Here is a 57,671-nt window from a genome sequence, read left to right as displayed (position 1 = left end):
TCCCGGCTGTCAAGCAGCGACATCTCGTCCGAAATCCTCTGGATGTACTCCGTCATCACCTTCAGCATCTCATAGCCCTCCGCATTGCCCGCGGCAATGTCATCTGCCAGGATAGATACCTCCTCGGACAGCTTATGTAAATTCTCCCGCAGATAATATACGCAGTCGGACTCCACTGCCTCCCCGCGCACGATATCCTCAGCCAGCGACTTACACGTAGGCGCCCCGCAGGAGCCGCAGTCCAGGCCCGGGAGCTTCTTGCACAGCCGCTCCACCTGATTGAGCCTCGCAAAGCTCTCCATCATGGTGTTTCCCAGGTTAAATACCGGCTCGTACTGGACATCCTTCGTCCATTTAACCAGTTCCTCGGCGTTGCCCTCGATATGGCTTCTCGCCACCGGCATGTATTTCCGGAGTCTTTTCAGCTTGACTTCTGCCACATATGGGTTCTCCACAGTCAGCACGCCTCCGACACACCCGCCGTTGCAGGCGTTTAACTCCACAAATTTCAAATTCGTAAACTTCTGATCCTCCATGTCCTCCAGCACCCGGATGACATTCTCGATCCCGTCGGCAGCCAGATACTCTTCCGTGAAGAGGCCGCTGGCCTCCCCGCCGCTCCGTCCCCAGCTGATGCCGATCTTTCCGGACGTCCCGATCTCCGGCGGGTCGTCTCCCACCGCCTTCATGCAGGACAGCAGCTGCGGATAGACCTCCTTGATGGCCAGCACCCGGTCCACCTCGCTGTGGTCCGTCCCCAGAGGAGACTTCACATACGTCACCTTGGAAGGACACGGGGATATGAAAATGATACCGATCTTCTCTCTTGGAAGTCCGGTCTCCTTCATGGCCTTCTCTGCCGCCAGGATTGCCGCCACCTCCACAGGGGGATTAAGCGGGAGGAGATTCGGAATCAGGTTCGGGAACCGGACCCGGATCAGCCGCACCACCGAAGGACATGCCGTGCTGATGGCCGGAAGCCGGTCGGGATTCTCACTTAAGTATTCTCTGGTGGCCTCCGAGACCAGCTCGGCAGCCGCGCTCACCTCAAATACATCGTGAAAGCCCATCATCAGCAGGGCATTTAACACGATATTCACATCGTCTAAATTGTTAAACTGGCTGTATAAGGACGGCGCCGGCAGCGCCACCGTGTATTCGTACTGTTTCAGCACATCCAGCTTGTCATACGTCGCATGCTTCGCATGATGGGGGCATACCCTGATGCACTCGCCGCAGTCAATGCAGAATTTGCTGTTGATCTGCGCCTTCCCGTTTCTCACCCTGATCGCCTGGGTCGGACACCGTTTGATGCAGTTAATGCATCCCATGCACAGATCCGCATCCAGCCTGACTGAATGATAAAATTTATCCACCTTCTCACCCCCAGATTATACTATCTTCACCACCATCCGGACGGTTGTACCCACTCCCAGCGTTGTGTCAACCTCCAGCACATCCGAATACTTCTTCATATTGGGGAGGCCCATGCCTGCTCCAAAGCCCAAAGAGCGCACTTCGTCCGGAGCCGTGGAATATCCGGCCTGCATGGCCAGCGCTACATCAGGGATTCCGGGACCCACGTCCGCCAGGATCATCTCGATCTCTTCCGGCGTTATGTTGACCGTAATCTCCCCGCCCTTTGCATGAATCACCATGTTGATCTCCCCTTCATACATGGCAATAGCAACCTTTCTCACTGCGTCAGGGCTCACGCCCATCTGCTTTAGCTTTCCCTTCACATCGCTGCTCGCCTCACCCGCCCTGGTGAAGTCATCCGGCGATATGTGATAGTTCAGAGTGATAACATCATCCATCAGATCGCACCTCCATGAAGCCCCGCTGAATAAAGCATTCCACAGGCCGAGAACATCCGGTGGCCGGTGGCCATCACAATTAAGTTTCGCTCCCTCGCCATTTCCAGCATGGCATCATCGGGCTTTTTCCCTCTGACAAAAACAAGGCAGACAATATCCAGCATCTCCGCGGTACGGATCACCTGCGGATTGCAGAGCCCTGTAAGCAGCACAGAATGATCCTTGGAAAATGCCAGCACATCACTCATCATGTCGGAACCGCAGGCACTCCGCACTTCCACCTCCAAATGATCCTCACCGACCAGCACCCTGGCGCCCAGAATATCCTTTACATCTCTAGCAGTCATACATACACTCTCCTTTTTGATGGTTTTATCACTTCAGCTATGATATTCTTTTTCAATTCATAAGTAGATTATAGTAATTTTTCGAAGGAAAGGAAAGCCTTTTATATAATTTCTTTTATTTATAGAATATTTCAGCCCTCTATCTGTTAAAATTGTACAAAAAACTGGTCCGTGTGCGGCCTGCCTGCCGATGCCGAAAGGAGCCGGATTACAGCCTTTTGCTATATCCTACTACTTTTCTATGTATTTAATTGCGAAATCAGTATATTTTTACCTATATATATCGTTATTTTTTTGTCGAATCTCTCCGAACCTATGGATTTTTTCTCAATATCATGGTAGAATGTTAGATACATTGCATAAGCAACAATTTAAGGAGGTTATAAAATGGCTTGCAAAAAACAAGGTGTCCTGTTTAGCGGGACAAAGGAGCAGGAAGCCGCTTTAAAAGAAGTGATTTCCGAGCTTAAAGGCACGAAAGGCGCCCTGATGCCGATCATGCAGAAGGCACAGGACATTTATGGTTATCTTCCAATTGAAGTACAGACCATGATATCTGATGAAACGGGCATACCGCTTGAGAAAATATACGGCGTTGCTACCTTCTATGCCCAGTTTGCCCTCCAGCCAAAGGGTAAATATCAGGTTTCTGTCTGTCTTGGTACAGCCTGTTACGTCAAGGGCTCCGGCGAGATTTACAATAAGCTGGTTGAGCTTCTTGGCATTACCAACGGAGAATGCACTCCCGATGGTAAATTTTCCCTTGATTCCTGCCGATGCGTAGGCGCATGCGGACTCGCTCCGGTCATGATGATCAACGGCGAAGTTTACGGCAGACTGACACCCGATGACGTCCCTGGCATTCTTGCCAAATATGAATAGTTAAAATCCCATGATGACAGAAATTTCTTTAAATGTATTGGATGTAGCGGAAAATTCCACGAGAGCGGGCGCAGCGCTTGTCGCTATCACCGCAGCCGTCGACACTGCTTCTGACCTGCTGACTATCACCATAGCGGATGATGGATGCGGCATGACAGAGGAGCAGGCAGCTCATGTGACGGATCCATTTTTTACGACCAGAAAGACGAGAAAGGTAGGCCTCGGCATTCCCTTTTTTAAGTATGCTGCAGAGAGCACCGGCGGAAGCTTTACCATCGACTCAACTCCCGGTGTGGGAACCACGGTCACCGCAGTTTTCGGTCTTTCCCATATTGACCGGATGCCGCTTGGAGATATGAACGGAACGATAGAGACGCTCATTACATGCCATCCGGATACGGATTTTCTCTATACATACCGCTATAACGATGCGTCATTTGTACTGGATACCAGAGAGTTTCGGGAAATTTTAGGGGATATCCCCTTTGACACTCCAGAGGTATCCGCCTATATCAAGGAATATCTGGCAGAAAACAAACTTGAAACAGATGGTGGCGCGGTCATTTAGACCGGCCGGAATTGGAGGAATAACATGAAGACTCTTGAAGAATTAAAAGCAATCCGAGAGAAAATGCAGAGTCAGGTCAGCATGCGCGAAGAAGACCACGCACGCACCCGTGTACTGGTTGGTATGGCAACCTGCGGAATCGCCAGCGGCGCAAGACCTGTTCTTAATAAACTTTCCACACTCGTTCAGGAAAATAACATGACAGACCGTTTTTCCGTTACACAGACAGGCTGCATCGGCTTATGCCAGTATGAGCCCATCGTCGAGATTCTCGAGCCTGGTAAAGAAAAAGTAACTTATATCAAGATGAACGCCGAGAAAGCGGAAGAAGTATACAAAGAGCATCTGATCGGCGGTCATATTCTGGAAAATTACACGCTGGGTTCAGCTGACATTAAATAAGGAGGAAACAAGATGTATCGTTCACATGTATTAGTTTGCGGCGGAACGGGATGTACTTCCTCCGGAAGCCAGCAGATTATGGTAGCATTAAGAGAAGAATTAAAGAAGCAGGGACTGGATGAGGAAGTTTCCGTCGTTCAGACAGGCTGCCATGGACTCTGTGCCCTTGGCCCGATTATGATCGTTTACCCGGATGCAACCTTCTACGCCATGGTCAAGGAAGAGGACATTCCTGAGATTGTAGAAGAACACTTATTAAAAGGACGTCCTGTACAGAGACTCCTCTATGATGAGACGGTTACGCCATCCGGCGTCAAGTCCTTAGGAGATACCGATTTCTATAAGAAGCAGCACAGAATCGCACTGCGCAACTGTGGCGTCATCAACCCGGAAGTCATCGAAGAGTACATCGGTACCGGCGGATATCAGGCCCTCGGCAAGGTTTTAACCGAGATGACTCCGGACGACGTAATCCAGGTTCTGCTGGACAGCGGTTTGAGAGGCCGCGGCGGCGCCGGTTTCCCGACCGGACTCAAGTGGAAGCTGGCTAAGGGCAACGCCGCAGACCAGAAGTATGTCTGTTGTAACGCCGACGAGGGCGACCCTGGCGCGTTCATGGACCGTTCCGTTCTGGAAGGTGATCCTCACGCAGTGCTGGAGGCCATGACCATCGCAGGCTACGCCATCGGCGCTTCCCAGGGTTATATCTACGTTCGTGCAGAGTACCCGATCGCCGTACAGCGTCTGAAGATCGCCATTGACCAGGCCAGAGAGATGGAACTCCTGGGCGACGATATCTTCGGCTCAGGCTTCTCCTTTAATATCGATTTAAGACTCGGCGCAGGCGCATTCGTCTGTGGTGAGGAGACTGCCCTTATGGTATCCATCGAAGGCAACCGAGGCGAACCGCGCCCGCGTCCTCCGTTCCCGGCACAGAAAGGTTTATTTGGCAAACCAACCATTTTAAATAACGTAGAGACCTGGGCGAACATTCCTCAGATCATCTTAAACGGACCGGAGTGGTTCTCCTCCATGGGTACCGAGAAGTCCAAGGGAACGAAAGTATTCGCTCTCGGCGGCAAGATCCATAATACCGGCCTTGTAGAAGTTCCGATGGGAACCACACTGCGCGAGATCATCGAAGAGATCGGCGGCGGTATCCCCAACGGCAAGAAGTTTAAAGCGGCTCAGACCGGCGGACCGTCCGGCGGATGTATCCCGGCAGAGCATTTTGATATTCCGATCGACTACGACAACCTGGTTGCCATTGGCTCCATGATGGGTTCCGGCGGTCTGATCGTTATGGACGAAGACGACTGTATGGTCGATATCGCCAAGTTCTTCTTAGAGTTCACGGTTGAGGAATCCTGCGGAAAGTGTACCCCGTGCCGGATCGGTACGAAGCGTATGCTGGAGATCTTAGAGAAGATCACCAAAGGCCAGGCTACCATGGCTGACCTCGACAAGCTGGAAGAATTATGTTACTACATAAAGGCCAACTCGGCCTGCGCACTTGGGCAGACAGCACCGAACCCGGTACTTTCCACATTAAAGTACTTCCGTGATGAATACGTAGCCCATATTGTAGATAAGACCTGTCCTGCAGGCGTTTGTAAGGCTCTTCTCTCCTATCATATCGATCCTGAGAAGTGTAAGGGCTGTACGCTCTGTGCAAGGAACTGTCCTGCCAACGCAATTACCGGTACCGTCAAGAATCCGCATGTTATCGATGGCGATAAGTGTATCAAGTGCGGCGCTTGTATGGAGAAGTGTAAGTTTGGCGCTATCTACAAGAAATAATGGAGGGAGAACGTATCATGGAGAATATTACAATTAAAATCAACGGCATGGAAGTCAGTGCTCCAGAAGGCTCCACCATTCTGGAAGCAGCAAGACTCGCCCATGTTGAGATACCAACTTTATGTTATTTAAAAGATCTTAATGAAATTGCCGCCTGCCGTATGTGTACAGTTAAGATCAACGGCGGCAAGCTGGCTGCGGCCTGTGTTTACCCGATCAATCCGGGCCTTGAGGTATGGACCAACACGCCTGACCTCGTAGAATACAGAAAAAAGACGCTCCAGCTGATTTTATCCAACCACAACCGTTCCTGTTTATCCTGTGTCCGCAGCGGAAACTGCGAGCTGCAGACCTTATGTAAGGAGCTGGGCGTGGAAGACAGCGATTACTACGATGGAGAGAAGACTCCGTCCTGTATCGATGAGAGTGCGGCCCACATGGTCCGTGACAACAGCAAATGTATCCTCTGCCGCCGCTGTTCCGCTACCTGTGAAAAGGTACAGGGAATCGGCGTCATCGGCGCCAATGAGCGTGGTTTCGCCACCATCATCGGTTCCGCATTCGATATGGGCCTGGGCGAGACCAGCTGCGTATCCTGCGGCCAGTGTATCGCAGTCTGCCCGACAGGCGCGCTTTATGAGAAGACCTGCATCGACGACGTAGCCGCCGCTATCGCAGATCCTGCCAAACACGTCATCGTACAGACAGCTCCGGCAGTTCGTGCGGGACTGGGCGAGGAATTCGGCTATCCGATCGGAACGAACGTAGAAGGCAAGATGGCTGCTGCGTTAAGAAGAATCGGCTTCGACAAAGTATTCGACACCAACTTCAGCGCCGACTTAACGATTATGGAAGAAGCGCATGAATTTATTGAGAGAGTTCAGAACGGCGGCACGCTGCCGATGATCACCTCCTGTTCACCAGGATGGATCAAATACTGCGAGCACTATTTCCCGGATATGACGGAGAACTTATCCTCCTGTAAGTCCCCGCAGCAGATGTTCGGCGCTATCGCCAAATCCTACTATGCGGAAAAGATGGGCTTAAAGCCGGAAGATATCGTATCTGTCAGCGTTATGCCATGTACCGCGAAGAAGTTCGAGATCGGCAGAGACAACCAGGATGCCAACGGCTGCCCGGATGTAGACTACTCCATGACGACGAGAGAGCTCGCCAGAATGATCAAGAAATTCGGTATCCGCTTCAACGAGCTTCCGGATGAAGAATTCGACGCTCCGTTAGGCCTTGGTACCGGCGCGGCTGTCATCTTCGGCGCAACCGGAGGAGTTATGGAAGCAGCCTTGAGAACGGCTGTCGAGACCCTGACCGGCGAGGAATTACAGAAGCTTGACTTTACCGACGTACGCGGCACCGAAGGCATCAAGGAAGCTACCTACAACGTAGCCGGCATGGATGTCAAGGTTGCTGTCGCCTCCGGCCTCGGCAATGCCAGAGAGCTCTTAAACAGAGTAAAATCCGGTGAGGCAGACTACCACTTCATCGAGATCATGGGATGTCCTGGCGGCTGTGTAAACGGCGGCGGCCAGCCCCAGCAGCCAGGCTCCGTCCGCAACACCGTAGACATCAGAGCCCTGCGCGCCAAAGTATTGTACGACGAAGACGCAGCCAAAACCATCCGTAAGTCCCACGAGAATCCTGCAATCAAAGAACTCTACGAGACCTACCTCGGCAAACCAGGCAGCGAAAAAGCGCACCACCTGCTTCACACGACTTATGTAAAGCGAAAAATCAATGAAGTTTAATTTATAGTGTCTTTACCCAGACCGTCCCTTTGCCCAACTAAAGAAGGCCAAAGAGACGGTCTGTTTTTTTACCAGATTACATCTGGCGCTCTTCCCTTCCCGGAGCCAGTACACAGCCCCAGGGCCTGCGGAGAGTCTGAGGGCGGCAAGGGCGGGAGCGCTGTTGGTTTCCTTTTCCGAGGTACGCAGGAACTTAAGCGGAAAGGCGGGAAAAAGGGGTGGTGAAAGCAGGCCTCAAAGCCTGCTTTCAAGTGCACATGGAGGAAAAATCCTTCAGGATTTCTTCCGTAATTTGCACGATCCGCCCCTTTTTCCCGTCTTTCCGCTTTAGTTCCTGCCACCGAGGAAACAAGAAACCAACAGCGCTCCCGCCCTTGCCGCCCTCAGACTCTCCGCAGGTCCTGGGGCGTCCCCTCCAATACTTCTAAAACCTCATAAGAATATTTAATGGGTAAATCCATTGTTTCCATCTCCTCATATGTGTTAGAATTGTCTCGGACGGCTGATTTGTCAGACCGTCCGGATTGATTTTCACACGATCACACGACTTAATCACATAGAAGAGGGAATTTTATGGGCGGAATATTTGGTGTCGTATCTAAAAAGAGTTGTACACTCGACGTATTTTTCGGAGTGGATTACCACTCCCACCTGGGAACCAAGCGCGGCGGTATGGCCGTATACGGGCCACGGGGCTTCTCCCGTGCCATTCATAATATCGAAAACACTCCTTTCCGTACAAAATTTGACGGGGACTTGGACGAGCTGGAAGGCACTTCCGGTATCGGATGCATATCCGACAATGAGCCGCAGCCGCTCTTAATTCAGTCCCATCTCGGCAGTTTCGCCATCACCACAGTAGGTAAAATCAATAATCAGGACGATTTAATCCGGTCGGCCTATGAGAACGGCCATATTCATTTTATGGAGATGAGCGGCGGCAGGATCAATTCGACAGAACTGGTGGCGGCCCTGATCAATCAGAAAGCCAGCATCACAGAGGGCCTTCAGTACGCCCAGGAGCGGATCGACGGCTCCATGACCATACTGATCCTGACCCCGGAGGGAATCTACGCGGCAAGAGACCGTATGGGACGTACCCCCATCGTTATCGGTAAAAAGGAAGACGCATTCTGCGCCTCTTTCGAAAGCTTTGCCTACATCAATCTGGGCTACTCTGACTACTATGAGCTGGGCCCGGGAGAGATCGTCTTTTTGACGCCGGAAGGCATGGAAAGCCTGGTTCCAGCCAGGGAAGAGATGAAGATCTGTTCCTTCTTATGGGTTTACTACGGCTATCCCACTTCCTCCTACGAAGGCATCAACGTGGAAAATATGCGCTATGAGTGCGGAAAGCTTCTGGCCCGCCGGGATGATGTAAAATCTGACATGGTAGCCGGTGTTCCGGATTCCGGAATCGCTCACGCCATCGGATATGCCAACGAATCCGGCATCCCATTTGCAAGACCCTTTATCAAATATACACCCACATGGCCCCGTTCCTTCATGCCTCAGAATCAGGGAGAACGAAATCTGATTGCAAAGATGAAGCTGATCCCTGTAGATGCCCTGATCCGCGGCAAGAGTATGCTGCTGATCGACGATTCCATCGTCCGCGGCACACAGCTGGGTGAGACTACGGAGTTCTTATATCAGAGCGGTGCGAAAGAGGTCCATATCCGTCCGGCCTGTCCGCCTCTCATGTTTGGCTGTCCTTACCTAAACTTCTCCCGTTCCAACTCGGAGCTGGATCTGATTACCCGCAGGATCATCCGCGACCGTGAGGGGGACAACGTCTCCGACGAAGTGCTGGCCGATTACGCGGATCCCGACAGCAGGAACTACCAGGAGATGGTGGAAGAAATCAGAAAGAAACTGAATTTCACCACACTCCGTTACCACAGGCTGGATGATTTACAGGCATCCATCGGCATTTCTCCCTGCAAGCTCTGCACCTATTGCTGGAGCGGGAAAAAATAACAGAAATCAGAGGTCTCCTGACGTTTTGCTGTAGGAGACCTCTTTTCTATTCCATATAAAATGTTTAACTACGGATCATTTTGATAGACGCTTCATCACCCTCACCACTTCCTCCGGCTCCACGTCCCTGCCAATGTTTCTCATCGTCTCTTCCGGTGAGCAGCTTCTGGCCGCGGCCTCGAACAGACGGTGTTCCGGGATTTCTCCCGCATGCATGTCTTCCAGCGAGACCGGAAGCCCTACCTTCCGGCAGAAGCCGTGAATCTGACTGATCTCCTCCTCCGGCCGGCCCTCCAGCACCATCTGCACCAGTGTACAGAACGCCACCTTTTCTCCGTGCATTACGGAAGACAGCTCCGGAAGAAGCGCCAGGCCGTTGTGAAGCGCATGCGCGCAGGCCAGCCCCCCGCTCTCGAAGCCGATTCCGCTTAAATACGTATTGGCTTCCACAATATTTTCCACAGCTTCCGTACAGAGCCGGTTCTCCACATCTTTTCTGGCCTGTTCCCCATATGTGAGGACTGTATCGAGACACGCCTTTGCCAAAGCCTCCGCCGCGATGGACACGCTGCCGCCGGCCCTCGTCACCGCGCCGTTTCTCCGGCATGCAAAAGCCTCATAATACGTGGAAATGGCATCTCCCATCCCCGCCGTAAACAGCCGCACCGGAGCGTGGGCGATGATCTCCGTGTCCAGAATAATCAGATCAGGGTTTCTCTTTAACGAAAGATAACGGTCAAAGGTACCGTCCTCCCGGTAGAGAACGGCGATTCTGCTGCACGGTGCATCTGTGGAAACCGCAGTCGGCACCAGAATCACAGGCTTTCCGGAATAATGGCCTGCTGCCTTTGCCGTATCCTGCACCTTGCCGCCCCCGATCCCGAATACGGCGCCGCAGTTCTCCGCCATCCCGGCCAGTCTCGTGATCTCCGGCTCACAGCACTCGCCGGTGAACACCTCTTCCTTCCAGGAAATCTCCTCCTTCTCAAAGCTCTCCGCTGCCGCATCCCGGTAAACGTCATGGACAAACCGGTCCATAATCAGCAGTACTTCGCCCTCCCCAATGCTCCTGTAATGCTCCGCCAGCTTCTTTATCTCTCCCGGTCCCTGTATGTAGGTGGACGGGGCGTCGATCACACGTCTCATATGGCTGCCTCCATTCTTATAATTTGTTCCTATATTCATCATTGTAAAAGATTAATAATTTTTTCACAATATAAATTATCACCAATTTTCCCGATTGCCTTCCCTTCCTACTCCTGCTATACTCTTCTTTAGACTATTTTTTTCGGAGGATACCGTATGACAACCGATTTAACCGTGGGACTTCCACGAAAAACCCTGTGGCGTTTCCTGCTGCCGATGCTGGTAAGCGTCATGTTTCAGCAGTTTTACAATATCGCGGACAGCATGATCGCCGGACGCTTCGCCGGTGAAGACGCGCTGGCTGCCGTCGGCGCCTCCTATCCGATCACAGTTATCTTCATGGCCTTCGCCACCGGAAGCAATTTAGGCGCGTCGGTGGTCGTATCCCGCCTCTTCGGCGCCAGGGACTTCCGCAGAATGAAGACAGCCATCCATACGGCCTTCATATCCTGCGTCGCTTTAAGCCTCCTTCTGACCGCCTACGGGATCATCTTCTGCGCTCCCATGATGAGATGGATCAAGACGCCTGACAACGTCTTCTCCGACGGCGCCCTGTATCTGCGCATCTACACCTTCGGACTGCTGTTCCTGATCCTTTATAACGTCTGCACCGGAATTTTCACTGCATTTGGAGACTCAAAAACGCCCCTTTGGTTCTTAATCGGCTCCTCTCTGGGCAATATCGTGCTCGACATCTGGTTCGTCGCCGGCTTTCACATGGGCGTCGCCGGTGTCGCCTGGGCCACGTTTCTCGCTCAGGGCGTCTCCTGTATCCTGGCTGTGGTGACCCTCGGTTCACGCCTGAAAAATATGGCCGGAACCGAAAAAGCCGCCATGTTTGACTGGGGACTCTTTAAGCAGATCGCGGCAATCGCAGTTCCCAGCATTATGCAGCAGAGCGTGCTTTCCGTGGGGAATCTATTTGTCCAGGTCATCGTCAACCACTATGGCTCCGCCATCATTGCAGGCTACTCCGCGGCCATCAAGCTGAATACCTTTGCCATCACCTCCTTCATGTCCCTGGGAAGCTGTCTGTCCGGCTTTACGGCCCAGAATCTGGGCGCAGGCAAGGGCGGCCGGATCAGTTCCGGTTTCCGGGAAGGCGTCCGTCTCTCCCTGATCGCCTCCGTGCCGTTTGTGGCTCTCTATTTCCTGTTCAGCAGACAGATCATGGGGCTGTTTCTGGATTCCGGCAGTCAGGAGGCCATAAACGCCGGCGTGATGTTTTTAAAAATCGTATCGCCCCTCTATTTCATGATCTCGATCAAGCTGATGACCGACGGTATTCTGCGCGGCTCCGGAGCCATGGTATATTTTGTCATTGCCACCATCCCCGATCTGATCCTGCGTATTCTGTTCGCCTGCCTGCTGACGCCTCACTTTGGCAGCACCGGAATCTGGATGGCATGGCCGTTCGGATGGACGGCGGCCACTGTGCTCACCATGATTTTTTACAGGAAAATTCTTCCACCTCCACAAAAGGAATCAATTGCCGGAATGGATTGAGCAGAAACTCACATACTAAATGTGGAGGTGATAATATGAGTCCAAAGGAATTAACGTATATTGAAGACGCATTAGGTCATGAGAAGTTTTTGAAGACACAGTGTCAGGAAGCAATCACGAATTTACAGGATCAGGAATTGAAGACCTGTGTGGAACAGATTTCCCAGAAGCATCAGCAGATTTTTGATAATTTCATTAATTTAGTGTAAGGAGGCGCAAACATGGACGACAAGTGTATTATGGAAAACTTACTCCTTACCACCAAGGGAGTGTGTGACTTATACCTGCACGGAACGATCGAGTCATCGACAGCTAATGTTCATCAGACATTTGACTGTGCATTAAACGACAGTCTCTGCATGCAGGATGATATTTACAAGAAGATGTCCGCCAAGGGCTGGTATCCGATGGAGCAGGCACCACAGGAAAAGATCACCAAAGTAAAAAACAAATTCGCTGGAATGTAAGATTTCCCAGCACAGCAAAAAGCATTGCCATGAACCCAATTCTCATGGCAATGCTTTTTTATTGAAGCTTTATTTTCTCCATGCAGTCCTTTATCTTAAAACCGTCTTCCATACTGCTTTCTAAATTCTTTCTACAACGGATTAATATCATTTTTGTTCAACTAATTTAAGAAATTTGTATGAATTGATAGATAGTATGTTTTACCGAAAAATGGTATAATAGATATCGTTACAGAAGCTGGCTGGCAGAGGCACGGAGCCTTAAAACAGCCGCGGAGGGGGACGCCATGAGGGATATCTACATCATTTGTATGGTTATCGGTTTTTTACTGCTCTCGCTGTCTGTTCTGGGTGAATTTCTGGAAAATGTATCCGGAGCGCTGGAGGCATTTCTTAATTTTGATTTTGATATTGACTTGAATTTCCTGCCGATCTCGGGAGTGAGTATCTGTACCGGGCTCATCACATTCGGCGGCATGGGACTTTTGTTTAACAGCCTGATTCCAGCCATCGTGATCGGCTATGCGGCTGCGATGGCGGTACAGATGGTCATAAGGAGGTTAAAACGGGTGGAAAATGAGGCTATGAATCGTGAGGAGCTTTATCTGTGTGATGGAAAGATCATCAATACGGTTTTGGCAGGCGGCCTGGGAACAGTAGAGTTCGATAATATCAAGGGCATTGCCACCACCTTCGTGTGCCGGAGCACGGACGCATCGGAGGTCTTAAAGCAGAACACCGTGGTAAAGCTGGTTGAATTTGACGGCGAGATCGCCGTGGTTCGTCCCAAAGACGAGTTTGCCGGGTACGGCAGTATGGATGATGAATAGAGGCTGAGGTGATTTCTGCCGGTCTTTATACATAAACTTTACCATCACATCACTTCGCTTTCCGTAACCTCATGTCCGCGGTTTCATAACTGCGCGTGGGCGTAACCGGGAAAAGAAAAGGCGAGAAAAGGAGAACGAAAATGAGCGAACTAATCAACAAGCTAATTCCAGTCATCATTATTGTGGCCGCAGTCATTTTGATTATAATGGTGATCATGTCCTGGTGGAAACGTGTTCCACAGGATAAGGCGGGCGTCGTAACCGGCATCAAGAAAAAGGTAATTACCGGCGGTGGCGGTATTGTGATTCCCGTCATCAATCGAATCGATTACATATCGCTTAGCGCCTCCAGCCTGGAGATTACGACGGAAGACAGTATGTCCTCCCAGAAAGTACCGATCAACGTAGTCAGCACCGTCGTACTGAAGGTTAAGAACGACACCACCAGCATCTTAAAGGCAATCGAGCGTTTCAACGGCAAGGACATCAAGGAAGTTAAACTCAACATGGAAGAGATTGCCCGTCAGATCCTGGAAGGCAAGCTGCGTGAGGTAGTATCCACACTTTCTGTAGAAGAACTGTACAGCAACCGTGAGAAATTCGCCAACTCCGTACAGGAAGCGGCGGCCACCGAGCTGTCCACCATGGGTCTCGAGATCATGTCTTTCACCATCAAGGATGTGACGGACGAAAACGGCTACATCAAATCCCTGGGTGTGAAGCAGATCGCCGAGAAGAAGAAAGAAGCAGACATTGCGCAGGCTGAGGCAGAGCGCGAGCGTCAGATCAAAGTCAGCGAGGCCCGCAGAGACGGTGAGCAGGCGAAGCTGGCAACCGAGGCGGAGATCAGTGCCGCCAACAAGGAAAAGTTAATCAAGGAACAGGCCTACCAGAAGGAAATCCAGACCTCGAAGGCCCAGGCCGACGTGGCTTACGACATCCAGAAGAACATTACCCAGAAGGATGTCATTCAGACACAGATGGATGCAGAGCTTCTGCGTCAGGAGCGCCAGAAAGATATCGAGCAGGCCGCCGTACAGGTAGAGATTTCCAAGGAAGTAAAGAACCGCGAGCTGGCGGAGCGCCAGGCAGAGACAGCCAAGGCCTCCCTGCAGGCCACAGTTGTACAGCCGGCTATTGCTGAGAGAGAAAAACAGGCTCAGATTGCCGATTCTGAAAAATATAAGAAAGTAGCGGAAGCCGACGCCTCCGCCCAGACCCTTAAGAAACAGGCCGACGCGGAAGCCGAGGCAACGAGAATGAGAGGTCTTGCCACCGCCGAGACGAACGCGATCGCCGAGACGAAAAAAGCAGAGGCAGAGGCCGCTGCGATCCGCATGAAGGCAGAGGCGGAAGCCGCTGCCACCAGAGCCAAACAGCTGGCCGAAGCAGAAGGTATCCGTGCAAAGCAGCTGGCTGAGGCGGAAGGTATCCGCGCGAAGAAGCTGGCTGAGGCAGAAGGTATCAAGGCCGCCCTGTTAGCGGAAGCCGAAGGTATGGAAAAGAAGGCTGAGGCTTACAATAAGTACAATACGGCAGCCATAACAGAGATGATCGTAGGCATCCTTCCGGAGATGGCAGGCAAGATCGCAGAACCGCTCTCCAGAATCGAGAAGATCACCGTGATCGACAGCGGCAGCGGCACCGGAGAAGGCGGCGTTGGAAGTCTGGCAGGCAATGTAGGTTCCGTCCTTGCCAAGACGATCGAGACCGTCAGGGAGACCACAGGCATCGATTTCAAGGAGATCATCGACGCGGATGTGCTGGGCAAGACCACTACGAATATTAATATTAACGGCGGAGGCCAGGAAGACGGCCAGCGCAACATGGAACAGGAGATTTCCAATGCGGAGATTGTAGAAGCAGTTCTGGATAAGCGGAATTAGGCTCACAGGCCCTTATTCGCAGTCCTTAGCTGCCGGAGTTAAAAAGGAGCGAGCATATATGGGATTAGATGTGTTTGGAAGAATTAAGGATATCGTATCAGCAAACATCGATGAACTCTTAAGCAAAGCCGAAGATCCGGAGAAGATGGCCGACCAGATGGTCAGGAAGTACGAGGATGCCATCAAGGATCTTTTAGGAAGCACTGCCTCTGTCATGGCCTCTGCCAGGGAAGCAAAGGCAAAGGTGGACGCCTGCGACGCGGAGATCAAGAAGTACGGCACCTACGCCGAGCGCGCCCTGCGGGATGGCAATGAGGAGAAAGCCAGACAGGCGATCACATTAAAGCAGGATCAGGAAGACTTAAGGCCGACTCTGATGCAGAGTTACGTAACCGTCAAAGTACAGGCGGATAAGGCCGAGGAAGACTACCGGAAGCTGACAGCGGGCTTAGAAAAGACGAAGGCCCGCGCCGAAGCCATGAAAAACACGGTACGCACAGCCAAGGTAAAGAATCAGGCCGGAGAAGTCCAGATGAAATCTGCGGGCACCGCTGCGGGATTAATGAGCCAGTTTGACCGCATGGAAGAAAAGGCCAACCGGCTGCTTCATGAAGCGGAAGCCAAAGAAGAGCTGACCGGAAGAGGCAGCACGGCCGCGGAACTGGATGCCTTATACGGCGACCAGTCAAAATCGCGGGTAGATGAGGAACTGGAAGCGATGAAAAAGGCGCTTAATCTCACAGATGAATTGTAATACGACATCGTAGTCACCCCCTCGCCGTTTCGGTATGCACCTATGTGCCCCGGAACGGCGGGGGATTTTTCTATTTTCTGTTATTCCTCCACCAGATAATACCTACCGGAATACGGTGGCAAAGAGATCACCGTTTTGCCTTCCTTAAGCGGAATTTTTTGTTTTTCCCGACTCTCCATCTCACTGGAAATCAGCAGGGACAGACTTGATCCCTCTTTGACCTCCAGGACATATCCCTCCTGTACTTCATCTGAGAAATTGAAAACTGCCGCAATGCGCTGCTTCCCGCTCCGGCGTTCGAACGCATAGATCAGCCGTTCCTCCTGATGGCAGTCCAGCCACCGGAATCCTTCCGGGTCGTAGTCCATCTCATACAGAGCCGGATTCTCTGAATACAATTTGTTTAAATCCATCATAAAACGGTGAAATGCGTCATGGACCGGATAGCTTAAGATCTCCCAGTCCTGCTGCCGTTTTTCATCCCATTCGCGAAGCTGTCCGAATTCATTGCCCATGAAGTTCAGCTTCTTCCCCGGGTGGGCAAACATATAGAGGTAAAGCGCCCGGGCCTGTGGGAATTTCCCCTCATAATCTCCATACATTTTCTGCAGGATTGTTGCTTTCCCGTGGACCACCTCGTCATGAGATAACGGAAGCAGGTAGCGTTCCTTATAAAAATACTGCATGGAAAACGTTAGCTGGTGGTATCTCTGCTTCCGCTCCGCCGGCGGCGCCTGGAAATACGACAGCGTATCATTCATCCAGCCCATATCCCACTTGTAGTCGAAACCGAGACCTCCGTCTGTCACGGCCTTCGTCACCCCCGGGTAGGCAGATGAGTCTTCTGCGATTAAAAGGGCTTCCGGATGCAGATTCTTCAGCCCCCGGTTCATCTCCTGCAGAAATCCAATACCATTTCGGTTCTCCCCGCGGGCGGTATCTCCCTGCCAGTAGATCAGATTACTCACCGCATCCATGCGCAGACCGTCAAAATGGAACTCTTCCAGCCAGTAGTTCGCCGCCGACTGGAGAAAGCTCCTGACTTCCCCGCGGGAGTGCATAAAATTGCAGCTTCCCCACTCACTCCGTCCCACGTCGCTGTGAGGATATTCATAAAGAGCCGTCCCGTCATAATTCCAAAGCGCATAATCATCCACAGCGAAATGGACCGGCACAAAATCCATAATTACACCAATCTCCTGCCTGTGGCAGAGATTGATGAATTTCTTCAAATCCGCAGGTGTTCCATACCTGGAGGTAGGGCTGTAAAATCCCGTGTTCTGATACCCCCAGGACTCATCGGAGGGATGCTCCGACAGCGGCATCAGCTCTACGTAATTGTATCCGTTCTCTTTTAAATACGGAATCAGAAGCTCCGACAGCTCCGTATAGGAATACCAGGCATCCTCCCCTTCCGCCCCCTCTTTTCTCCGCCAGGAGCCTGCATGCATCTCGTAGATATTAAGCGGCTTGTCCAAACCGCTTCTGTGTTTCTTCTTCCACTTTGAATCTCTGAATGCATAGTCTCCCAGCCGGCAGATCAGCGAAGCCGAATGAGGTCTTAATTCCATCAGGAAACCATAGGGATCACAGTGATCGATAAAAGAGCCATCCCGTTTATGGATTCTGTATTTATACATCATCCCCGCCTCAGCCGCAGGCACAAAGCATTCCCAGAAGTTACCGTCGTACACCTTGTCCATAGGAGTCTCCTGCCACCCGTTAAATTCACCGATCACAGATATCCGCGCGGCGTTGGGGGCAAAGGTGCGGAATACTGTTCCATTTTCCTGAATATGCGCCCCCAGATACTCATAGGCAGTAAATTCTTTCCCTGTATAAAAGCCATAATAGTCCATCCCGTTTCCTCCTGTAAAAATTGATCCCTGATTACAAAGAAAATAGACAACCGTCCGATTTCCTACTATAATTGATTATAGAAAATCTTTTTTATTTTATCCATCATCGGATTTGCAAAACTGTCGGATATACGACGGTTTCGTAAAATCGTCGGAAAGGAGTGTAACAGGTATGGACTTAAGAATAGAGAAAACACGCCAGAGCATCGTCAACGCATTTATCGCTCTTCGCTCTAGAAAGCCGCTGGAGAAGATCACGGTTAAGGAGCTCTGTGAAAAGGCGCAGATCAACAAGTCAACCTTTTATTTCCACTATGCGGACATCTATGAGTTATCCGATTCCCTGGAAACGGAGATCGTGACTTCCATCATCAATTCTCTGGCTCATCCGGAATACATGGTGGAGAATCCCGGCGCGTTCACCCAGGAGCTTTTTCTGGCCTATCTTTCCAGGGACGCCCTGATCCAGACGCTGTTTTCGGGCAGCCGGAGCGGATGTCTGATCCAGAAGATCGAATCCAGCTTAAAAAAGCTGATTTATGAACGCCATCCGGAATACCAGGATGATCCGGTGAAAAATCTCATTCTGAGTTATCAGATCTACGGCGCCTACTATGCGTTTTCCGAGAACCGGGAGGAGAACGTTACAGAAGTCATCGCCGTGCTGGGAAGAATATCGGAGGAGCTGCAGAAGCTGCTGCATGAAAAGCCGCTTGACTTTTCCCCGAAAACTGGATATACTAATACCCGGTAAAAGGGAGTAGCTTGCACGTTAATCCGTGTCCTGTGTAGCCGACATTCCCGTTTCCGCAAAAGATCTGTTCCACCTGGAATATAATTTTGCCGGAAACCGGTGCACATATAAAAAGCGAGACTTTTATTGCATGATCTTAGTTTATCGTGCAATAAAAGTCTCGCTTTTTTTCGGCCTTCTTCCTTTTTTAACAAGAGCACTTAACAAACGAAAGAGGGAAATTATTTATGATGTACGTATTTCTGATCCTGGGGTTCCTGCTGCTGATCAAGGGAGCCGATTACTTTGTGGAGGCCAGTTCCTCTGTTGCCAGAGCACTGCGCATTCCCAGCATCATCATTGGACTCACCATCGTGGCATTTGGAACCAGCGCGCCGGAATTATCGGTCAGCATATCCGCTTCCATCGCAGGAAATAATGATATCGCGGTTGGAAATGTGATCGGTTCCAACCTGTTTAATCTCCTGGTCGTACTGGGAGCCTGCGGTGCGATCCGCCCGTTTGCCGTCAAGCTTCGCTGGGACTATGCGGCCTCGGCGGCTGTGGCGGTTGTCCTGTTCGCAATGATCTTATTCGATCAGACCGTCGGCCGTGTGGATGGCATCCTCCTTCTGGTCCTGTTTGTGGCATTTGTCGGGCTGACCGTCCGCGACGCCCTGGTCAACCGGATCGTCACCACAGAGGAGGTCAAAACGCTTCCGCCGCTGCGCTGCGCCGTCTACATCGTGGGCGGACTGGCCGCCATCGTCTGGGGCGGTGACTTAGTCGTGGAAAATGCCAGCGCCATTGCCGCGTCTTTCGGTTTAAGCCAGAACCTGATCGGACTGACCATCGTCGCCCTGGGCACCTCTCTCCCCGAGCTCGTCACCTCCATCGTCGCCTCCCGCAAAGGCGAGAATGGCCTCGCCCTGGGAAATGTCATCGGCTCCAATATCTTTAATATTTTAATGGTTCTCGGCGCCTCCGCCGCGATCCACCCGCTCCTAGTCAACCCGTTCTCGGTTTATGACATAGGATTCTTAATCATTGCCAGCGCCATTACATGGATCCTCTGCCGCAGCCGGAACCGCATCAGCCGTATGGAGGGGGCTTTCATGCTGGCGATGTATCTGGTGTATTTGATTTATGTGATTGTGAGATAATGGAAAGAAATGATCCATAAGACCAACGGCTCCTGTCCGTCCCTGCACCCTGCAAAGTCACTGGAAAAGCCCGGGAAACGAAAGCACCGTGACGGACCGCGGCAGCCGGAAACGCGGCTGAACTGTTACCATAATTCGCCAGAAACAAAAATTCCTCTTGACAAATTCAATTACAGTCTTTATCATAATAATTAAAGGAAATGGGTTCTTTTACTGAGTAAGGTCTTCGGACTGGAAAAGGTTACTCGTTTCTTTTTTTATTGCTATAATATCATATAAATAAAGTTTTCCGTCTTTTGCGTATCTCATAAGCATCAAAACATGAAACACATTATACCTTTCAACCTCCCTATTTTCATCAAAAACAGGTAATGCGAAACGGGATTCATAACGATACCAGCCATATTTTGCGTCTTGGCTGTGTTTATTCTTCCGATTTTCTTCATACTGTTTTCCAGTTGCAATTCCTATCATTTCTGGTAAGCCCTGTGCTGCATTGGCCTTTGCTTTTGCACTTGCCCCCTTTAATTTATGCGTATAGTTAGAATTAGAATATTCATCCGGCAAGTCTGAACCAATGAAAACAATCTTCTTTGTATCCGTAATCGCATAAAACTCGCCAACATATTGTCTAAGATATTGCTCAACATCTTTCCAATTCACATTGCGTTTTCCCTTAAAGATAATATCATTTATCAGTACAATTTTATTTCCTTTCAAATCTGTTATTACATTTACATTTCTATCCAACTGCAATCCCTTCCCATTTATGGTATCTGGTATCACTACCTGTGGTTACTTGATCGGCCCATTTTCTAAACTGCGTGCCACGCAATGATTTCACTCTGTAACCGACTGATATGATAACATCCAGGTTATCATATCTTACTGTTCTCTTAACCTTGCGTGTTCCTTCATTCTGAACTGTCAAGGAAGCCTTGACAGCTCCTGATTGTTCCAATTCGCCCTCTTCATAATAATGGCAAACATGAAGACTAATGTTCTGCTTTGATGTGTTAAACACCCTTGCCTTTTGTTTCTTCTTTTTCCTTACGTACCAGCCTCCTTACAGTGATAAGGCGACTCTCCAGGTACTCTTATTTTATGTTTATTTTACTACACATTGTATAGAAATACAATCAAAATAAAAATGGAACCCCCGGTCTGATTCGCTCATCCGCCGGGGCTTCCATTTCTTCATTCTCTATTTATTGTCTTCTCTAATTCATTGTCTTCTCTATTTCACGATTCGTCCCTAACTCCCTAATGCCGGTGCATTGCCACCTGCTCTGCACCCTGCATCTTTAAGTTCTCATGAACTTCTCTCTTATCCGCCTGGCCGATCAGTAAGTCCCTGGCTTTCTTGGCTTCGGTCTCGCTCTTGTGCTTGCTGGGGCCGCCGACGCAGCCGCCGACACAGACCATGCCTTCCACGAAATCATCGGGCAGCTTGCCGATCTTAAGCAGCATCAGGGCCTTCTTGCATTCTGCGGCTCCGTTGCACTTCATGACGTTGATATCGGCATTTTCGCCGGTCTCCTTCAAGCATTCCAGAACTGCTGCCGTTACGCCGCCGCCGTTGCCGAAACGCTTACCGAATACAGAGCCCTGCTGAAGAGTATTCTCTTCCGGCTCTAAATCCACGCCCTTAGCCACCATCATGGCGTGAGCCTCGCCCAGCGTCATGGCATAGTCCGCGTTGTCTTTAATATTTAAATCCAGAGTCTCGCTCTTCTTTGCGATACACGGCCCGATGAAGACGGTGATGGTCTCCGGATCCTCTTCCTTTAACATTCTGGATACGGCGCACATCGGGGATACGGTCGTTGACATGTTGTCGAGCAGCATCGGATAATGCTGCTTGATCATGTTGACAAATGCCGGACAGCAGGAAGTCGTCATCTTCTTGCCCTCTTTATATGCCTCCGCCCACTCTGCCGCTTCCGCAGCCGCGGTTAAATCGCCGCCCAAGGCCACCTCCACCATGTCTGCAAAACCGATCTTCTTAAGCGCAGTCCTCCAGCTGGCCATGGTAATCTCCGGTCCATACTGGCCTTCTGTTGCCGGCGCCACCATGGCAACTACCTTCTTGCCTGCCTTGATCAGGTTGATGACATCCACCAGGAATGTCTTGGAACCGATCGCTCCGAACGGGCAGCTGTGGATACAGGCGCCGCACTGGATGCATTTGCTCTCGTCGATTACGACGATACCGTCCTCATCCATGGTGATGGCGTCTACCGGACAGCTTCTCTTACACGGACGGGTCAGGTCTGCAATTGCGTTATATGGACATGCCTGGGAACATTTGCCGCACTCCTTACATTTCTCAGGATCGATATAGGCACGGTCATGGCCCATGGAAATGGCTCCGAAGTTACAGGAATTCTGACATGCCTTTCCCATACACTTCTGGCAGTTGTCGGTTACGACGTAGCGGGCAATGGGACATCCCTCACAGGCGGAGCTGATAACCTGTACAATGTTCTTCGTATCTTTTCCACTGGGGCATAAGCCCTCTGCAAGGCGAACACGTTCTCTGATGATCTCACGTTCCCTGTAGATACAGCAGCGGAACTGTGCTTTCGGGCCCGGAAGCATCTTGTAGGGAATCTCTTCCCTGTGCTGCTCCAGACGGCCTTCCCACGCCATTTTCGCCACCTCGTACAATACCTGATGTTTTATGCGAAGTAATGTTGCATCGTTTGTTACCATAATTTTCCTCCTCGTAACTTCCATCTGCCGGAAGCAGAATGGATATCTATAGCAAATCTCATTAATAATAAGTTACCGTAACTTTTTTTCCCATCTCTTCCACCGTGTGTTTTAACTGCTCCACCAGATTCTGGCGGATACCGAGGTCAAATGGAAGACCAGGGTTCTGATATGCGCTGTTGATGGCTTTTCCAACGTACAGCTTCAGTTCCGTACAGTCCTCGATCAGCATCTTCGCCACCATGGACGCACCGTTTGGTTTATCCAGCTCCAGGAAAAATTCTTCTGTGACCGCCTCGTTCTTTACATAACGCCTCAGCAGCTGGAGAACGCGGTTTAAGGTGAGAACGCCTTCCGTGACAAGCTCAATGCCATCGATGTAGGCGATCGGTGGAATATCGGGATCATTGTAATCCAGCGAGACGTCCAGGCTCTTCTTCGTGGTTCTGGCCACGATATTGGCGCTGGTGCCGCCGCAGACCACACGCTTGGTAAATTCATCTCCCGACATGAACTCGGCCACCATGGCGGTATCATCCTCCGGGTTCCTGGCGGGTCCTGTCATCAGATGCACCGGTTTCCTGTCAATGATACGCATGACAGCCACCGTCGTGTCATCTCCGGGACGGAACTGGTACAGTTCGTCGCAGGCCCGGCTGAGTGCCGTGGCCAGACGAATCGCAGAGATCGTGATCCGGTACTGTTTCAGCGCATAGGCGGCGATGTCTTCCCAGAGCCAGCCAAAGTTTAGAAGCTGCCCCACTCCGGCGTGGATGGTGCCGTCGCTCATCAGAACCAAGGCATCTCCTTTTTTTACCCGGAAACGGTACTCGTTGATCTTCTTGTTCTGAATTACACGGATATTCTGAGGAATCGGAACCAGTTCTCCGGCACGGATAAAGATACAGCTCGGATTGTCAAATTCCACCAGATAGGCGTCTCCGTTATGGAATACCTGCAGGATACTGAAGGTGGAATATGCCACCTGCCGCACCTGGCAGACCGGGAGCGTCTCCACGATCGTCTCCACGCATTCCTCCAGAGTCGCGCCGTTTAAAAACATGGTTCCTAATATCTTCGAGGTCAGGGTCGCCAGAATATTGGCCTTGACTCCGCTTCCCATGCCGTCGGCGAGAATCATGATGTTGGAATTCTCCGTCTGGAGCAGTTCCACCTTATCGCCGCACAGGACCTCGTTGAACTTATTCAGGCTTTTGTATGCAACGTCTACTGTTACTCCCATCACTTGACCTCGCTTTCACTTCCTTCATCCAGCAGGGACCGGCAGAGCTTTGTAAGCGTGGTCTTTGTTTCCGCTGTCGTTTCACCCAGCAGACCGGCAATTTCCTGGGCTACCATCATCTGCTTATGGATTACCCGCTGCGCCAGATCGATGGTCTCCAGCTTCTTTTCATACTCCTGCTTCGCCAGCTCCTCTTCCTTCGTGATATCGATAAATGTGGCGAGCACCACGTCCTCTTTTTCAATATAAACAATATTCTGGAGCATGGAGAAATTATATTCGCTATAGGTCACCTTTTTTCCATGAATATTCTGATGGGAATCGTAGACCCACTGGAAATCCGACGGATCGATGAATTCATACAAATACATATTCAAGGCTTCCTGCCTCGTCTTCCCGAAATACTTCTCTCCAACCGCAGAATACTCCAGAACCTTCATATCCTTATCCACGATCAGAACGATATTCGGAGATGTCTCCATCACCAGATTTGATAAGGATTCGGCCTTTTCATGCATAAACGGAATGCACATTCCCAGTTCGGCTTTCTTCTGGAATACGGCGATGGCCTTCTCCCGGCAGGTGGAATAACCGCAGGCACCGCAGTTTAACTCGTCCTCCGGTTTCGTCTTCCCCGTCTTCTTAAGGATCTCCTGGATCTGGGCCTCTGTCGGCATCGGTTCTCTCGGAGAACGGTCCATGAAGATCTTCTGGAAGGAGATCTTATTGACGATTTCCTCAACCTCGCTCTTTATTGCAGGATCTTTTTCAATAGTCTCTTCCATATCCAGCTTCACCTTGAATCTGGATATGCTCTCGTCCTCTACGGTAGGCCCCTTGATACAGCCGCCGGAGCACATGTTCATCTCGATGAAACAGCCTTTTATCTCACCGCGCACCATGCTTTCGCATAGATCGATACAGTTCTTGGCGCCGTGAACGTAGAATTTCCGATAGCCGTCCTTCTTCTCCTCTGTGGCAAGAACGGAATTCACGACTCCGTTGGTGACCGGATAGAGGCGGTTGACCTTGGGATCCAGATGGCGGAACGGAATGTCTTCACAGTCCTCGATGGTGATTTCTTCCTCGTTTAGCCAGCGGTTGATATCGTTGAAGTTTAAGACCGCGTCGATACAGGAATCGTGGCGGACATCGCCCGCTTCTTTCTTCTTGGCGATGCACGGGCCTAAGAATACGACCTTTACATTCGATCCCAGCTCTTCCTTCAGCATCTTGCCGTGGGCAATCATCGGCGAGACCACCGGCGCCATGTAGGGAACCAGCTGGGGATAATAGATTTCAATTAAGTCATTGACACTCGGACAGCAGGTGGTGATGATCGTTTCCATCTCCCCCTCTTCCAGAAGCCGTGCGTATTCAGCCGTCACCATGGCTGCGCCCTCCGACGTCTCCCGGACATCTGCAAAGCCCAGCTTACGAAGGGCTGCATTAATCTGGCCGATGGTCTTGTATTTTAATAATCCCATATAGGATGGGGCGATGGATACGACGGTTGGGATGTGATTCGCTATGTAACCTTTTACAGTGTTTAAATCGCTTACCAGCGTTTTCGCTGACTGTGGACAGACCTGCATGCATTTTCCGCATAAAATGCATTTGTCCGGCATAATCTCGGCCCGCTCATCTTTAATCATGATCGCCTTGACTTCACAGTTGCGGACACATTTGTAACAGTGCTTGCATTTCGTAGCCTTGAAATCAATAATCGCCATGATTACAGCCTCCCTACGATTTCTTTATCGAAAAACTCCTTTGTGTCTTCTGGTTTTAAAGAGAATAATTGGCCGTCTACGGTTACACAAACCCCGTTGACACAGTTTCCGCTGCAGAAGGAACCATTTAAGTCTACTTTGCTTTCTAAATGATTCTCCTTTACCAACTGCTGGAGCTGGGCGATGATTTCTCTGGAACCTTTTAAATGACATGCGCTTCCTATACAGATTGTAACTCTCATGAAAATCTCCCTCCAATATCTTGTGTTTGGTTGTGGTGGTGGTGATGGGTGTGGTGGTGGTTTAAATAAAATACTTAGTTTGAATGGTCGCTCATAGTGGCGGGGGTGCGGGCAGAGCCCTGAAATGCCTCCGGCATTCCAGGGTCGCTTCGCTCGCCATACAGATACACCCGAAGCCGACACGGAATATGAAAGGCAAAAACGGCTTTTCATATTCCGCGCCGGCTTCGGGTGTATCTGCCTGGCTCTGCCCTTTGCGTACATTATCTCACATTGACATATTATTATCAATCAGAAAACTTCATCTGTGCTGTACTTTTTCACATACATTTAACCATGACATCCACGATCTCCTGCTTTTCTGCATCTATCAGTCCATATGTGTTTAACCTCAGCTTCGGAATTACCGGCAGACTGGCGAATGCCAGAGTCATAAACGGATCGATCAGCTTCGAGATTCCCAGTTTTCCGGCTTCTTCTTTTAGCTTTTCAAGCTTTTCATCTACGGCTTCCGCCGCTTCTTCACTCATTAATCCGGCAATGGGCAGGGCCAGTTCGCCCAGGACTTTTCCATTCACGACTACCGCCAGGCCTCCGCGGTTCTTTCGTACCGTGTTTCCGGCCAGAACCATGTCGGCATCGTTGGTTCCTGCAATGATTAAATTATGGGAATCGTGGGCAATGCTGGTCGCTACCGCACCGTTTTTCAGTCCGTAGCCGCCCAGGAAGCCCAGCCCAATGTGGCCGGTGTCGTGGTGGCGCTCAAATACTGCCATTTTTACGATGTCCTGATCCACATCCACACCTGGGGCGTATCCTTCTTTTTCAGTCCATGATACCAGACGTTCCTTGGTGGTCAGCTCGCCCGGCGTTAAACATAATACCCGCACCTGATCACTCTTTTTTTCTATATGGAGCTGCTCCGGCACGATCTCCTTTAAATGAAAGGAATCTCCGACCCTTACGGGCGTGTCTATGTGCTTTATCTCCGCAGCCAGGATTCCTTCTTTCATGGAACCATTTTCCGCTACCAGCTTTCCATTTTTATATACCTGCTCCACACGGAAATTCTCAAGATCCGACACTACGATAAGATTCGCCTTGTATCCCGGCGCTACCGCTCCCCGGTCTTTTAATCCGAAATACTGAGCCGCGTTGTAGGAACCCATAATTACGGCGTGAACCGGATCGGCGCCAAGGCTTATGGCTCTCCGGATGATATAATCAATGTGGCCGAGGCGGAGTAAATCGCCCGGATGCTTGTCGTCCGTCACCAGCATGCACCGGTGGTAATATGGCTCCTGAAACAGCGGAATCAGCGCCTCCAGGTTCCTCGCAGCCGTGCCCTCCCGGATCATGATCCATTGGCCCCTGCTCAGCTTCTCGATCGCTTCGGAAGCATCGGAACACTCGTGATCCGATTTCACACCGGCTGTCACGTAGGCGTTCAGTTCCTTGCCGGAAAGGCCGGGGGCGTGGCCGTCCACCAGCTTATTCCTGTCGAGAGCGCCCGAAAGCTTGTCGAGAATCCCCCGGTCCGCCCTCGTGGTGCCGTAGGAATTCATCAGCTCTGCAAGGCCCAGCACACGCTCTTCTTTATAAAATGGTTCCAGCTTATCTGCAGATAACACGGCTCCAGACTCATCCAGACCGGTAGCCGGCACACAGGATGGGAGCATAAAGAAGACGTCCAGCGTCAGCCCCTCCGTCCGCTCCATCATAAATTGGATTCCCTGGGTGCCCGCCACATTGGCGATCTCATGGGGATCGGTGATGACGGCCTGGGTGCCGTGGGGAATGACAGTGCGCTCAAATTCTCCCGGGGCCACCATGGAGCTCTCCAGATGAATGTGGCCGTCTATCAGGCTGGGACAGACGACTGCCCCCTTTAAATCTATTTCCGTTACCCCTTCATAATCCCCCAGTCCCACGATACAGCCGTCCTCGATGGCGATATCTGCCTGTTCCAGTCCGGCGGTAAATACATTTACAACGGTTCCATGCTTCAGTACCAGAGACGCCTTCTTCGCTCCGGCGGAAGCCAGAATCCGCTCTGACAGTTTCTTATCCATAAGATCAATATTCCCCTTTCTATTGGTCTAGTACAGCATTGCGTAATTAATGGATGCCTGATATCTGCGTCAGGTGTGCGTCCACGAAGCGACGGCGTAGTGGACCCTACGGTTAGCTTCGTGGGCGTGCTCCTGGCGTAGATAGCGGGTGCTATATTCACCGTTAATTGCGCAACGCTGTACTAGCTATCTGCCTGCCAGCTTTGTGACAGAGGCCGTAATCAGGCGCTTGAACAGCGGCGCCACACGGTCTGCGGTCTCCTGGACCTCGGTATGGCTCAAAGGCTCCTTGCTGATGCCGCACGCCATGTTGGTGATGCAGGAAATACCGCAGACAGCCATTCCCATATGGTTTGCCGCCACAGCCTCACAGGCCGTGCTCATACCGACCGCATCCGCTCCCAGCGTCCTGCACATGGATACCTCGGAAGGGGATTCATAGCTGGGGCCGGTAAGCTGTAAATACACGCCCTCTTTTAACTCAATGCCCTCTTCCTTCGCCGTCTCTTTTATGATGTCACGCAGCTCTCTTCTGTAGATATCGCTCATGTCAGGGAATCTCGGCCCCAGCTCGTCGATGTTGGCGCCGATCAGCGGTGAAGGCACAAAGGAGACGATATGGTCACGAATCAGCATGAAATCGCCCGCGTGGAATGTGCTGTTAATTCCACCGGAGGCGTTGGTCAGAAACAGGATCTTCGCCCCCATAAGTCCCATGAGCCGTGCGGGAAGCACCACATCGCTCATCGGATACCCCTCATAGAAGTGAACGCGGCCCTGCATGATCACAACCGGAACGCCGTTTACATAGCCGAAGATAAACCTGCCCTTGTGTCCCGGCACCGTAGACACCGGAAAACCTTCGATATCTTTGTAATCAATGGCCGCGGCAACCTCGATCTCCTCCGCGTATTCTCCCAGACCGGAGCCTAAAACCAGTGCAATCTCCGGCTTAAAATCTGTCTTTTCCCGCACACTCTTTAAACAGCCCTGCAGTTTCTCATATACTTCGTTCATCTTGTCTTTATCCTCCTTTATTTCCTTTCTGTGATATAAGTATAAGTAATTACAGTATATCACAATTTTTAATAGATCTGAACAGGTAAAATGGAAACCAGTAACATTTTGACAAAACCTGCCAGGTAATGGTATACTGGAATTGTTCGTTCTAACCCGAAAGGATTACCTGACGGAGAAGGCGAGGAGAAATCATCGATCGCGGGATTCCCCATGCCTTTTTTGGTGTGGTTTTTTTATTTCATAGTCAAGTGACTATGCCGCCGGGTTATTGAAACGGACAGAAAGCGAGGATGATAATTATGAAAAAAGTATTACCTGTACTCATGGCTCTTGCCATGACGGCGGCGGCTCTTACCGGATGTGCAAAGAACGGCGGTGAGACAGCAGCGGAAACCACAACAGCGGCTGCCACAGAGACTGCTGCCGAGACAACTGAAGAAGAAACCACAACAGCTCCTGAAACGGAAGCAGAGACGGAAAGCGCCGGTGCTGCGTCTTCTGACTTTACGCTCCGTGTCGGTTCCTTAAAAGGGCCTACCTCCATGGGACTGGTCGAGCTGATGGATCAGGCCTCAAAGGGTGAGGCAAAAGGTTCCTATGAATTCACCATGGTGACCGCAGCCGATGAACTGCTTGGAAAGATCGTGAGCGGAGATCTCGATATCGCTCTGGTGCCTTCCAACATGGCCTCCATCATTTTCAACAAGACCAACCACGGCGTTAATGTTTTAAATATCAATACTCTGGGAGTTCTGTACGTAGTATCGTCCGATGACTCCATCAAATCCATCGCGGATTTAAAAGGAAAAACCGTTTACTTAACCGGCAAGGGAACGACACCGGATTACGCACTTCAGTACTTATTGAAGGCAAATGGTATGACCACGGATGACGTCACTCTCGAATATAAATCAGAGCCGACCGAGGTTGCCGCTCTCTTAAAAGAAAAGCCGGATGCCATCGGACTTCTTCCGCAGCCATTCGTCACAGTGGCCATGGCCCAGAATGACACCCTCAAAATGGTTCTCGATCTGACCAGGGAATGGGAAGCCGTATCCGGTGAGGACGGCGGAAGCCTCGTAACGGGTGTAACCATCTGCCGCGGCGAATTATTCGAAGAGCATAGTGATGCAGTCAAAACATTTATGGAAGAACAGAAAGCATCTGCCGCATTTGCCAATGAGAACGTAGCCGAGACAGCTAAACTCGTGGCAGCCGCGGGCATCATCGAAAAGGCCCCGGTGGCAGAAAAGGCAATTCCATACTGCAGCATTACCTATATTGACGGAAGCGATATGAAAAACATGCTCTACGGATATCTTTCCGCTCTGTATGAAATGGACCCGACCACAGTGGGCGGCGAGCTTCCTGCGAAAGACTTTTTTTATATGCCATAAATAATCAATAGGTAAGTATGTATCCGGCGGCCGGTCTCCGGCCGCTGAATCTTTGCAGTAAGCTGGTTGGTAAATTTAGTACGGTTAAGTTCAGACAAAATAAGCGAGGAGGGTCACACCATGAAACCATCAGGTCTGGGGCGAAAAGCCGGCATCATCTGTTTCTGGCTGGTGCTCTGGCAGTTTATCAGCATTGCCGTTCACAATTCCATCATCCTGGTCGGCCCCGCGGAGGTTGCGGGGGCGCTGATTGCACAGATCTCCACGGCGGAATTCTGGAGGACGATTGGTCTTACCTTCGGCAAAATCAGCACCGGATTCTTAGGTGCGTTCCTGGCCGGCATCCTGACGGGAAGCGCCGCCTGCCGTTTTCCATTCTTAAAGGATTTGCTGGAACCCGTCATGGTTCTGGTCAAATCGGTGCCGGTGGCTTCCTTCGTCATTCTGGCGCTGATCTGGATCGGTTCCAGAAACCTGTCGGTCTTTATCGCGTTTCTGGTGGTATTTCCCATGATCTACATCAATACCATCGCCGGGCTTCACAGCGCGGAGCCCCAGCTTCTGGAGATGGCCAGGGTCTTTCATATGTCGGGCTGGAAGAAATTCCGTTACATTTACTGGCCGGCCCTGCTTCCCTATCTCATAAGCGGTGCCAATATCAGTCTGGGCATGAGCTTTAAATCCGGTATCGCGGCCGAGGTCATCGGTGTGCCCGACCACTCCATCGGTGAAAAACTCTACATGGCGAAAATTTATTTGAGCACAGCGGATTTATTCGCCTGGACTCTGGTAATCATTGTCATCAGCGGCCTGTTTGAAAAGGTCTTCATCGCGCTCCTAAAGGCGGCAGAACGACAGAACAGAGCGAAAAGAAAGCGGGGTGCGTGAGACAATCACTATGGAAATTACAGTAACGAATCTCTCAAAATCGTTTGACGGGCGAAAAGTCTTCAGCCAGGTCAGCCAGACCTTCCGGACCGGAGACATATACTGCCTCATGGGCACCTCCGGCTCGGGAAAGACCACCTTCTTCCGGATTCTCCTCGGACTCGACCAGCCTGACAGCGGAACGGTATCCGGGACAGAGGGCGCCTTTCTCTCGGCGGTCTTTCAGGAGAACCGCCTGTGTGAATCTTTCTCTTCCCTCGATAATGTGCTGATGGTCTTCCCAAAGGTAACGAAGGAAATACGTGAGGCCGTAAAGGAAGATTTATGTAAACTTCTCCCCGAAGAATCCATCTACCGGCCGGTCTCCACCTTAAGCGGCGGAATGAAGCGGCGTGTTGCCGTCTGCCGGGCGCTGGCGGTGCCATTTGACGCGGTCCTCATGGATGAACCGTTTACCGGTCTGGATGAGGACACACGAAGAAAGGTCATCGAATTTGTCAAACAGAAGACAGCCGGAAAGCTGGCGATTATCAGTACCCATCAGGAGGAGGATGTCCCCCTTCTGGGCGGCAGTCTGATCCGCCTTACGGCAGAAGAAAAAGGGATATGACCCCATCACTCCGGGTCATATCCCTTTTCTCTTACTTGTTCCAATCCGTCAAAACCGGATTATTTAATCTTAAATGATTTTACTGCCTCTTCGACCTGCTTGGAAACGGCCTCATCGGTTGACATAACCGTTCCTGTCGCACAGGAGTAGGTCTGCTTTGCCGCGTCATAAGAACCGGATTCAGCAAGGTAGTGAATCCCATCGTTAGGATTCGTGTACTTCATGGAGTACTGGAAGGTCTGGCTTCCGTCATCTTTCGTCTTCACATCGTAGGAAAGAATCGCCATGTCATCGCCGCGGCTCACCATATTCTTGTATTCTTCCGCTGTATCCGGATAAATCTCACGGATAGAGTCTGCGGAACTGCCGCTGATCATCATTATTTCCAGCATGTCGTCACCGCTTGCGGAAAGGAAGGTCACATATTCATCGTCGCTTCCCTCATCGATGGTCCAGCCGGCCGGAACCTTGATCTCAAACTTGCCGTTGGCTGCCTTAAATACGCCGTCGGAACCAATCTCGCCCGCTGCAGATGCGGTAGTTTCTTCTGCGGCCTCATCAGCCTCATCCATCTCTTCCTCTTCTGCCTGGTCTTCTTCCTCTGTACTTTCAACTTCTGACGCTGTCGTCTCTGCCCCGGTAGTGGTTACTGCCTCTGTCGTTGCCTCTGTGGAAGCGGTTGTCTCTGTCTTATCTTTTGATCCGCACGCAGTTACTGCCATCATAACGGCTGCCGCCACTGCCAGCGTAATGATCCTGCTGTTCTTTCTCATAATAATCTCTCCTCATAATCTGTCTTAACTTGTTGCGACGAAGAGGATTATAACATGTTCAGATTCTTTTGTATAGTGTATTAAAAGAACCGAAAGAATCACAAACAATTCTTAATAAACTTTATGTTCTGTTTATCATGTTCTCATTATTTTCCTTTTGTTATCGGCCGGAATCCGCGCCATGCGGGGCCGGAAAACGGGCCTCTCAATGGCCGTCCGAAGCGATGGAGATCAGGAATCGATTGATCTTTCCTTTATTTTCCTCGTAGAGGTCAATATTTTCATAAAGTTCTTTATAATAGGTAAATATAAACTTTTTCGTCTGTATCGTATTCTTCATCGTGGCTTCCTTCGCCACCAGGCTGTTCTTCGTCTTCACGTAATAGTAGGTGGGATACGGCAGCGCACAGATGCGCTCCGCGTAACAGAGGTACTGAAGGTTGAACAGAAAATCTTCACACCAGTTCAGCTCCCTGCTGCATCGAAGCATATGTGTGTTCAAAATGTCCCGGCGGTACAGTTTATTCCACATGACTCCATAGTAAAAGTTGGCCGGTTTTTCCATCATGTGCTCCGCAAAGCCTTCCCTGGTCATAACCTCGTATTCCTTGATATGGCCTTTTCTTCTTATTTTATCATGGTTGACACGGAAAAAATGGGTGATGACCATATCGCAGGAGCTATGCTCTGCCGCGGATACCATCATCCTCGTGGCATCCGGGGTGACCCAGTCATCACTGTCCACAAACTGCAGGTATTTCCCCTCTGCCTGGTCCATTGCCAGATTGCGGGCGTCGGATACCCCGGACTGCTCCTTGCGGATTACTTTGATCCTGGCGTCCTGCTTTGCGTACTCACGGCATATTGCCAGACTCCCGTCATCACTTCCGTCATCTACCAGAAATACCTCCAGTTCCCGGTAATCCTGCTTTAAAATACTGTCAACACACCGCTTCAGTGTCTTCTCCGAATTGTGAATTGGAACAATTATACTCACCAATGGAAGCTGCACGTTACTCTCCTCCCCGCTCTGTTTCCAGCAGCTTTATTTTAATAGGAAGTCCGCCCCCATACCCGGTCATGCTCCCATCCGCACCGATTACCCGGTGGCACGGAATCAGAATCGGGATGGGATTGTGGTTGTTGGCCATCCCCACCGCCCGGAATCCTTTCGGGCTTCCGGCAAGGACCGCAATGTCCCTGTAGCTTCTCGTCTCCCCATAAGGAATGGTCAGAAGCGCGTCCCAGACTCTTTTCTGAAATGGTGTTCCCTCCGGTCTCAACGGCAGATCAAATGCCGTGCGCTCACCGGCCAGATACTCCTCAATCTCTTTAGCGGCCTGAAGCGTTAAGTCTGTTTCCTTTTGAACGCCCTCCTTCAGAGGGATTCTGCCGAAGCTGATACTGCTCACCGCGCCGTCCGTATCTCCTATGGTGAGCGGACCCAGTGCGGATTCGTAAAATTCATAATAAAGCATGGGGATTTTCCTTTCTATGGATATTCCGTTCTATGGATATCATCTGTGGCTCTCTTCAATCGCAGTCCGCGATCGATGTCTTCTACCGGCTAGTATACCATAAACAGGCGGTTTCGGCACCCATTTGGCGGCTTCCCGCCGGATTTTATATTTCTTCTCCCATTTTTCAAGATTTCCTCATATTTCTTTAAGTTTTTTTATGAAATGTTTATGGTGCGGACAAATTTATGACACAATTTTCTCCTATACTAAATAGTGTAAAGGAACCCCACCCTTTTAACATTGACTTTTTATTTTTCATACTCGGCCGGCAGTAACTCGATGGTTACTGCCGGCCCCTCCCATTTATGGGGGATTTTTTATTTTGCAGCAGTTCAGCCTACACCATCGCTTCCAGCGGCAGCTGGAAGTGATGGTGTAGGCTGAACTGCTACTTTTTTTTATTTTTTTCAAATAACGGTTGACAAGTTTTGCAGTATCGTATATAATAACTCTTGCGTCGCGAGACGGTGGATAAAAATTACAGAGAAATTCTGTTTACGGGGTGTGGCTCAGCTTGGCTAGAGCGCCTGGTTTGGGACCAGGAGGTCGCAGGTTCGAATCCTGTCACCCCGATGATAGTAAAAAGATAACATTTGTTATTTTAACTACTGTCTCTCATGTTTATCTGCGGGTGTAGTTCAATGGTAGAACACTAGCCTTCCAAGCTAGATACGTGGGTTCGATTCCCATCACCCGCTTGTGAGTCTGTAGCTCAGTTGGATAGAGCAACGGCCTTCTAAGCCGTGGGTCGGGGGTTCAAATCCCTTCAGGCTCGTTTCACATCAATTAACCAGCGATGTGTGCGATTTGTTTATGGTGGGTATGGCGAAGTTGGTTATCGCGCCAGATTGTGGCTCTGGAGGCCGAGGGTTCGAATCCCTCTACTCACCTTTCCCTTATAGGGAATTTTTTTTTATCTGGAATTATCATCCGATATTGGGCCATCGCCAAGCGGTAAGGCACAGGACTTTGACTCCTGCAGTCGCCAGTTCGAATCTGGCTGGCCCAGCTTTGGGATACTAGCTCAGGTGGTAGAGCACTTGACTTTTAATCAAGTTGTCCGGGGTTCGAGTCCCCGGTGTCTCAGTAATGATATGGTATGTAAAGACCATCAAAAAAAGTCGTCGAGTACGACTTTTTTTTGTGGGGTAAAGCTTCCACTTTTTACGTCCTCAATTGACATTATTTTATCACTCTATGTAACGCAATATGCGGCATCTAAAAAACTTTTAGGTCTCCTAAAAATTTTTGTATATTCTGTATTCAATCTGGTATTTTCCTAAATATTTTTTAGATACTATGCGGATTGCCCTTTTCCCTCCTCGTGTATATAATAATGGTATCAAAGAAAGAGAGGTGTTACATATGACATATTTGGCATATATCGTAGTATTCTCACTGCTGGCATTGGAAATCTATCCGATTATCCGCAAAGGTGCTCACAAAGCTTAATTATAAATTCTTGACATTTCCGCCCTCAGATGGTATCATCCATTGGTGTCAGCGGGTATGGCGGAATTGGCAGACGCGCCAGATTTAGGTTCTGGTGGGAGACCGTGCAGGTTCAAGTCCTGTTACCCGCACCAGATAATGATAATCCGAACCCGGTTCCAATCGGGGACGGTTTTGGATTTTTAGTATATCTTGAGTGCTAAAGCAAAAGCGGCGGTATCGTGAGTGATACCGCCGCTTTTGTTACTCAAAAATAAGTGTGGATTTTTATGAGAGGTTCCGCTATAATACAAGATATAGGCAGGAGGTAATGTATGAGTACTATAATTGGTGAAGTATCAATACCTGCTGACGATCAAGGATTTGTTTTAATGCAATGTCCTCTATGCGGGGAATTTTTTAAAATAAAACCCGAGGATTATCATGCAGAAGATGTTATTGAAATATGGTGTCCAAGTTGTGGTTTAAAAGCGGAAAATTATTTTACTGATGACGTGATAGAGCTTGCTCTAAAAAAGACAAAGAATTACGCAAATGATTTAATATATAACGAGATGAAAAAGTGGGAGAAGAAATTCAAAGGTTCATTTATCTCGTTCAAGGCAGGTAAAAAGCCACAGCATGAAGAAGAATATCCTATTAAGTATGGAATAGAAGCTTTAGAAGTTGAGGAATATCCTTGTTGCAAGCGGGAAGCAAAAATTAAACCAATTTATAAAATGTGCGGGAGCTATTGCCCGTTTTGTGGGGTAAGGTATGAAGAATATTGATAAAAAACAGTTAAAAATAATTTCTATGGAATTTAGAACAATTGCTAACCGTTTGATTACATGCAATCATCAGACGGGAATGGCTTTATTGAAAAAATTTATGGTTTATATTGACGAAAACGAAATTGTGTCAGAGTACATAAAGCAATATGTTAATCCGGACGATTTTGAGCCGGTTGAAAGAGGGACCTGCTTCTCCTCAATGGGCGATACAAAACAAGAGGAAATCTCTTATACATATCAGTATTTGAAATATGCTGTAGAGAATTATCATAACATTTACCATGATATGGCTTTTGGTTATGCAAGGGAAGCGAATGATGCTGTAAAAGAATTTTGTAATCGAATAGTACTTCCTTTTGTCAACTATATTGAAGGGTATCTTACGGAGATAGGCATTCAGATGGGATATGATGAGGATAAAAAATTTATGATTAATGTAAATGGTGGCGTGGCACAAGTAAACGTTGCAAATGATAATGCAACAGTTCATGCAACTCAAAGCAATGGTATCGATGTTTCTCAATTAGAAAACATTATTGCTGATATTATGAAACACATGCCTACTGATATTACACAAGAAGAACAGGAACAAATAAGAGACAGTGTTGAAGTAATCCGAGCTGAGGTACAAAGTGCAAATCCTCGAAAAGGATTTATTAAAACAGCGTTGAAAGGATTACAAGCCATCAATGGGACCGCACAATTCGGAGCGGCTATTGCTACATTAGTTCAATTTGTTGGAACATTTTTATGATTTATAAGCAATTAAAGCGGCAGTATCGTGAGTGATACCGCCGCTTTTGTCATACGCTCCTTTTCTTTTCCAATTCCTTTCCCCTCTGCACTTTCCATTCTTCAAATTCTTTCTTCCCCTCCGGGCTTTCAAAGAATTTCTGAATTTCTGGAAGCAGACAGCGGGCAAGGGCTTCTATTTCATGTTGGGGGATATTTGTGTCCGGTTGCTTTTTTGCCATATATCGCCTTTCTTATTCAGTTGTCAAGGTACAATACCGCACGGGGGCGGCGAAAATTTCTGCTTATATCTATCACCTTTCCTTTGTCATGTGCCGCTGTTGCCGTTTCAGTTCCGCTAAAATTTCCGGCGGGATACGGTCAACCAGCCTTTGCATATTTTCCAGTTCACTTTTTAACTTTGCCCGTTCCATGCGGTCTTTGATTTTGCCGCTTTCGCTGGCCTTTGCCCTTGCTTCCAGCTTTTCATTCTCCGCTAACAGGTCTTTTATCGTAACCTTGTACTTTTTCAGTTGCCCGGAGAAGTTCTCCATCTGCGGAAACCATTTTTTCAGCAGGGACAGGGCTTCCTCTTTTTTCTTCCCAGCGTTCAGCGGGTTAATGCCGTCAAGGGCGGCTGCAATGGCTCTGGCCTGTTTGGAGAGGGAACCCGCCTGTTTGAAAAGGCGGGTTGGGATATGCTTTCGGCCTGTTTTGCTGGCACTTTCCCCACGCTCCAAGTCGGGATATTTCTCCACCATACAGGCGTGAAAATCGTCCTGCCACTTCGTCAAATTCGCCCGGTTGCCGATAATCTCTTTCGCACACAAGCGGTTGTCCTTTGTCAACGGAACAAAGGTCAAATGCAGGTGCGGCGTTTTCTCGTCCATGTGTACCACCGCTGACACGATATTCTCCCTGCCTACCCGTCCGATGAGGAAATCTGCCGCCCGCTGGAAAAACGCCTGTATCTCCTTTGGGGATTTCCCCTTGAAAAACTCCGGGCTGGCGGTGATGAGCGTATCGACAAACCGGGTGCTGTCCTTGCGGGTGCGGCACCCGGCCTGTTCAATACGGCTCTGAATGAAGTGGTAATAGCGTCCCTCCGGTTTGACGATATGGAAGTTGTACTTGCTCCGGCTGGTGTCAATATCGGGATTACTGGCGTATTGTTCTTTCTGTCTTTCGTGATGGGCTTCCAGCGGTCTTGCCGGGTTGCCCTTGTGCTTCTCAAAACGCAGGATTGCGTGTTGTGCCATTCTGCTCCTTTCCCCGTTCCATTCCTTTCCGGCGGGTTTTCCACAGGGAAAATCCCGCCGAAATTATCTCTGATCGGATTGGAATGGAATGGATATAAATAAAATATTTTTAATCTTTGTATTTCTATATACCGTCCGGCTTCCGTACTTCAAGAGGATTGATTATCGTACTTGCCGGGTACGGTTTTCAGCCCTCCGGCGTTCCAAAACCGGATTTCTTGAAGTCGGTGTTTGAAACCGCTTCATAGGATTTTGGGTAAATACAGTTGGGTTTTCCACAGCCCTGTTTCTTAATCTCAATCAACTCCGCATACTGTAATTCCCGCAGGGTGTTGACGGCTTTCTGCCGCCCGCAGTGGAGCAAGTCCACCACCTCGCAGATGGGATAGTACAGGTAAATGCGCCCATACTCGTCCGCCCACCCGTTTTTCCGGGACAACTCCGCCCGCCGCAGGATAAAGGCGTACAATAGCTTCGCTTCGTTGGAGAAGGGCTGAAATGTAGGTGCTTCAAAGAGGAAATTCGGGAGCCGGGTGAAGCTGAACGCTTTTTCTGGCTGATGAATATAAATCGTGCTTGTCATAGCGTGTTTTGTGGACGGTTAGAAGCCCGTTTTCCGGGGGAGATGATACTTGATACCACCCGCCCCGGTTTGGGGCTTGCGGAGCCTTGTAAATCAAGGCTTTTTTCCTGTCTAACTGTCCACAGCAGACCTCCTTTTCCGTTCACTTTCTGTTTTCTGCCGCCTGTGAACTCTGGCGGCGCAGTCCGGGCAGTATTTTCCCCGGTTGGATTTAGGGACGAACACGCCGCCGCAGATCGCACAGCGTTTCAAATCCCTGCCCCGGTAGATCTCCGCTTCCAGCGTCCCGGCGAGCGGCAAGACCGCCCACCGAAACCATTTACAGCAGACCGAGAAAGAAACCATCTGCGGACAGGCGCAGGTGTCCCCATCGTCAAGGACAATACAGTTGCCGTCCTCACAGTTACAGCACTCCCGCCGTATCAGGGCATTGGCCTGTTTCCTCTGCGCTGGTGTCATGTGGTAGGGCGTGCCGTCTGGCCTGCGCTCTAACGGCGGCAGGCGTTTATATGGATTTTCTATCATGCGTCCCTCCGTCTGTTCTCCGTTGCCGTTCTCTCCGAAAGGATTTCCGATGTTGGCACGCTCCCCACAGCTTCAGGTCATTGTGGCCCGAAGCCACCTCTGGACACTTTGTCCAGAAGTCGGCTCTCTGCGTGCTTCCCCCGCCGGATATTCCTTTTCGGACGGTCATTCTGTTTTCAAGGTGCTGTCCATTGATGAACTACCCTAAGTTTACACGAAAAAAATGCAATTCCCGGAATTTTGCGAGAATTGCATTTTGATGAAGTTTACACTTTGAAAATTGTATTTTTGCAATTTTGCTGTATAATGAAAGTATGCGGAGGAGGTGCGTGTCTATGGCTTTACCCGGAACACCCGGACAGCGGATTTCCGATTTATGTAACGGAAACCATATCACACAAAAGGAACTTGCGGAAAAGATAGGCGTTTCTGCTTCTCAGTTGAGCCGGATTGTCAGCGGCGAAACAAGAACGGTCAGCAGTGATATTCTCATAGGCGTGGCAAAGGAATTTAAGGTATCAACGGATTACATACTGGGCTTGTCCACCGTAAGCGTCCGCAAAAGCTATGATATTTCTGAATTGGGTTTATCCGAGGGAGCCGTGAGGGGGCTTGTGACGGGTGCAGTCGATGTGCAAATCCTTAACCGCCTTTTGGAACACAGGAACTTTCCGAAACTGATAGATTTGATACGGATTTATTTTCAAGATACGGCGGCAAAGGGGATAACAGCAAGAAACCAGCTTATCGAGATAGCGACGGCTTCCCTGTCTGACCTGATGAAAGGACACCCGGAACACAGGACAGAAGCAAGACAGGATTTTCAGCTTTTGAACGCACAGAAGATGGGGGAGCATGAGGCAGAGATTGAGAAAATCAAAAATGTGTTTATGTCTATCCTGCGGGACATAAAGGGCGATATAGACAACGGGGAGCCGCCGGAGGAACCAGTGACCGCCGCCATGTTCCAAAATATCCAGACCGCCGCACAGAAGCAAAAACAGGAATTACATACCATTGATGATGTGACAGCGTTGGTTGCGGAACAGATTGAAAAGGTCATGCCGCTGGACGAGGAAACAAACGAACAATTCCAGCAGTTGCTGAAGAAGATGATTGAGCAAGCGGGAAAATAAAGGTATTTGAGGGAAAATGATATGGTAAAGTCAGAAGTTAAAGAAATAATTAGACGATTGAAGAAAAAAGAAATTCGGGTTTTTGATGTTCCAGAAGAATATAAGAACGATATTCAGCTTGTAACTTTTGAACGAAAAGCAGGTTTGCGTATAACAGGAAAAAGAGGATTTGACATTATTTCTAATTCTTTCTTTGTTGAAGAAACGTTAATTTATGTGGACACAGATAGTGTGGAACAAAAAAGAAGCGTTTTTCTATCGTTTGATGATTTTGATTCTTATTTTGACTTTTTAAATGGGGATATTTATGATAATGCTTGCTATACATTTTGCCCTTTTTTGAAAAACCAAATTTCTAAAAATGTTGACGTAAAAAAGTTGATGGCAAGAAAAGCGTTTGTCAAAGACACAATAGATGATTATTCGTTGTCATTATCGAATGAAGAAAAAGAGAATTATGAGGAAGGAAGGCAAATTCATAAATATTGTCAGCAGTGGAGCAGAAAATTTAATGATTGTAGTAGCTATGATGAATTGGTAAAAGTCGTGGGAAATTATAAAAAATCTAAGATTGCTTCCATTGTTGATGTTAGCTTTTTCTTTTTTCAATACATTTTCGCAGATGTCAAGGATAAACAACGATTCTCTATTATTATGGAATATATGTCCTCCGGTGCTTATCCTGAATACAAAATAATAAACGCATTGTGTTCAATATATAATCCTGATGATGTTATGCAGTCATTTAACTACTCACTGGGAGCAAAGGGGACGATATATAAGCATAGGAAGAAATTGAAAGAGTACATCTGTCGTTTGAAAAATGGAGAAATTGAATTTTATTCAAGGGCATTTTTTGATAAGAAAACACATTACTACTGCGAAGAAACTCAAGGGTATCGAGAGGATAACAAACATTTCCCAATCACAACAATTTATAGATATTTTGAAACGTTTGATGAGTTTGTTAGGTATCGAAGCGGAGATTTAACATATTGTGATTTATCGGGTGCATTTGAATGCGATGCGGATTTTTCTAATTATATTATTGATGAAACGACAAAATTGCCAGTCCATACAAATACAGAGGTTACTTATTCGATAAAAAAATACTATCACAACAGAAAATTCTATGTGACGCAACAGTGGTGTAATACGTCTGGTAGTGTGATAAAAGAATACAGACATTCCTTTGATTATTTTTTTGATTTTGTTGCTTTTTTAAAGGGAGATTTGTCTGAAGCCAATCTACTTTTTTGCGATGGCTTGATGTTTTTAGAACAGTGGACTACTATTGACTTTGCAAACGCTAAAATGAAAAGCTCTCTATGTGAGAAGTTTGGTTTGAAATACACCATACAAAAAATCAATGGCGATTTGATAAAATCATTTGATTATGTAGAGCAGAATGAAAACGAAACAGCTTTAGTTCTCCAAATGTCGAGGAACTTAACCGAAGAAGCCGCAAGAAAAGATTTATCAACTTTTGATATGTCATTTGATAACAAATGCCAAAGAGTTCACTATGTTTCGGATATTCATCTTATGCACAGAATAAAAAACGCAGGCTGTCGTTCAAAAGAAGATGTTATATATGTGATTCAAAAAATAGTTGATACTATTGCTAATGAAGTAGGAAGCTTATTATTGATTGACGGTGATGTAGCATCAGATATTGGAATATTTCAGTTATTTGTAAAGATGCTTTCCAAAACATTGCGTCGGAACACGCAGGTTGTGTTTACACTTGGAAATCATGAGTTATGGAGTTTTCCGGGTCTTCAAATAGAACAGATTGTTTCAAAGTATCGAACTATTTTTGAAGAATATGATATGTATTTACTTCATAACGATCTTCTTTACAAAGAAGATTGCGGTTTGCTTGCTGATCCGAACACAGGAACACACCTGATTAAATATCACGATTTGTGTCAAATGAATGAAACGCAAATTGCTGACCGCTTACGAAGTGCAAGATATGTGATTCTCGGTGGATTGGGATTTTCGGGATATAATAAGGAGTTTAATGCCGATAACGGCGTTTATCGAATGACTGTGGACAGGACTACTGAAATAAAAGAATCTAAAATTTTTGAAGATTTGTATAATCGTTTGCGTCCTATTCTGGTGAATAAGAACACAATTATTTTAACGCATACACCTAAAAAAGATTGGTGCAAAGATGCGGGTCCTGATAAAAATTATGTCTATGTAAGTGGACATACGCACAGGAATTTTTTCCATGATGACGGTGAGTATAGAGTTTATTCGGACAATCAAGTGGGATATCATAGCGAGAACCCTCATTTGAAAACTTTTTTGATTGATAACGATTATGATTGTTTTTTCGATTATGAGGATGGCATATTTGAGGTCACGAGTGAGCAGTACAATGACTTCTACCGAGGAAAAAATATATCAATGACCTTCCAGCGAGAAGTAAATGTACTCTATATGTTAAAAAAGAACGGGTATTATTGTTTTATCCACAAATCAAGAAGTGGCAGTCTTACTATCCTTAATGGTGGCGCTATGAAAAAATTAGAAATTCAAGATGTTCAGTATTATTATGATAATATGGATTCCATGATTTCTACAATAAAAACGCCACTTGACGAGTTTACTTCATTTCAAAAGCGTATTGCAGATATGGTAAAAAGAATTGGTGGAGTTGGTACGATTCATGGGAGCATAATCGACATTGATTTTTATAATCACATATATGTGAACCCGTTTGACTTATCAATAACTGGGTATTGGGCATCCGATATAATTAACAAAATTGTATATCCGTCCATTCCGGCCTTGTTGGAGAAGAACTGTCCTACAATATTTGGTGAATATGTCAAACTTCTTAAAGGTAATAGCGAAAATCCGTTAGCACCAAAACAACAAACGAATGTTGCAATATTACCACAGACGTATCTTGATACGGATATTTACAAGGCTTCAAGAGAAATAAAGAAAATGCAGAAACTTCATTCAAATATTTTAAGCTCTTGGTATGAAGATACTCTATATAAAAGACCTCAAATTGAACTCACATAAAATTGGATGTTCTACTTATTTTAGCTTATGAAAAAACACGATTATAAATCACAGGGAAAGGGTAAACAAGGACTTCATATACGCCCTGTCTGCTGATGAAACCAGCCCTGCGCTTGCGGCTCCACGCCACGCAATCACATCCCTGTTTTCCTGCCGCTTCAAATGCCCTTGCCCTCCCCGGCGGCAACGGCATTTTCACGGCAACGCCGACAGAGCATATAACACACTACACTTTGCAAGCAAAGTCGTGTGCCAAAGGGTGACCCTTTGGAAACCCTGTTTTGTCGGAGTGTGTAGCCACACTTCCTGCAAAACGCAAAACAAGCGGTTGCAATCTGCTGTTAAAATTACAGCCGGATTGACCGCTTATTTTGTTTCTGCCCGCCAGTTTTCTCTATCCTATCCATGAGTATATTATATAAAAATTATGCTTAATACGGGTTGAAATATAAACGCATAAATGATATAATGGATATAGAAAACAAGGAGGTCACAGTCCATGAAAGAGTTAGGAGAACGCCTGCGGATATTGCGGGAAAGTGTGAAACTGTCACAGGTAAAAATGGCGGAATTATTAGGAGTAAAACAGTCCAGTATCAACCGCTATGAGCAAGGGCAGTCGGCGCCCTCTTTGGAAACGCTTGTGAAGTATGCAGATTATTTTGATGTATCAATGGATTATCTCTTTGCACGAACCGATAACCCACAGGGAAAGCTATACGAATACCGTCCCAAGATTGCGGCGGGAAGCGATGAGATGAAACAATTTATTGAGATGTGCTTTGACCCTCAATCTCCAATGAGTGAAAAATTAAAGCAAACGCTTCTTCAAATTATGGAGGTGGACAAATGAAAGGAGTTATCTACGCCCGCTATTCTTCCGACAATCAGAGGGAAGAAAGTATTGAGGGACAGTTGAGAGAATGTAAAGAGTATGCAGAGCGCAACGATATTATGATTTTAGGCACATATATTGACCGGGCTTTATCAGCGAAAACAGATAACCGCCCTGAATTTCAGCACATGATTAAGGACAGCGCAAAGGGCTTGTTTGATGTTGTGCTGGTTTGGAAGTTAGACCGTTTCGCCCGGAACCGTTATGACAGCGCACGATATAAGAATATTTTGAAGAAGAACGGTGTCAAGGTCATTTCCGCAAGAGAAAACATCTCTGAGGGAAGCGAGGGGATTATACTGGAAGCCATGCTTGAGGGATATGCGGAATATTACTCTGCCGAACTTTCCGAGAAAGTTATCCGGGGCTTGACCGATAATGCGTTGAAATGCAAATACAACGGCGGCACTGTCCCAATAGGCTATTACATTGACGAACAGCAGTATTATCAAATCGACCCCAAGACCGCCCCGGTGGTGCTGGAAATGTTTACGAGATACAGCGAGGGAGCGACCATGCAGGAGCTTGTCAATTTGCTGAACAGCCGGGGGATGCGCTCCATTCGTGGCGGGAAAATCACACTGAACATTATGAACCACCTGTTGAAGAACCGCCGCTATATGGGCGAATACAGCTATCGTGATGTAGTCAAGGAGGACGGTATTCCGGCGATTGTCCCGAAAGAATTATTTGAACGGGTACAGGAACGGCTGGCGAAAAATAAAAAGGCTCCCGCCCGTCACAAAGCAGAGGACGATTATTTGTTGACAACGAAGTTATATTGCGGGAAATGCGGCTCTTTCATGGTAGGGGAAAGCGGCACAAGCCATACGATGAAAGTACACCGCTATTATCGTTGTGTGAATACCAAGAAAAAGAAACTCTGCGACAAGAAAGCGGTTAAGAAAGACTGGATTGAGGATTTGGTTGTCAGCTACACCATGAAAGCGATTATGAATGATGAAGTCATGGAACGGCTGATTGATACGCTTATGGAATTGCAGAAAAGAGAAAGCACCGATCTGCCTCTTTTGAAAAAACAGCTTGCAGAAACAGAAAAAGGCATTAACAATATGCTCAACGCCATTCAAGCCGGGATTTTCACACCGTCCACCAAGCAAAGGCTGGACGAGTTGGAGGAAACCAAGAGCCAGCTTGAAATCAGCATTTTGCAGGAAGAAATGCACAAGCCCATGCTTACAAGAGAACAGATAGCTTTCTTCATTTACCGTTTCCGAAAATTTGATGTGACAAAGCGGGAACAGCGGCAAAGACTGATTGACAGCTTCGTCAATGCGGTGTATCTTTATGAGGACAAGATAATCCTTACTTTCAACTATAAGGACGGTTCCAAGACTATCACGCTGGCTGAGGTTGAGGGTTCGGATTTATCCGTACTCGGTGCAGTATCAAAAGATGTTAAAAAGCACCGGGATTCCTTATATTTACTGGGATTCCCGGTGCTTTCTATTTTCCTCTTCTCCTGCCCGCCTTTCCAAACGGCTTTTCCCGGTCCATTCCTCTGTCAGCAAAAGTTCCCTGCATATTTTCTTCCAATGATACAGAAACTACTGCAGACAGGAGGTATGATCATGGCAAAAGCAGGAATGAGAAGGCCCAATCCTTATGATGCGGATAATCACGGAACCGAAAATCATCATAAAATGAATCGTCCTGAGAATAAGCAGGCCCAGGTACCCGAAATTCAGGGCGCTGCTAAAAACGGCAATGCAAAAGCCGGCCCCATCCATGCACCTAACTGGGCCAGAGATGATTATAAGACTGGAGATCATGAATAACTGAGGTTATAGGATCGCGGCAGGGAGGCGGGGAAATGAAATCCCCCCTGCTTGCCTTACTCAGACGAATCTTACTCCTACTCCTCCATATCCCCGCTGCAAATCCTTCTATATTTAAGCGGAGTCTTATCCGTCAATTTCTTAAACACCCGTTCAAAATACGTCACACTCTCAAATCCCAACAGCTCCGAAATCTCCGTCACCGAATACTCACTGCCCGCCAGCAGCTCCTTGGCCTTCCGGATCCGGGTAATATTCCGGTACTCATTGACAGAGAAACCAGTCACCTCCCGAAAGATCCGGCTCAAATACGACTTGCTGATGAAGAACCGTTCCGCCAGGTCCTCCAGCGATTCATCCGTGTCATAATGGTGGAGCAGATAGTCGGCCACCTCATGAACCTTCTGGTGCCTGGCCGTCTGCACTGTGGAAATCTCCCCGCCCTGCTTATAAAATACCCGGTTCCTGCGGCAGCGGTAAATGAGCAGAAGAATCTCCGCCAGTTTCAGCTTTACCATCCCATCGTATTTCCCCTGTTTTTCCCTTAACTCCTCCCGAATCTCGAACAGCAGGCGCTTCACCTGCTCCCACACCTTTTCCGGAAGCTCGGTTACGCCATAGTTCTCCTCAAACATCCTGGTTAATGGAACCAGCCCCGCCTGCTCCAGCAATGGGCTGAAGCCTTCCTGGCTGATCTGCAGAAGGATCCTGTCGTGATACGATTTCCCCGCCAGACTGGTCTTATGAATCTGCTGACGGTTGACCAGAACCACCATTCCCTTTTTTACATGGTAGGTCTCCCGGTCAATAAAATAGTACCTCTCTCCCTCCAGCAGAAAATACAGTTCAAAGCTGTCATGAAAATGTTTGGTCTGCATCGTAAATTCGTAGTCGCGGATCACCTCATCAATGGTGAGCCCCGCCATTTTCTCTGAAAATACCGTTTGTTCCATCCTCTGCCTCACGCCTCCTGCATTTTAAAAATCAGTAGCCAAAAGTACGAAAATACCAGAAAAAGCATCGATTCTATAAGCTTTATAATACTATACTGCTGTATAATTAGCAATAGAAAGAAATGAGACACGAAAGCAGGAAATGCATAGAAGGAGGATTTTACCATGAAATACGAAAACAACAAAGTCCGTGATTTGAACATCGCTTATATCGGCGGCGGCTCCAGAGGCTGGGCCTGGACCTTCATGACCGACTTATCCATGGACGATTCCTTAAGCGGAACCATCCGTCTTTACGACATCGATGAGGCTGCGGCCAAAAATAATGAAATCATCGGAAATAAGCTGACTGCCAGAGAGGATACCACTGGAAAATGGGATTACGTTACCTGCAGCACCATCGGAGAAGCGCTGACCGGCTGTGACTTCGTCGTAATCTCCATACTGCCCGGCACATTTGATGAAATGGCAAGTGACGTTCATCTGCCGGAACGCCTCGGAATCTACCAGTCTGTCGGCGACACCGCAGGCCCTGGCGGAATGATCCGCGCCCTGCGCACCATTCCCATGTTTGTAGAAATCGCGGAGGCCATCAAAAAGTACGCTCCGGAAGCATGGGTCATCAACTACACCAACCCCATGACCTTATGTGTGAAGACTCTGTACCATGTGTTCCCGCAGATCAAGGCATTCGGATGCTGCCATGAAGTATTTGGCACGCAGAAGGTATTAAAGGGCATCTGCGAGGAAACCCTTGGTCTGACCGGGATTGACCGCCGTGACATCAACATCAACGTGCTGGGAATCAACCATTTTACATGGCTCGACAAGGCTTCCTATAAAGGAATCGATCTGTTCCCTGTTTACCGTGATTACATCGACAGCCACTACGAAGAAGGCTACAACGAGCCAGACAAAAACTGGGCCAACAGCACCTTTGACTGCGCCCACCGCGTTAAATTTGATTTATTCCGCCGCTATGGCCTCATCGCCGCCGCAGGCGACCGTCATCTGGCAGAGTTCATGCCGGGCGGTGAGTATTTAAAAGATCCCGAGACCGTATCTTCCTGGAAATTCGGCCTGACCACAGTAGACTGGAGAAAGGCTGATTTGCAGAAGCGCCTCGACCGCAGCCACCGCCTCGTATCCGGTGAGGAAGAGATAAAGCTTGAACCGTCAGGAGAGGAAGGAATCCTGTTAATCAAGTCCTTATGCGGCCTGGAACGCTCCATCAGCAACGTCAACATCCCGAATACCGCCCTTCAAATTGCCAATCTCCCGGCAGACGCCGTGGTAGAAACCAACGCTGTATTCAGCTTAGACAGCATCCAGCCCATCGTCGCCGGCACCATACCGGAGCAGGTAAAGACCTTAATCGCTCCTCATGTAGAAAATCATGAAAGAATTTTAAAAGCTGCACTTACATACGACCGTGCCCTCGTCTGCGAAGCCTTCCTCGCCGACCCGCTTGTCAAAGGACGCGCATCAGAGGAAGAAGTACAAACTCTGGTAAACGATATGATCGCCAACACCCTAAACTACCTGCCAGACGGCTGGAAAGAAAACTAAAACCAAATACTTTTTTATAAAAAGGGTGCTCCGCCTTGTCACCTTCAGGCCGGAGCACCCTTTTTCCATCCACCATTTATTCCAGGCTAACCTAAGCTAATCTAATCCCCCCTCCAAGCCAAAAATCTACGTTTTACCTCCTTACAAAGCCAGTACCCAGCCTCAGATCTTGTGGAGCGCGGGAGGGAGGCAGGGACGAAGGGGGGCCTTTTCCGAGGTTCGCAGGAACTTAAGGGGAAAGGTGGGAAAAAGGGGAGGTGAAATCTGGCCTCCAAGCCAGATTTCAAGTGGACACGGAGGCGAAGTCCTTCAGGAGTTCGGCGGAGTTTCCGCGATCCTCGCCTTTTTCCCGCCTTTCCGCTTTAGAGCGTGTCTGAAAATTCATTTCCGCCAGCTGCACGCCCCACTTCGCGGGAGATTGAGCCCCAATTCAGTCAGCGTAGCCCACTACGCCTCCTTCATCGGGGCCCAATCTCCCACAAAGTGTGACGCACAGCTGACGAAAAGCAATTTTCAGCCACACTCTAGTTCCTGCCACCGAGGAAACAAGCCCCCCTTCGTCCCTGCCTCCCTCCCGCGCTCCACAAGCTCTGAGGCGTCCCCTCCTCACTCCCCTTCCCTCGGCAACGTCCCACTATAACACCCGCTCTTCATCCACAGCGGAAGCAGCTTCGCCAGCACGCTGAACAGAAGCCGCCCCTCATCGCTGGAGAGGTCCGCATCCCACAAATCCTCGATCAGCTTAATCCGGTAGCGGACAGTATTAACGTGTGTATACAATTTGTCCGCCGTCTTCTGGTAATTGAACTTACATTTGACAAAGACCCTTACAGTCATCGCCAGGACATCCCGTTTTTCCTCATCCATCTGATTCAGAAGTTCGTCCATTTCCCCCAGCATCTGGTTGATAGGCCATGAATTCTCCGGGTAGTTGAGCAGCCGGTAGATACCTAAATCATGGTAATAGCAGATCCGCTCGCCGTACTCCAAAAGTCCGGCGATATGGGCCGCGCTTTCCGCCTCAAAGAATGCGGTAACCGCCTGGAAAATGGTGTAATACCGGCTCACTCCCGCCCGGCGCCATCTAAAATGTCCAGCAGACGGCGGCCAAAATGGTCCACATCTTCCGTCGATACAAACAGCCGCAGACTCCCTTCCGCCGAAAAGCTGTAACAGAGCTGCTGCGGAAAATAATGATGGATCAGATAGGACAAATACTCCTTTTTTCCGTCCGCCGCACCGTCTGTCTCCTGCTCCCGAAGCACCAGCGCATATCCGGATTCCGGAAACAGGTTTGTCACTGAGGAATCCGGCATCTGGCCGCCGCAGATCATTTCCATCGCGGCCTCAATCCGGCGGGAACGCCGTTTGTAATCGTCGATACCGGTACATAGAATGGAGGCGTAGTTTAAAAGTATGTAATCCGATGGCTCGAATCTGCCCTCTTCTCCAATCAGGCAGAGCACGCCAAATGGCAGGCGGTTTTTAAACAGCTCCGCCTGCAGCAGCATTTTCTCCGAATACGATGAGGAATAGAGGCTTACATGGGATAACGGGGACTTCTGCGGCTCCTTCCGCCAGTAGGCCGGATAAAAAACAGCCTCATTCAGCACGGGAACCGGCGGTTTCACAAAGGTATCCTGCCCCACGATCAGCGCGGCCTGGCAGCCTGTCCAGTAACTCAGGCCGTCTAAGAGAGAATCCGTTCCGCTGGTGTAAAACCGGTGCTGAAGATCTTCCAATACCCTGTCATACGCTCTTACGGTTCCATCCGTCCTGGACGCGATCAGATGAGAATACTCATTTATCAGCGATGCAAAACGTTTCGCTGCCACAGTCCCGAAGACCAGTTCCCGCTCGCGGCATGCCTTTGCCAGCGCATCAATCCGCTCCTCTTCCTCCCCGGATAAATCCGCGAGAAATCCGGCCGCCCCACGGCCCTTTCGCTCATCCAGCCACAAGGCCAGCGGCTCTCTCCCACTGGGAATCAGGCCGCCGCATACCAGAAGCAGACTCTGCGGCTCCCACACTGCCGGCCCGGACCTGCAAATAAAAGCCAGGCCTCTAACCTCTTTCTCATAAAACGGTGTCCGAAAGCGGCACTCTGAAAAAGTCCCGCATCCGGCCAGATACTCCAATTTTAATTTCATTTCCGGCGAAGCTCCTTTCCCTACAAAAACATGGCTCACTTTTTGTAGATTACCTGTCTTACACCTGTGTTATAGTTATTTTAGGCATAATGATATATTTTTGTCAATAACGTTTCACTTTTTTAGTCAATTGCCGAAAATGATTATCAGACACGCCCCAGAGGCAGCAAGACGGAGATTCGATGATCCGTTTGATAAATACCATTGTAAGGAGGTTACAAAAATTATGGGCGAAAACAAAAAATTGGTCGCAATCACCGTCAACGGCGATGTGTACCAGCTGGGTGTGGGGAATGCGGTGGGTGAGATTGCTCCTGCGGACACACTGGCAGAAACGCTGCGTGAGCGACTTCTGCTGACGGGAACCAAGATTTCCTGCGATGACGGCGCCTGTGGCTGCTGTACCGTTATCATGAACGGGAAGGCCATACCGTCCTGTACGGTGCTGACCATCGAGTGCGACGGCGCCGACATCCGTACCATCGAGGGGCTCCAGGACCCGAATACAGGCGAACTGGATAAGGTACAGCAGGCATTTGTCGACCACTCCGCGTTTCAGTGCGGATACTGCACACCGGGAATCATCATGACGACCGAAGCACTGCTGGCGGAAAATCCGCATCCGGATGAGGAAGAGATCAAGGAAGCTCTGGCCGGAAATTACTGCAGATGCATCAGCCATTACCAGGTGCTGGAGGCCGTGAAGCAGGCCGCCAAAGAAGGGAGTGAATGATATGGGTAAGGAATTCAGATATGTGGGTAAGCCGACTCCCCGAATAGACGGCAAGGCCATTGTAACAGGGTCCGCCGAGTACGCAAACGATATACATATGCATGGAATGCTGTACGGCCGTATTAAAATGAGTCCCCATCCTCACGCGATGATTAAAAAAATAGATGTGAGCAGGGCCATGGAACTCCCCGGAGTCAGAACGATCATGACCTATGAAAATGCCTTTGACTGGATTACCGGAATGCCTGCGCAGAAGCGGCTTCTGGACCGCCATGTCCGTTTTGTCGGTGACCCGGTAGCGCTGATTGCCGCCACATCAAACCGCATAGCCGAGGAGGCGGCCGATTTAATTGAGGTGGAATATGAGATTCTCCCGGCTGTCCACGATTTGGACGAAGCCATTGCCGACGGAGCCCCGCAGTTATACGAGCAGTTTCCTAACAATATCATAGAGCGCGGCTGCCCGCCCTTCGGCCCCAAGGCCCTGCAGGAGCTGGTCATCGGTGATATCGATAAAGGCTTTGAGGAATGTGCTGTCGTCGTAGAGGGAACCTCCAGGTATGAGACGATCTCCAATCCGCTGCCCGCTGAGAGCCCGGGCCTCGTCGCCTGGTGGGATGGGCCGAACCAGTGCAACATGAAGGGCAGTTTCCAGAGCCCCAACATTCAGAAAATGATCATGCAGCTCGCCATGCCAAATGTCAACGTCCGTGTCATTTCCGCCAATGTAGGCGGAAGCTTCGGAAGCAAGAACACGGTTCCCATGGAAGGTCTCTACTGCGCCGCACTGGCAAAGGCTACGGGAAAACCGGTGAAGCTGGTCATCTCCAAGGAAGCGCATTTAGCCACCTATATGCTCCGTTTAGGCAGCCGTCTGACCGCAAAGGTGGGACTTCTCCCCGACGGTACGGTTCACGCCTACGAGGGAACCTGGCTGGTCGGCTCAGGCGTTCACTCCGACTTTGGCCAGGGCCAGATCGCCAACGGCTTAGGACGCGCCATGCTGCTGCTCAACAAATGCAAACACTGGAATTACCAGCCCCATCTGGTCGCCACCAACCGCTGCCGTTCCGGCGGTATCCGCGGATTCGGCGGACAGGAATCCTATGCATCACTCGTTCCGGTCCTGTCCATGGCTATGGCAAAAATGAATTTAAATCCGGTTGAATTTTTCAAGAAAAATATGTGCGACATCAACGGCGGCTATTACTGGGTTGAGGGGCACTGGTGGGAAAATCATTTCTTAAGCTACAATGATGTCATGGATCACGCGGCCGAGCACTTCGGCTGGAAAGATAAGTTCCAGGGCTGGCTGACGCCGTATAAGACCGAAGGAAGCAAGCAGTACGGCGCAGGCTGCTGTGTCCACGGAAGCGCAGACTGCGGTATGCTTCACGGCGAGGCCTTCGTCAAACTGGACGGTTGGGGGACAGCCAATATCAACGTCTGTATCGCCGAATCCGGTATGGGACAGCGGTCCTCCGTTGTAAAAATGGCGGCCGAAATTCTAAACCTGCCGTTGGATAAAGTAACGATCTCGACGCCTGACAGCCAGGATAACCCATGGGACTGGGGACTGGCCGGATCGAGAGGAACCCTTGTATACGGGCGCATGGTAGGCGACGCGGCCCGAAACGCCAGAACACAGCTGCTGGAAGGCGCGGCCGCAATTCTTCACTGCCCTGCCGAAATGCTGGATACGCGTGACGGAATCATTTTCATGAAAGACAACCCGGAAGTCGCGCTTCCGTGGATTGCCGTGTTAGGGCCCATGAACACCATTACGGGCCATGGCGTCTTCGAAATGGATCACTCCAAGCCATGTTTCATGATCGCATTCGTCGAGGTGGAAGTGGATACCGACACCGGAGACGTGAGAATTGTGCGCATAGTAGAGGGAACCGACGTCGGACAGGTCATTGATCCGTATTCCTTAAAGATGCAGTTAGAGGGCGGCCTGGGAAGCTGCGGAAGCGACAGCGCCATCAACGAGGAGATGATTCTGGACGAAAAGACCGGAAAATTCCTGACTAACAACCTGGTTGATTTTAAGTGGAGAGTCTTCCCGGATCTTCCGACCTTTGAAACCCATATTGAAGAGACCCCCAACGATTTAAGCGCATTTGGAGGAATCGGAGTCGGTGAGATATCCGGTGCTCCGTTACCGGGCGCTATCATGATGGCGGTTTCCAATGCAATCGGCATTCAGCTTATGGATTATCCTCTGACACCGGATCAGATCCTTAAGGCATTAGGAAAGGCGAGGTGAACACCAAATGAAAAATTTTAACCATACGGATGCAGAGAGCTTAAGCCAGGCCGCCGGCATTTTAAAAGAAGAACAGCAAAATGCCCGAATTATCGCAGGCGGGACGGATCTGCTCAGTGTCTTAAAACATAAATTAGAACCGGATTACCCGGAAACAATTGTGAATATCAAATCCATAGAAGGACTGGACCATATCGTGGAGGACGAAGACGGCCTGAAGATTGGTGCGACCGCCAAACTCTGTGATATTGCGTCCTCACCTCTGATTCAGCAGGAATACGGTGCGTTGGCCGACGCCGCGAGAAGTGTGGCGACTCCCTTAATCCGCAACCTTGCCACCATCGGCGGCAATCTCTGTCAGGAAGTCCGTTGCTGGTACTACCGCTATCCCGATGAAATCGGCGGCAGAATCCAGTGCCTCCGCAAGGGGGGCGACACCTGCAACGCCATGACCGGAGAAAATAAGAACCACTCCATTTTCGGAGCCAGGAAGGTAAACTTAAGCGGCTGTTCTTCCAACTGTCCCGCCCATGTGGACATCCCGGAATACCTTGCAAAGCTGCGCGCCGGCGATATGGACGGCGCAGCATCGATCCTTCTGGAGGCTAACCCGATTCCGGCCGTCACCTCCCGTGTCTGTACCCATTTCTGCCAGATGAACTGCAAGCGGAAGGAGTACGATGACAATGTCAATATTGGAGGCATGGAGCGGTATGTGGGTGACTATATCCTGGAACACAGCGACCGGTTTATGGTACCCCCGAAGACAGACAGCGGCAAGCGTGTTGCCATCGTAGGCTCCGGCCCCGCCGGTTTGACTGCGGCATTCTATTTAAGGAGCCGCGGACACAGCGTCCGGGTGTACGATAAAATGGAGGAAGCCGGCGGACTTCTCCGCTATGCAATTCCGGAATACCGTCTGCCAAAGGAGATTGTCAGAAACTTAATCTCGGCTCTGGAACACATGGGGATCGAATTCCTGACAGGCGTTGAGATCGGAAAAGACATCCCGGTGAATGATCTGGTGGAACAGTATGACAGCGTCTTTCTAAACACGGGCGCCTGGAAACGGCCTCTGATCGGGCTCGATGGGGAAGAGCTCACCACCTTCGGCCTGGATTTTTTGATTGAAGTCAATAAATGGATGGAAAGCAAGATCGGCAAAGATATCATCGTTGTCGGCGGCGGAAACGTGGCGGTGGACGTGGCAATCACAGCCAAACGTCTGGGCGCTGCAAACGTGGTTATGGCGTGTCTGGAACCGGAAAATCAGATGCCGGCAAGTGAAGAGGAATTGAACCGCGCCAGAGAAGAAGGCATCACGATCCTCCCCTCCTGGGGGCCGAAGGAGATTCTCCGCGACAATGGAGAAATCGTAGGGCTCGTCTTAAAACGCTGCACCGCCGTCTTCAATGAGCTGGGTCATTTTTCCCCATCTTACGATGAAAACGAAACTACCACACTTCACGGCAGTTCCATCCTCATGGCGGTAGGCCAGAAAACCGACCTCTCCTTCCTGGGTGAGGCGCTGGAGCTGGAGGTCAGCCGCGGACTGATATCTGTAGACCCTGCGACTATGAAAACCAGTGTGGATAAAGTATTTGCAGTCGGCGACGTCACGACCGGACCGAAAACGGTGGTGGACGCCATTGCAGACGGCAAAAAAGCTTCTGTCGCCGTCCACTGCTTTATGACCGGCGAGGCGGAAGGGGACACGAGACACCCGCTAGGCGGGCTGATTACCTTTGACGCCTCCTGTACCGGTCACTCCAAAGCCGCCAGGCTGCCGGAACGCCCCAAGGAGGAGCGTGGACTTCATCTGGAGGATTCTTATGGACTTACGTGGGAACAGGTGCAGGAAGAGGCAAAACGCTGCTTTAACTGCGGCTGTCTCGCCGTGAACCCCTCCGATGTGGCAACCGTTCTCACCGCAATGGACGCGGAGATCGTAACCAGCAAACGCAGAGAACCGATCGGGGAAATGATGAAGAAATCCCATTGCCGGCTGGTGGAAGAGGACGAAATTGTAACGGAAATCCGAATTCCGGCTTCCGCCAGGGACTACCGGATCGGCTATGATAAGTTCCGTGTCAGGGATTCCCATGATTTCGCCGTAGTCAGCGTCGCCTCCGCCTACAAGGTACAGGATGGCGTCGTAACAGATGCAAGAATTGTATTGGGCGCCGTCGCCCCGATTCCGCTGCGCGCCAAGGAGGCGGAAGCTTATATTACCGGAAAAGCAGTCACTGGGGAACTGGCAGCGGAAGCGGCTGAGATCGCCCTTCAGGGAGCGCTTCCGCTTTCCAAAAATGGCTATAAAGTACAGATTGCCAAGACTCTGGTACGAAACTCCTTGCTAAACGCCAGAACTCCAGTGCGGAGCGAGGACAAAGGCGCTGACGCGCGAGGGACGAAACGCCAAAAACAAGCTTAACGGCAGTGGCGGGAGGAAAGAAATCGGTATCCCCCACTGACATGAAGTCAAGCCGCGCATCTATAAGAGGTAGCCGCACTCTGTGAAATGATCGAGCGTGGATTGAAACAATATAGGAGGGAAGCTTATGGGCAGAATTGAAGCAATACTTTTAGCCGCGGGTTATTCTTCCAGGATGGGGCGTTTAAAATCTCTTCTGCCCATAGGAGGGACCACGGTGATTCGCAGGCAGGCCGAAGTACTTGACGGCCTGACCGACCGGACCATCGTGGTGACCGGTTACCGTGGAGATGAGGTGGAAGCACATTTATCCGGAAGCCGCGTGACAACGGTCAGAAATCAGGCCTTTGCGGAGGGTATGTTTACCTCGGTAAAGGCCGGGATTCTGGCTCTGGACCAGGAGGTTTCGGCATTTTTGATTCTGCCGGTAGACTACCCGCTGGTAACACGGTCGCTGATAGAAGATCTGATAGAGGAATTCCACCACTCGGGCGCTCCCGTCCTGTATCCCTCTTTTTCAATGCGGAAAGGCCATCCTCCTGTGATCTCGGCCGCCTGCATTCCGGATATACTGTCTTATCAGGGCGATGCGGGACTAAAAGGAGCACTGACACCATTTAACAGCGAAGCGGAGTATTTTTCAGCGGAGGATGAGACCTGCATCATAGATATGGACACGCCGGAGGACTATAAAAAGGTGCTGGCGCTGGAGGCAGGGCTGCATCAGAGGCTTTTCACTGCCGCCAGGTAACGTATCCAGCGACAAGCGGCCGGGAGATAATAAAAGCCGGATTTATAATTATTTTTAATGAATTTTCACAATAATAAGCGTGGTTTTTTACTCCTATTCGTAGTATAATGTAGTTACTCTCACGGAAAGGAGGTAAGATCATGTTAAATACACAGAACCAGGAATTATTACAGGCGATCGGATGTATGGTTGGCGAAAAATTGGAGACTTGCTTTACTGAGTATGACGCGAGGTTGGATGCGAAGCTGGATGCTCGTTTTGCTGAGTATGATGCGAGGTTGGACGTGAAGCTGGATGCCCGCTTTGCTGAGTATGATGCGAAACTGGACGCCCGCTTTGCTGAATATGATGCGAAACTGGACGTTCGCTTTGCCGAATATGATGCGAAGTTAGACGCCCGCTTTGCTGACTACGACGCCAAACTTGATTCACATTTCGCCGACTACGACGCTAAACTCGTTTCACAATTCGCCGACTACGACGCCAAACTTGAT

At 49.4% G+C, this 57,671-nt stretch carries 52 protein-coding genes, 7 tRNA genes and 1 pseudogene (2 of these 60 cut by a window edge); 38 read left to right on the top strand and 22 right to left on the bottom strand.

Annotated elements, in window-relative coordinates:
• The 3 genes in view from H8S80_RS10975 to H8S80_RS10965 are tightly spaced (at most 15 nt apart) and all read right to left on the bottom strand, a layout consistent with a single transcriptional unit that may run on beyond the window.
• Positions 1-1,376: the 5' portion of a [Fe-Fe] hydrogenase large subunit C-terminal domain-containing protein gene (locus H8S80_RS10975; protein WP_002604561.1), read on the bottom strand. The gene continues 25 nt to the left of window position 1, outside the view; only the first 1,376 of its 1,401 coding nucleotides appear in the window; its start codon is at positions 1,374-1,376; its stop codon lies beyond the left edge, outside the window.
• A gap of 15 nt (positions 1,377-1,391) precedes the next feature.
• Positions 1,392-1,817 (bottom strand): ATP-binding protein, encoded by a 426-nt coding sequence (locus tag H8S80_RS10970; protein ID WP_002604562.1) that lies wholly within the window; start codon positions 1,815-1,817, stop codon positions 1,392-1,394.
• A complete protein-coding gene (locus H8S80_RS10965) occupies positions 1,817-2,164 on the bottom strand; it encodes a DRTGG domain-containing protein (RefSeq protein WP_002604563.1) in 348 nt (115 codons plus the stop codon). The genes H8S80_RS10970 and H8S80_RS10965 overlap by 1 nt, the downstream gene beginning before the upstream one ends.
• Before the next feature lie 387 nt (positions 2,165-2,551).
• Between H8S80_RS10965 and H8S80_RS10960 the strand changes: the two genes are divergently transcribed.
• From H8S80_RS10960 to H8S80_RS10935, 6 genes are all read left to right on the top strand, one after another.
• Positions 2,552-3,046, top strand: coding sequence for an NADH-quinone oxidoreductase subunit NuoE family protein (locus H8S80_RS10960; protein WP_002604564.1), 495 nt, complete (start codon positions 2,552-2,554; stop codon positions 3,044-3,046).
• 10 nt (positions 3,047-3,056) lie between these two features.
• Positions 3,057-3,614, top strand: a complete 558-nt coding sequence (locus tag H8S80_RS10955; protein ID WP_002604565.1) for a sensor histidine kinase — start codon at positions 3,057-3,059, stop codon at positions 3,612-3,614.
• A 24-nt stretch (positions 3,615-3,638) separates the two neighbouring features.
• Positions 3,639-4,016, top strand: coding sequence for a (2Fe-2S) ferredoxin domain-containing protein (locus H8S80_RS10950; protein ID WP_002604566.1), 378 nt, complete (start codon positions 3,639-3,641; stop codon positions 4,014-4,016).
• A gap of 12 nt (positions 4,017-4,028) precedes the next feature.
• On the top strand, positions 4,029-5,816 hold the full coding sequence (nuoF, locus tag H8S80_RS10945; RefSeq protein WP_110324685.1) for an NADH-quinone oxidoreductase subunit NuoF: 1,788 nt from the start codon (positions 4,029-4,031) through the stop codon (positions 5,814-5,816).
• A gap of 17 nt (positions 5,817-5,833) precedes the next feature.
• Positions 5,834-7,579, top strand: coding sequence for an NADH-dependent [FeFe] hydrogenase, group A6 (locus H8S80_RS10940; RefSeq protein WP_002604568.1), 1,746 nt, complete (start codon positions 5,834-5,836; stop codon positions 7,577-7,579).
• 573 nt (positions 7,580-8,152) lie between these two features.
• Positions 8,153-9,559 carry an amidophosphoribosyltransferase gene (locus H8S80_RS10935; RefSeq protein ID WP_002604569.1) on the top strand — a complete coding sequence of 469 codons (1,407 nt, stop codon included), beginning with the start codon at positions 8,153-8,155 and terminating at the stop codon, positions 9,557-9,559.
• Between the two features lie 75 nt (positions 9,560-9,634).
• Here the strand turns inward: H8S80_RS10935 and H8S80_RS10930 are convergent, their stop codons facing one another.
• Complete coding sequence (locus tag H8S80_RS10930; RefSeq protein ID WP_117633625.1) at positions 9,635-10,705, bottom strand: glycerol dehydrogenase; 1,071 nt, start codon at positions 10,703-10,705, stop codon at positions 9,635-9,637.
• Positions 10,706-10,861: 156 nt separating this feature from the next.
• Here H8S80_RS10930 and H8S80_RS10925 point away from each other — a divergent pair, with 156 nt between their 5' ends.
• The 6 genes from H8S80_RS10925 to H8S80_RS10900 all read left to right on the top strand — a co-directional run bounded on the left by H8S80_RS10925 (position 10,862) and on the right by H8S80_RS10900 (position 16,148).
• Positions 10,862-12,211, top strand: coding sequence for an MATE family efflux transporter (locus H8S80_RS10925; protein WP_029467622.1), 1,350 nt, complete (start codon positions 10,862-10,864; stop codon positions 12,209-12,211).
• A 35-nt stretch (positions 12,212-12,246) separates the two neighbouring features.
• Complete coding sequence (locus H8S80_RS10920) at positions 12,247-12,420, top strand: hypothetical protein (RefSeq protein ID WP_002604572.1); 174 nt, start codon at positions 12,247-12,249, stop codon at positions 12,418-12,420.
• A 12-nt stretch (positions 12,421-12,432) separates the two neighbouring features.
• Positions 12,433-12,678 (top strand): spore coat protein, encoded by a 246-nt coding sequence (locus H8S80_RS10915; RefSeq protein WP_025531296.1) that lies wholly within the window; start codon positions 12,433-12,435, stop codon positions 12,676-12,678.
• A 287-nt stretch (positions 12,679-12,965) separates the two neighbouring features.
• Positions 12,966-13,508, top strand: coding sequence for a hypothetical protein (locus H8S80_RS10910; protein ID WP_055656622.1), 543 nt, complete (start codon positions 12,966-12,968; stop codon positions 13,506-13,508).
• A 140-nt stretch (positions 13,509-13,648) separates the two neighbouring features.
• The gene (locus H8S80_RS10905; protein WP_025531298.1) at positions 13,649-15,394 is read left to right on the top strand and encodes a flotillin family protein; all 1,746 of its coding nucleotides are present in this window, start codon (positions 13,649-13,651) and stop codon (positions 15,392-15,394) included.
• Between the two features lie 58 nt (positions 15,395-15,452).
• Positions 15,453-16,148, top strand: coding sequence for a PspA/IM30 family protein (locus H8S80_RS10900; protein ID WP_002604576.1), 696 nt, complete (start codon positions 15,453-15,455; stop codon positions 16,146-16,148).
• An 80-nt stretch (positions 16,149-16,228) separates the two neighbouring features.
• Here H8S80_RS10900 and glgB read toward each other — a convergent pair whose 3' ends face one another.
• Positions 16,229-18,007 carry a 1,4-alpha-glucan branching protein GlgB gene (glgB, locus tag H8S80_RS10895; protein WP_117633626.1) on the bottom strand — a complete coding sequence of 593 codons (1,779 nt, stop codon included), beginning with the start codon at positions 18,005-18,007 and terminating at the stop codon, positions 16,229-16,231.
• 172 nt (positions 18,008-18,179) lie between these two features.
• Here glgB and H8S80_RS10890 point away from each other — a divergent pair, with 172 nt between their 5' ends.
• Complete coding sequence (locus tag H8S80_RS10890; protein WP_117633627.1) at positions 18,180-18,761, top strand: TetR/AcrR family transcriptional regulator; 582 nt, start codon at positions 18,180-18,182, stop codon at positions 18,759-18,761.
• A 227-nt stretch (positions 18,762-18,988) separates the two neighbouring features.
• Positions 18,989-19,903: a calcium/sodium antiporter gene (locus H8S80_RS10885; RefSeq protein ID WP_055656614.1), complete on the top strand. Its 915-nt coding sequence runs from the start codon at positions 18,989-18,991 to the stop codon at positions 19,901-19,903.
• A 210-nt stretch (positions 19,904-20,113) separates the two neighbouring features.
• Here the strand turns inward: H8S80_RS10885 and H8S80_RS10880 are convergent, their stop codons facing one another.
• The 8 genes from H8S80_RS10880 to H8S80_RS10845 form a co-directional block, all read right to left on the bottom strand.
• Positions 20,114-20,653: a hypothetical protein gene (locus tag H8S80_RS10880; RefSeq protein WP_002604580.1), complete on the bottom strand. Its 540-nt coding sequence runs from the start codon at positions 20,651-20,653 to the stop codon at positions 20,114-20,116.
• Positions 20,646-20,927: a RhuM family protein gene (gene rhuM / locus H8S80_RS10875; RefSeq protein ID WP_080633332.1), complete on the bottom strand. Its 282-nt coding sequence runs from the start codon at positions 20,925-20,927 to the stop codon at positions 20,646-20,648. The genes H8S80_RS10880 and rhuM overlap by 8 nt, the downstream gene beginning before the upstream one ends.
• A 239-nt stretch (positions 20,928-21,166) precedes the next feature.
• A complete protein-coding gene (locus H8S80_RS10870) occupies positions 21,167-22,618 on the bottom strand; it encodes a 4Fe-4S dicluster domain-containing protein (protein WP_002604581.1) in 1,452 nt (483 codons plus the stop codon).
• A gap of 61 nt (positions 22,619-22,679) precedes the next feature.
• Positions 22,680-23,861, bottom strand: coding sequence for a SpoIIE family protein phosphatase (locus H8S80_RS10865; RefSeq protein ID WP_117633734.1), 1,182 nt, complete (start codon positions 23,859-23,861; stop codon positions 22,680-22,682).
• Positions 23,861-25,594 (bottom strand): [Fe-Fe] hydrogenase large subunit C-terminal domain-containing protein, encoded by a 1,734-nt coding sequence (locus H8S80_RS10860; RefSeq protein WP_117633733.1) that lies wholly within the window; start codon positions 25,592-25,594, stop codon positions 23,861-23,863. Before H8S80_RS10860 ends, H8S80_RS10865 begins: the two co-directional genes overlap by 1 nt.
• Positions 25,595-25,596: 2 nt before the next feature.
• Positions 25,597-25,836, bottom strand: coding sequence for a (2Fe-2S) ferredoxin domain-containing protein (locus H8S80_RS10855; RefSeq protein ID WP_002604584.1), 240 nt, complete (start codon positions 25,834-25,836; stop codon positions 25,597-25,599).
• 320 nt (positions 25,837-26,156) lie between these two features.
• Positions 26,157-27,908, bottom strand: coding sequence for an adenine deaminase (ade, locus tag H8S80_RS10850; RefSeq protein WP_117633732.1), 1,752 nt, complete (start codon positions 27,906-27,908; stop codon positions 26,157-26,159).
• Positions 27,909-28,094: 186 nt separating this feature from the next.
• Positions 28,095-28,925: a purine-nucleoside phosphorylase gene (locus tag H8S80_RS10845; RefSeq protein ID WP_002604586.1), complete on the bottom strand. Its 831-nt coding sequence runs from the start codon at positions 28,923-28,925 to the stop codon at positions 28,095-28,097.
• Positions 28,926-29,227: 302 nt separating this feature from the next.
• On the opposite strand from H8S80_RS10845, the gene H8S80_RS10840 reads away from it, so the two are divergent.
• The 3 genes from H8S80_RS10840 to H8S80_RS10830 all read left to right on the top strand — a co-directional run bounded on the left by H8S80_RS10840 (position 29,228) and on the right by H8S80_RS10830 (position 31,823).
• Positions 29,228-30,325, top strand: coding sequence for an ABC transporter substrate-binding protein (locus H8S80_RS10840; RefSeq protein ID WP_117633731.1), 1,098 nt, complete (start codon positions 29,228-29,230; stop codon positions 30,323-30,325).
• Positions 30,326-30,445: 120 nt separating this feature from the next.
• Complete coding sequence (locus tag H8S80_RS10835) at positions 30,446-31,213, top strand: ABC transporter permease (RefSeq protein ID WP_117633730.1); 768 nt, start codon at positions 30,446-30,448, stop codon at positions 31,211-31,213.
• Positions 31,214-31,223: 10 nt separating this feature from the next.
• The gene (locus tag H8S80_RS10830) at positions 31,224-31,823 is read left to right on the top strand and encodes an ABC transporter ATP-binding protein (RefSeq protein ID WP_025531305.1); all 600 of its coding nucleotides are present in this window, start codon (positions 31,224-31,226) and stop codon (positions 31,821-31,823) included.
• 59 nt (positions 31,824-31,882) lie between these two features.
• On the opposite strand, the gene H8S80_RS10825 is transcribed toward H8S80_RS10830, so the two are convergent.
• The 3 genes from H8S80_RS10825 to H8S80_RS10815 form a co-directional block, all read right to left on the bottom strand.
• Complete coding sequence (locus H8S80_RS10825; RefSeq protein ID WP_117633729.1) at positions 31,883-32,596, bottom strand: hypothetical protein; 714 nt, start codon at positions 32,594-32,596, stop codon at positions 31,883-31,885.
• Between the two features lie 205 nt (positions 32,597-32,801).
• Complete coding sequence (locus H8S80_RS10820) at positions 32,802-33,608, bottom strand: glycosyltransferase family 2 protein (RefSeq protein WP_117622616.1); 807 nt, start codon at positions 33,606-33,608, stop codon at positions 32,802-32,804.
• 1 nt (position 33,609) lies between these two features.
• Complete coding sequence (locus H8S80_RS10815) at positions 33,610-34,074, bottom strand: methylated-DNA--[protein]-cysteine S-methyltransferase (protein WP_002604592.1); 465 nt, start codon at positions 34,072-34,074, stop codon at positions 33,610-33,612.
• A 540-nt stretch (positions 34,075-34,614) separates the two neighbouring features.
• On the opposite strand from H8S80_RS10815, the gene H8S80_RS10810 reads away from it, so the two are divergent.
• From H8S80_RS10810 to H8S80_RS10770, 9 genes are all read left to right on the top strand, one after another.
• Positions 34,615-34,689, top strand: a tRNA-Pro gene (locus H8S80_RS10810).
• Positions 34,690-34,743: 54 nt separating this feature from the next.
• A tRNA-Gly gene (locus H8S80_RS10805) sits at positions 34,744-34,814 on the top strand.
• A gap of 3 nt (positions 34,815-34,817) precedes the next feature.
• A tRNA-Arg gene (locus H8S80_RS10800) sits at positions 34,818-34,891 on the top strand.
• 40 nt (positions 34,892-34,931) lie between these two features.
• Positions 34,932-35,007 (top strand) — tRNA-His (locus tag H8S80_RS10795).
• Positions 35,008-35,053: 46 nt separating this feature from the next.
• A tRNA-Gln gene (locus H8S80_RS10790) sits at positions 35,054-35,125 on the top strand.
• Between the two features lie 4 nt (positions 35,126-35,129).
• Positions 35,130-35,202: transfer RNA gene (locus tag H8S80_RS10785), tRNA-Lys, on the top strand.
• A 417-nt stretch (positions 35,203-35,619) separates the two neighbouring features.
• Positions 35,620-35,702 (top strand) — tRNA-Leu (locus tag H8S80_RS10780).
• A gap of 180 nt (positions 35,703-35,882) precedes the next feature.
• Positions 35,883-36,338: a TFIIB-type zinc ribbon-containing protein gene (locus H8S80_RS10775; protein ID WP_117630783.1), complete on the top strand. Its 456-nt coding sequence runs from the start codon at positions 35,883-35,885 to the stop codon at positions 36,336-36,338.
• On the top strand, positions 36,325-37,095 hold the full coding sequence (locus tag H8S80_RS10770) for a hypothetical protein (RefSeq protein WP_117630782.1): 771 nt from the start codon (positions 36,325-36,327) through the stop codon (positions 37,093-37,095). Before H8S80_RS10775 ends, H8S80_RS10770 begins: the two co-directional genes overlap by 14 nt.
• A gap of 292 nt (positions 37,096-37,387) precedes the next feature.
• Here the strand turns inward: H8S80_RS10770 and mobV are convergent, their stop codons facing one another.
• From mobV to H8S80_RS10755, 3 genes are all read right to left on the bottom strand, one after another.
• A complete protein-coding gene (gene mobV, locus H8S80_RS10765) occupies positions 37,388-38,332 on the bottom strand; it encodes a MobV family relaxase (RefSeq protein ID WP_117630781.1) in 945 nt (314 codons plus the stop codon).
• A 187-nt stretch (positions 38,333-38,519) separates the two neighbouring features.
• The gene (locus tag H8S80_RS10760; RefSeq protein WP_117630780.1) at positions 38,520-38,915 is read right to left on the bottom strand and encodes a replication initiator protein A; all 396 of its coding nucleotides are present in this window, start codon (positions 38,913-38,915) and stop codon (positions 38,520-38,522) included.
• 111 nt (positions 38,916-39,026) lie between these two features.
• Positions 39,027-39,440 (bottom strand): cysteine-rich VLP domain-containing protein, encoded by a 414-nt coding sequence (locus H8S80_RS10755; RefSeq protein ID WP_117630779.1) that lies wholly within the window; start codon positions 39,438-39,440, stop codon positions 39,027-39,029.
• Positions 39,441-39,775: 335 nt separating this feature from the next.
• On the opposite strand from H8S80_RS10755, the gene H8S80_RS10750 reads away from it, so the two are divergent.
• From H8S80_RS10750 to H8S80_RS35085, 5 genes and pseudogenes are all read left to right on the top strand, one after another.
• On the top strand, positions 39,776-40,576 hold the full coding sequence (locus tag H8S80_RS10750) for a helix-turn-helix domain-containing protein (protein ID WP_117630778.1): 801 nt from the start codon (positions 39,776-39,778) through the stop codon (positions 40,574-40,576).
• A gap of 21 nt (positions 40,577-40,597) precedes the next feature.
• The gene (locus H8S80_RS10745; RefSeq protein ID WP_117630777.1) at positions 40,598-43,624 is read left to right on the top strand and encodes a metallophosphoesterase; all 3,027 of its coding nucleotides are present in this window, start codon (positions 40,598-40,600) and stop codon (positions 43,622-43,624) included.
• A gap of 499 nt (positions 43,625-44,123) precedes the next feature.
• Complete coding sequence (locus tag H8S80_RS10740; protein ID WP_117630776.1) at positions 44,124-44,477, top strand: helix-turn-helix domain-containing protein; 354 nt, start codon at positions 44,124-44,126, stop codon at positions 44,475-44,477.
• Positions 44,474-45,442 (top strand): annotated as a pseudogene (locus H8S80_RS35090) (recombinase family protein); the annotation flags it as partial. The gene H8S80_RS10740 and the pseudogene H8S80_RS35090, both read left to right, overlap by 4 nt.
• A 669-nt stretch (positions 45,443-46,111) precedes the next feature.
• Complete coding sequence (locus H8S80_RS35085; protein WP_055660711.1) at positions 46,112-46,318, top strand: hypothetical protein; 207 nt, start codon at positions 46,112-46,114, stop codon at positions 46,316-46,318.
• A gap of 77 nt (positions 46,319-46,395) precedes the next feature.
• On the opposite strand, the gene H8S80_RS10730 is transcribed toward H8S80_RS35085, so the two are convergent.
• The gene (locus tag H8S80_RS10730) at positions 46,396-47,271 is read right to left on the bottom strand and encodes an AraC family transcriptional regulator (protein ID WP_002604594.1); all 876 of its coding nucleotides are present in this window, start codon (positions 47,269-47,271) and stop codon (positions 46,396-46,398) included.
• Positions 47,272-47,436: 165 nt separating this feature from the next.
• Here H8S80_RS10730 and H8S80_RS10725 point away from each other — a divergent pair, with 165 nt between their 5' ends.
• Positions 47,437-48,840, top strand: coding sequence for a family 4 glycosyl hydrolase (locus tag H8S80_RS10725; RefSeq protein WP_117630775.1), 1,404 nt, complete (start codon positions 47,437-47,439; stop codon positions 48,838-48,840).
• A 241-nt stretch (positions 48,841-49,081) separates the two neighbouring features.
• Positions 49,082-49,480, top strand: a complete 399-nt coding sequence (locus H8S80_RS35080) for a DUF6783 domain-containing protein (protein ID WP_412300529.1) — start codon at positions 49,082-49,084, stop codon at positions 49,478-49,480.
• Here H8S80_RS35080 and H8S80_RS34815 read toward each other — a convergent pair.
• Positions 49,447-49,908 (bottom strand): PucR family transcriptional regulator, encoded by a 462-nt coding sequence (locus H8S80_RS34815; protein WP_243007837.1) that lies wholly within the window; start codon positions 49,906-49,908, stop codon positions 49,447-49,449. The two genes, H8S80_RS35080 and H8S80_RS34815, sit on opposite strands and share 34 nt — an antisense overlap.
• Entirely contained in the window at positions 49,905-50,990 is a 1,086-nt protein-coding gene (locus tag H8S80_RS10720; protein ID WP_243007836.1) for an acyl-CoA synthetase family protein, read from the bottom strand. Before H8S80_RS10720 ends, H8S80_RS34815 begins: the two co-directional genes overlap by 4 nt.
• 226 nt (positions 50,991-51,216) lie before the next feature.
• Here H8S80_RS10720 and H8S80_RS10715 point away from each other — a divergent pair, with 226 nt between their 5' ends.
• From H8S80_RS10715 to H8S80_RS10695, 5 genes are all read left to right on the top strand, one after another.
• Positions 51,217-51,723 carry a (2Fe-2S)-binding protein gene (locus tag H8S80_RS10715; protein ID WP_117630774.1) on the top strand — a complete coding sequence of 169 codons (507 nt, stop codon included), beginning with the start codon at positions 51,217-51,219 and terminating at the stop codon, positions 51,721-51,723.
• A 1-nt stretch (position 51,724) separates the two neighbouring features.
• Positions 51,725-53,992, top strand: a complete 2,268-nt coding sequence (locus H8S80_RS10710) for a xanthine dehydrogenase family protein molybdopterin-binding subunit (RefSeq protein ID WP_117630773.1) — start codon at positions 51,725-51,727, stop codon at positions 53,990-53,992.
• Between the two features lie 7 nt (positions 53,993-53,999).
• Positions 54,000-56,426, top strand: a complete 2,427-nt coding sequence (locus tag H8S80_RS10705) for an FAD-dependent oxidoreductase (protein WP_117630772.1) — start codon at positions 54,000-54,002, stop codon at positions 56,424-56,426.
• A gap of 127 nt (positions 56,427-56,553) precedes the next feature.
• Entirely contained in the window at positions 56,554-57,177 is a 624-nt protein-coding gene (locus tag H8S80_RS10700; protein ID WP_117630771.1) for a nucleotidyltransferase family protein, read from the top strand.
• A gap of 140 nt (positions 57,178-57,317) precedes the next feature.
• Positions 57,318-57,671: the 5' portion of a hypothetical protein gene (locus tag H8S80_RS10695; RefSeq protein WP_187049052.1), read on the top strand. It continues 618 nt past the right edge of the window; the window shows 354 of its 972 coding nt (coding positions 1-354); the start codon lies at positions 57,318-57,320; its stop codon lies beyond the right edge, outside the window.

This window comes from Hungatella sp. L36, assembly GCF_014288035.1.
The sequence above is the reverse complement of the archived record's forward strand: the minus strand, read 5'-3'. Positions and strand labels throughout refer to the sequence as shown.

Bases quoted from the DNA above. Each gene is read 5' to 3' on its own strand.
- H8S80_RS10730 (WP_002604594.1), bottom strand. From the start codon at position 47,271: ATGGAACAAACGGTATTTTCAGAGAAAATGGCGGGGCTCACCATTGAT.
- H8S80_RS10760 (WP_117630780.1), bottom strand. From the start codon at position 38,915: ATGACAAGCACGATTTATATTCATCAGCCAGAAAAAGCGTTCAGCTTC.
- H8S80_RS10900 (WP_002604576.1), top strand. From the start codon at position 15,453: ATGGGATTAGATGTGTTTGGAAGAATTAAGGATATCGTATCAGCAAAC.
- H8S80_RS10885 (WP_055656614.1), top strand. From the start codon at position 18,989: ATGATGTACGTATTTCTGATCCTGGGGTTCCTGCTGCTGATCAAGGGA.
- H8S80_RS10720 (WP_243007836.1), bottom strand. From the start codon at position 50,990: ATGAAATTAAAATTGGAGTATCTGGCCGGATGCGGGACTTTTTCAGAG.
- H8S80_RS10890 (WP_117633627.1), top strand. From the start codon at position 18,180: ATGGACTTAAGAATAGAGAAAACACGCCAGAGCATCGTCAACGCATTT.
- H8S80_RS10830 (WP_025531305.1), top strand. From the start codon at position 31,224: ATGGAAATTACAGTAACGAATCTCTCAAAATCGTTTGACGGGCGAAAA.
- H8S80_RS10740 (WP_117630776.1), top strand. From the start codon at position 44,124: ATGAAAGAGTTAGGAGAACGCCTGCGGATATTGCGGGAAAGTGTGAAA.
- H8S80_RS10725 (WP_117630775.1), top strand. From the start codon at position 47,437: ATGAAATACGAAAACAACAAAGTCCGTGATTTGAACATCGCTTATATC.
- H8S80_RS10840 (WP_117633731.1), top strand. From the start codon at position 29,228: ATGAAAAAAGTATTACCTGTACTCATGGCTCTTGCCATGACGGCGGCG.
- H8S80_RS10715 (WP_117630774.1), top strand. From the start codon at position 51,217: ATGGGCGAAAACAAAAAATTGGTCGCAATCACCGTCAACGGCGATGTG.
- H8S80_RS10710 (WP_117630773.1), top strand. From the start codon at position 51,725: ATGGGTAAGGAATTCAGATATGTGGGTAAGCCGACTCCCCGAATAGAC.
- H8S80_RS10920 (WP_002604572.1), top strand. From the start codon at position 12,247: ATGAGTCCAAAGGAATTAACGTATATTGAAGACGCATTAGGTCATGAG.
- H8S80_RS10955 (WP_002604565.1), top strand. From the start codon at position 3,057: ATGATGACAGAAATTTCTTTAAATGTATTGGATGTAGCGGAAAATTCC.
- H8S80_RS10940 (WP_002604568.1), top strand. From the start codon at position 5,834: ATGGAGAATATTACAATTAAAATCAACGGCATGGAAGTCAGTGCTCCA.
- H8S80_RS10915 (WP_025531296.1), top strand. From the start codon at position 12,433: ATGGACGACAAGTGTATTATGGAAAACTTACTCCTTACCACCAAGGGA.
- H8S80_RS10865 (WP_117633734.1), bottom strand. From the start codon at position 23,861: ATGGGAGTAACAGTAGACGTTGCATACAAAAGCCTGAATAAGTTCAAC.
- mobV (WP_117630781.1), bottom strand. From the start codon at position 38,332: ATGGCACAACACGCAATCCTGCGTTTTGAGAAGCACAAGGGCAACCCG.
- nuoF (WP_110324685.1), top strand. From the start codon at position 4,029: ATGTATCGTTCACATGTATTAGTTTGCGGCGGAACGGGATGTACTTCC.
- H8S80_RS10815 (WP_002604592.1), bottom strand. From the start codon at position 34,074: ATGCTTTATTATGAATTTTACGAATCCGCACTGGGTCCGCTCACCATA.
- H8S80_RS10855 (WP_002604584.1), bottom strand. From the start codon at position 25,836: ATGAGAGTTACAATCTGTATAGGAAGCGCATGTCATTTAAAAGGTTCC.
- H8S80_RS10835 (WP_117633730.1), top strand. From the start codon at position 30,446: ATGAAACCATCAGGTCTGGGGCGAAAAGCCGGCATCATCTGTTTCTGG.
- H8S80_RS10700 (WP_117630771.1), top strand. From the start codon at position 56,554: ATGGGCAGAATTGAAGCAATACTTTTAGCCGCGGGTTATTCTTCCAGG.
- H8S80_RS10965 (WP_002604563.1), bottom strand. From the start codon at position 2,164: ATGACTGCTAGAGATGTAAAGGATATTCTGGGCGCCAGGGTGCTGGTC.
- H8S80_RS10910 (WP_055656622.1), top strand. From the start codon at position 12,966: ATGAGGGATATCTACATCATTTGTATGGTTATCGGTTTTTTACTGCTC.
- H8S80_RS10845 (WP_002604586.1), bottom strand. From the start codon at position 28,925: ATGAACGAAGTATATGAGAAACTGCAGGGCTGTTTAAAGAGTGTGCGG.
- H8S80_RS10755 (WP_117630779.1), bottom strand. From the start codon at position 39,440: ATGATAGAAAATCCATATAAACGCCTGCCGCCGTTAGAGCGCAGGCCA.
- H8S80_RS10935 (WP_002604569.1), top strand. From the start codon at position 8,153: ATGGGCGGAATATTTGGTGTCGTATCTAAAAAGAGTTGTACACTCGAC.
- H8S80_RS10750 (WP_117630778.1), top strand. From the start codon at position 39,776: ATGGCTTTACCCGGAACACCCGGACAGCGGATTTCCGATTTATGTAAC.
- H8S80_RS10770 (WP_117630782.1), top strand. From the start codon at position 36,325: ATGAAGAATATTGATAAAAAACAGTTAAAAATAATTTCTATGGAATTT.
- ade (WP_117633732.1), bottom strand. From the start codon at position 27,908: ATGGATAAGAAACTGTCAGAGCGGATTCTGGCTTCCGCCGGAGCGAAG.
- H8S80_RS10905 (WP_025531298.1), top strand. From the start codon at position 13,649: ATGAGCGAACTAATCAACAAGCTAATTCCAGTCATCATTATTGTGGCC.
- H8S80_RS10705 (WP_117630772.1), top strand. From the start codon at position 54,000: ATGAAAAATTTTAACCATACGGATGCAGAGAGCTTAAGCCAGGCCGCC.
- H8S80_RS10950 (WP_002604566.1), top strand. From the start codon at position 3,639: ATGAAGACTCTTGAAGAATTAAAAGCAATCCGAGAGAAAATGCAGAGT.
- H8S80_RS10860 (WP_117633733.1), bottom strand. From the start codon at position 25,594: ATGGCGATTATTGATTTCAAGGCTACGAAATGCAAGCACTGTTACAAA.
- H8S80_RS10925 (WP_029467622.1), top strand. From the start codon at position 10,862: ATGACAACCGATTTAACCGTGGGACTTCCACGAAAAACCCTGTGGCGT.
- H8S80_RS35085 (WP_055660711.1), top strand. From the start codon at position 46,112: ATGGCAAAAGCAGGAATGAGAAGGCCCAATCCTTATGATGCGGATAAT.
- H8S80_RS10825 (WP_117633729.1), bottom strand. From the start codon at position 32,596: ATGAGAAAGAACAGCAGGATCATTACGCTGGCAGTGGCGGCAGCCGTT.
- H8S80_RS10960 (WP_002604564.1), top strand. From the start codon at position 2,552: ATGGCTTGCAAAAAACAAGGTGTCCTGTTTAGCGGGACAAAGGAGCAG.
- H8S80_RS10775 (WP_117630783.1), top strand. From the start codon at position 35,883: ATGAGTACTATAATTGGTGAAGTATCAATACCTGCTGACGATCAAGGA.
- H8S80_RS10930 (WP_117633625.1), bottom strand. From the start codon at position 10,705: ATGAGACGTGTGATCGACGCCCCGTCCACCTACATACAGGGACCGGGA.
- glgB (WP_117633626.1), bottom strand. From the start codon at position 18,007: ATGGACTATTATGGCTTTTATACAGGGAAAGAATTTACTGCCTATGAG.
- H8S80_RS10870 (WP_002604581.1), bottom strand. From the start codon at position 22,618: ATGGTAACAAACGATGCAACATTACTTCGCATAAAACATCAGGTATTG.
- H8S80_RS10745 (WP_117630777.1), top strand. From the start codon at position 40,598: ATGGTAAAGTCAGAAGTTAAAGAAATAATTAGACGATTGAAGAAAAAA.
- H8S80_RS10970 (WP_002604562.1), bottom strand. From the start codon at position 1,817: ATGGATGATGTTATCACTCTGAACTATCACATATCGCCGGATGACTTC.